The following is a 57,671-nucleotide window of genomic DNA, read 5'->3' on the forward strand; positions in this document are numbered from 1 at the left end:
GCCTCCCGAGTGGTCGGCAGTCTCGTCGTCCGATTGTTTCAATCCCGTCGTGGGTTTTCTGGGTTCTGCGACCCGTGCTGCCCAGCAGGACGGCTACCTGCGGAAAGGGTTTCAATCCCGTCGTGGGTTTTCTGGGTTCTGCGACTCGCTCGTCACCTTCTCGATTTCCATCTCGGCGTACGGTTTCAATCCCGTCGTGGGTTTTCTGGGTTCTGCGACAGAACTCCACAGTTGATGTCGAGGTTCTCCTCGAGCCGTTTCAATCCCGTCGTGGGTTTTCTGGGTTCTGCGACCGACCGCCCGGACGACCCACAGGAGCGTGTCGCCGTTTCAATCCCGTCGTGGGTTTTCTGGGTTCTGCGACCGGACGGTGCCCTCAACGATTTCGCGGTCCGGGTCGTTTCAATCCCGTCGTGGGTTTTCTGGGTTCTGCGACAGGTAAAAACACAGGTGATGCTCAGACTCCGAGAAAGTTTCAATCCCGTCGTGGGTTTTCTGGGTTCTGCGACAGGGGGTGAATATCGGGCCACAGGCCTCATAATGCTTTCTCTTGTCGCGAAACAGTGGCTGTGTTTCGTGGACCCCTGCTGTACGGACACTTAATAAAGGTCCACGAAGATGACCTTAGACGACGTTCGATTGTTCGTCAGGTGGCTCGGATCCAAGGTCAGTCGTTTCGTCTATACATGCCGAACACAGTCGATAGATGCGAATACGGTCGCCGTCACTCGGTTCAAGATGTCCTTCGAGTTCGTCCTCTAATTCGACTCGCTCGGCCTTCGAGACGTCAACCTCGAAGACGCTATACTGTTGCCACGCGCCGTAGCGTTGAAGCGTGCGATAGACACGACGGCGGTTCGCGTCCGAGGAGATGTCGTACGCAATTGCGAGTCGCATCAGTGTGTGACCTCCAGTGCGTGGTAGTCGTCGAGTTCACCGGTGATTGCTTTCCGAAGGAGAATTGCTTGCTGGCGGACTGCCTTTCGACGCGTCACCTCGTACTCGAAGTAGGGATGGGTCAGCTTCTCGGTCATGTACTCGTCGAACTTCGAGAGGTACGTCTGAAACGAGTCGTCTTGGAGGTGATTGTCCTGCGTGAACTCGTCGTGGGTGATCGTACCCCGGTTGACGAGTCGCGTGACGAACGAATCACAAAATAGCGGCCGGAACTCCTCTTGGAGGTCAAGTGCTAGCGACGGTCGCCCGTGACGGTCTGCGTGTAGGACACCGAGGAAGGGGTCGAGATTGTACTGTCGAAGCGCGCTCAACACTTCGTTTTTCATCATCACGTACGTGAGCGAGAGCAACGAATTGATGTGGTCTTCTGGTGGTCGTTTCGTCCGAGTCTCGAACGTCCAGCCGTCGACGAGTGCTTCGTCGAGTAACCCGAAGTACCGCTCCGCGGCCTCTCCTTCTGCACCACGGAGTTCGTCTTTCGAGTCTGCTTCCGACGCACGAAGGCGTAAATCTTCGAGGAGTTCCGTTCCGGTTACGCCTTTGCGCCCGAGGAGCGTTCGAGCATTTCGAATCTTCGCCGCGATCATCGCCCGTGCGATAGCTAGCTCCTCTTCGTCCGTGAGTGCGTACTGGGCGCGGCGGACCGCCGCGATGGTGTTTTTCTCGGGGACGAAACTGCCTCGGTACTGGCCTCGCTCAGTGAAGTAATTCAGAACGATACCGTGTTCGTTCGCGCGACGAACGAACGGTGTCGAGAAGTTCACACCGCCGAACACGTTGAGGGTGTCGAGTTTTTCTGCCGGGAACGATGCCAGCTCGCCGTCGTCTCCATCGACATCGTATACGGTTATCCGGCCTTGGTCGGTTCGCACCTGCGTTCCCTGCGTCGTGACGTACACGACCGAATCGTCAAACAGTCCTTCGCTCGCTTTCATAATTCGTCCTCCCAGCCAGTTCCGGCGACTCGCTCGGGTTCGAGTTTCGCAGTCTCGGCGGGCATGCAGTACTCGCGCACCGAACATGCTTCGCACTTGGTCGGATTATCGGTGAACGGTGGCACCGAATCAAGGCTCATCGACTGAATCGCTTCGACCGTCTCACGGACCGCTTCTCGGTGGTCCTCGGTTATTGGAACATGCATGCGTTGGTCAGTTTCGTACAGATAAATCGCTCCTTCTCGCACCTGTTCCTCGATGTGTTCTTCGAGTAACATGCAGTAGCCTGCCAGCTGAAGTTCGTCGCTTTTGTAGTAGTCCCCGCTCTCGGCTCGCTTTCGTTCGACGGGAACTGTTCGAGCGCCTTCGAGGTCGAGGACGTCGATCTTCCCTTTCAGGCCGTGCGTTTCGGATTCAAGATAGAGTTCGTTTAACCAGTCGCCACGCGACGACTGGTTTTCGTGAGTGGTCTTTCCCTCAACGCGCTCGTAGCTTCGACCTTGCGTGTCGTAGAAATGCAAATACCAGTATCGCCGCGGACAATACGCGTACTGATTCAGGTCGGAGACGTTGACGAGTTCGTCGGTCATACCTGACGGCGTTCGACGTCGATAGTCGGCGGGCCGGACCCCTCGTCGTCGACTGTAATCTCGTGGGTTGTCGTGGTGAGCGTCTCGGGAACGATTGCGTCGGTAATCCGAACGATGTCGAAGAACCGATGCAGGAGCTTTGGAGAGACGTCGAGCTTGTCCCGCTGTTCGACCCGGTCGATTTCTCGGTGAATCTTCTCCTGTAGCGTCGCCTCAATCTCCGATGTCGGTTCGTGATAGGGCGTCGGCTCCGTCTCGTAGCCCGGCAGCCGGGCAGTCACCACAGCAGGCGACGCCTCGTCTCTCGGCTCAACTGCGAGTACGTTCCCTTCACGGACCTGTTCGATGTCGTAATACCGCAACGTTCGACTGATATCGTACGTCGTCACCCCGACCCGGTCGCCACGCGGATACTCGATCTGTGCGTTGAGTGACCGACCACGGAGACCACGAAATGCCTTGAAACACTGTTCGGTGAAGTTGAGAAGTTTCGCTTCGGGACTTGACCGCTGATAGCCGCCGAGCGAACCGACATCTTCGAGTTCGCGCTGCACATCGTCGATGAATCCTCGCCAGCGACCGTACTGTTCTACGTCCGTGGCAAGGTCGGCGTAAATTTCGGGATTGAATCCACTGTATCTGTCTTCCCGGACTGCGATTCCGTAAGCACCGCGAAACCCAACGAGGTCGGCGAGCGCAGTCTGCGACGTGTCTTCGTCCTGCAATCCCTCGTACACTTGTTTTACGAAAGTAGGGAAATCAACATCGTCACCCCACGGTCCCTGACCGAGTCCGTACACATGGACCGACGCTTCGGAGACTCGGCCAGCCCGACCGAACCGCTGAACGAACGCGCTCGGTCGTGTCGGATTCTCCATCACCAGCGTCGTCACGTCGTAGTCCAGTCCGACTTCACCCTTACTCGTCGTATTCAAGATGTAGAAGGTCTCATCGTCGAGGTCAACCTCCTCGTCGTTCGTGTCGAAACCGTTGTCTTTCTCGGCGTGTTCGAAGACGTCCGGATACTCTCTTGCGAGAAAGTCGTGGAAATCGTTGCTATCCTTCGCACTGTTGAACGTCAAGACGACTTGCGGTTCGTCATACGCTGCAACTGAGTCGAGTTCTGCCTGTAGTAGTTCCGCGACTGCCTCGCGATCATCTACGATCCGCCGGTCTTCGTGGCGGGTAACGTCGATAGACTGTCGGAACTGGTCGCCCGACTCGACGTATTCGGCTTCGATATCGTGAACGTCAAGCCGGAGTTGCGTCCGAACGAACTCCACGAAGTCCTCGTCCGGCGTCGCAGAAGCGAGTAAAACCTTCGGGCTTGCACTCCGCTCCGCGATGATCTTCGTCTGAAGGAGGAGACCGCCTGCGGCGAGTGGGTCGTAGAAGTGGAACTCGTCGTAGACGATGGCGTTGAATCCGTTGAAAAATTCTATTGCGTGGTCACCACGATAGAGGTCTTGGATTGTCGCCTGCAGGATGTCCGGGTTAGTAAGAACGACTTCGTGGTCGTTCACGTACGTGTTCAGATACGCCAAGAGATTCTCGGTCCGTTCGTGGCCGTGTCCGTCGAGCGTTGTGCCGTTTAATACAGCCGCGTTGACGCCCGCTGTATCGAACCGGTCGCGTTGCTGTCGCAGGAGTGCGTTCGTTGGATACACTAACAGCGTCAGGTCTTCTGTCTCGATGAGTTCGTGGAACGTGGCGGTCTTTCCGGCTCCGGTAGGGGCACGGAGTGCAGCGACCGGTGCCTCGCCTTCGTGAACCCACTCGACAACGCGATTCTGGAACGCGCGCGCATGGTCGAAATCGCCGTCAGCCAAGCCGTATTTCGGAGATTCCGTCGCCAGCGACGCACCAGAAACAGTGAATTGGTCCATCAAACGACCTCCGGAACGAGATGCTCGCTCACGAATTGAGGATCTACGCCGACGAAATGCTGGAGTCGTGGATCGTTTCCGCGACGGAACGACTCACTCTCCTCCATCAGTCGAGTGAGTGTCGTGTCGTCGACCTCGTACACCTCCGAGAGGAGGTACTTGTTCAGGACGATGGTATCCTGTTGGCACCGTCGTGCCCGGAACTCGCCTGTCTGTTTGATTCCCATTCGGAAGAACGGACGTTCCGGGATATTCTGTTCACTCCAGATCGTGAACTCGAACGTCGAGCCGGGAGCGATACCGATGTAGTTCCGAATCGTTTGGTAGGCCGCTCCGGAGTCTTCGAGAATCGACGGGACGGACTTGTCACCGGTGATCTGTCCTGCGAGGTCCGAGTCGTTCGTCGTGAAGTTCCGTTCGGACCGATAGTCGGTACTCCGAAAGGTTCGCTCGTCGGTTTCGACGGCAATCGGCCGCATGTCCGAGACGAAAAACGGCGCGTCCGCTAAGTGCGAGTAGTCCGGACTCGTCGCCTGCTCGCCGAACTCGGCGTACCGTTTCTCCATGTCGAAGTAACGGTAGCCGATGGCGTGCATGAGCGCCGTCGCGGACAGCGTCGGCTGTGTCCGAATCGCACGCCCCTCTGAGCTAGAGTAGAAGAGGGGTGTGTACAGCGTCGCCTCGAACGTCCGTTCAATCATCGTCGAGGTTGAAGCTCTCCCGTGCGTCGTCCATCAACTCGGTGAACTCCGCTCGAAGCGTCTCGTCGGCGTCGTCCGTCTCGCGGGCGGCAACGGCCTGTAGCTCCTCAAACCACTCCGGCGGTTCCTCACCGGCTTCGAAGTGACCGTACACGTCCCAGTCTGCCCGCCGGACTTCCTCGATGTAGTCGCTGAGACTCTCCGTGAGGCCACGGTCCTCCTTGCGGTACTCCAAGAGGAGTTCGCCGGTCGAGAGGGATGTGTCGTGGTCGCCGAGGATGACGCCCAAAATCTCGTTGCGGACGTTCCGTCCAGTTCGAGTCTCACGAGCGCCGTACTTTCCGGTGTTGAGGATGTTGTGGAGGACGTACAGCAACATCGGTCCGGTCGCCGCCTCCAGTGTGACGAAATGAAGGAGGTCGTTGCCCGGTTGGACTTTCACGAAGTCGAACAGGGCTTGGGACTGGTCGCCTTCGTCGTCCTGCATGGTCCCTGTCTCGTAGACCGCGTTTCGCGTTTCCTTGTTCATCAGGTCGTACTCGTCAGTCGTGTAGGTGTACCCTTCCACGACGCGGGACTTGATAGCGAAATCTTGATCGCCAGTTCCAGCCAGTCCGTAGGTGAGCGTCCCGACGTTCAGCGCCGTGTCGAGTTCGTTCGGCTCGTTGTACGTGTACTCGTCGTCAATGAGCGACCCGTCGTCGTCGAGTCGCCGGAGCAAGTCGAGTCCGGTGAGCCGTTCCTTGCTGGTGAACTTCTCGCCGTTCACCTGTGCGTGGAGTTTGTCACCGAACTCTTGGGTCTCAGCACGGTCGTGGTTCGAGTTCCGGAACAGCGTCGGTTCCGTGATGTCTCGCTTCACCACGAGCGTGACGGTCGGCTTTCGCGTTCGGTAGATGCTGTGCGATTCGACGAGTCCTTTATCGGGGTAATTGAGTGTCATTGTCGGTCTTGGAGTGCTTGGTCGTAAGCGTAGTAGTACGAGTTCACGAGCGCGTCTTCCCAGTCGGAGAGTTTCTTCAGGTCGTAGAGATCGTTTTCAACGAGGTACATCCGAATCGCCTCAACGAAGGCCTCGGCTTCACCGACCTCAACGTATCCAGCATAATCTTCGCGGTCGGCGACGGCGTACACTTGACTCTCGACGTACTCGACCAGTTCGTCGTCGTCCATCTGTTGATTCTTTCCACTGAGGAAGGCGTCAAGCGCCTCGCGGAACACTTTCGTCTTCTTGTACTTGCTGTTGTACTGTTGGCCGAACAGATCGATACCTCGCTCGGCAACGGTTTTCATGTCCATGAGTGCATCTTCGTGGTAGTTCTCGAAGTACTCCCGGAGGTCCGAAAGCCGGGTTGCGTTTTCGTGGTTGACGACTGCGAAGTCAGCGATACTATGGAACGTGTCACGGTCAAGGTGGATGTACGGGTTCGAAAGGTCCGCGTCCCGCCCAACCATCGCCATGATTTTGAACAACTGGAGCGCGCGACGGAAGTGAGAATCCGTTCGCCCGTCCGTCACGAAGTCCGGAAGCGGACCAAACCGCTCGACTTCATCCAGCCCGAGGAGTTCTTGCGGTCGGGTGGCCTCCTCGTCCGTGAAGACCGCGTCCGCGCTCTCGAAGCGCGTGAACGGCCGTCCCACGACCACCTTCATCCCGGTTTCTTGGGCGGTCTGCATCACCTGCCGGATGACTGCCATCCGGTGGTTTTCGTCCATGACGTACACTGGCTGGAGGAAGTACTGCGGTCCGAAAAGATTCACCTCCAGTTCCATATCGTCCATCTCGTCGGCGTCGCCCTGCACGACGTTCCCGACTCGTCGGCTCCGAACTCGAACGTCTCCGAGGAAGTCGTCAAAGTAGAAATACGCGACTTCCAGTGAGTTGTTCGTGCTAACGTCGGTCCGTTCACAAAGGTCTGCGAGCAGTGCATACTCCAAGTTGCACACTTCACAAATCGACTTATACTTCGCGTGGGGCGGAACGCGACGCGAGTACTCTTGAGTCCGGTAAATCCCGCTGATACCTTTCTGGTACTTCGTATCGGTCTCCGCACCACAAAGGAAGCACATCTCCTCTTTCCCACCGAGGTCCGGAGCGGCCTGCCCCTCGAAGAACCGCTTGGCGACAGCACCGATTGCATCGCTCTCCGGTTCGAGGTCGTCGTGGAGTTTCGGCCGTATCTCGTCCGCAAACGAATCAAGGAATCCGGCATGGTCCTCGTAGTGCTGGACGAGGTACGCGACGAAATGCAATTTGACCTTCTGGACGCCTTGCTCGTCCTTGATTCGGTCGTAAGCATCCTGCACACCGGAGTCGTCGAACTCCGACCGTCCGTCGACGTAAATCGCCTTGGCCAGCACGGGAAAGTACTGGTCGAACTCCTCGGGAATATACTCGAACGGTTCGACTCCAGCCGACCCTCGTTCGAGGAGGTCACGAAACGCCTCGGCGATAATTCGCTCCTTTTCTTCGACTCCCATTTCGACCTCCGCGAGAATGTCGTAGTCGAACGAGTTCCAAGACAGCTTGCACGAGAACGAAAACTCGCTGCCGATCTTGTCGGGGAGCGTACTCTCTACTTCTTGCCGGAGAGCTTCGCGCTCGATCTCCTCGCCGAGGTAGAGTATCGTGTCGGGCGAACTGCCGACGACAACGCCACTCGTCTTGTGATCGGCATCACCCGCGACAACTTCCTTGGTCGTCCCAAGTAGGAGGTCGTTCAAGAGTGGCTGTTCAAGTTCTGTGAACTCTACGAGATGGACCGTCTCATCGTCGAAATACGTTGTGAGCGAATCGTAGACGCCCCCGACTCCATCCCGAAGTGCGACTGACGCCGCAACATCGCCAAGACGACAGTATCGCTCCAACCCGCTAAACTCGGTGTCGACACCGCGCGTTTCACGGCTGTCCTCACGCTTCTCGGTCCGCTGGACGAGATAATGCAAGTCCTCGCGATAACCCTCACCGAGGAACTCCTCGATACCAAAGTCGTCACCCGGTCCCTCCTCGGGGTCGAAATAGTACTCAAAAGCCTCCTCGGTGTTTCCGTGGGCATCGAACCCGTAGGCCTCACGCACATACTTGTTCGTGTCGTGGAGTGCGAGCGCGGCCGCGAGGACTTCGATGTCCTCCATGTACTCATCTTCGATGTCGGCGTCCGGCTCGATGGCCTCGAAGACGAACGCGTTGACGCCAACCGTGACGGCATTCAGAATGTGCGCCGCCAGCGAGCAATTCGCAGACGAATCAACCTTCGCATCGTACTCACCTGCTGCACCGATAACGTTCCGGTAGAGGTCGCTGCTGCCGACGAGCCACTCGTGGACTTCTCGGGCCGCGTTCGGGTTCATCGCTCAGACACCTCACGTACTTCGACCACACGAAGTACTGTGTGAGTCGATGGACGACTATCGATTCCTCCGGCATATAACTCATACTTTGTGTTCTCTTTCAGGTTGGAATTATTAGATACGAATTCGTGTTTTTTCCCGTTATCAAACTGCAGAATTCCTTTGTAGGACTCCCGCACTTCCACTCCTCCATCGAGTGTGTTCTCACAGATAGAGAATTGCCTTCCTCGATAACCTCGATTGTTCCCTCTCATGTCTATACCCATATAGAAGAAGAACACACTAAAATCTAGGGGAGGTGCTAAGTGTTTACCAGCGAAGGCAGAAGGTAGACCAAACAATTTAGTAAGTTCTCTCGATAAGGTAGAATGCAAACCCGACGAGGGATTGAAACCTAAGCGGTTACCAGCGGACCAGAGAAAACCCATTCCGTGGGATTCCCTATTTTTTGCAACACTCATCGTTCGGACACCTCCACAGTCACGTCTCCACACCCGCGCGAGACCGCGCTCCCGATACCACCGAACTCCGCGAAGAGCGCGAGCGCGACGACCGCATTCTGAACACTCGAACTAGCGTTCTTGAACGCGTACTCACACACTCCCGAGAAGCCTTGCCGGAAGATGTTCCGGTTCTCCCCATTGTCCTTCGTTACTCGATTCACCAGCACCGAGTGAGTCCGATACGCACGAGCGTCAGGTTTCTCAATGACCGACCCAGCTATCGTGTCCCGGTCGATATCGAAGCGAAGCTCTTGCGGAGCAGTCTTACCCCATTTCCCGACGAGACTGTTGAAAACTGGGACTCTGTGGGGGAACATGGTTGTCACTTCGTTCGCTTCTTCGATACAGGTCGGCGAGCGGAACTGCATCTGGACGCTCGGATTCTCGTACTCGCTCGCGCGGTCGAGAAGGTCGGCGTGTGTCGTATTTGTACTCTCAAACTCGTGAACGTGAAAGGTCCCGTTCGTGAGTTCGAGTTGATCACCGTCGAGGACGAGTGCTTGGACGAGCGCCTGAAACACCTCGGCGTCTGCCGGGTCAGTAACTCCGAGCGTGAGGTTGTAGGTCTGGTCCGGGAGAATCGTTTTGTGGTGTCGTTGGTCGCTCTCGCCGAACGTGCCACGGAGGGCGCTGACTCGTAGGCCACCGAGCGGGGCATCGTGAACGTGGGCGCTCGTTGTTTCATCGACTGCCGCGAGTCGGTCGAGGATGGCACCGTAGAGCGAGTACCCGTCGGATTTGGGAACGGGAAACCGAGACTCGGGGACGAGCGAGATATCGATGTACCGGAGTCGTTGGCCCTCCGTCTCCACGTCGGTCGTCGCCATACTCTATAGCTGAGTGGCATTACTGATAAAAATTTTCTAGTTGTTTAGATTTTTTCAGTGAGACGCAATCGACTGGGACGATTGCAGTCTCCTACAACGACACCACTAACACGATACCCGACCAACACGTCCCTATGACTACGTTCGTTCTCCCGATTGGATTCGATACTCGACGTATCACACGCCCTGTCGTCACGCACGGCGTCAACGCTGACGATACCATTATTCTTCTACGCCCAGACGACGATTCCGATAACGAGCAATCATCGCGTGCGATTGCAGACGTCAAGCAATTTCTGCACGAAATCGAACCGAACGTTACAGTAAGCGTCAAGCACGTTCGTCGCGGCGATTTCACGCAGACGGTCAACGACTGTTCGGAAATACTCGCCGAGGTGGAGAATCCTGTCGTTGGTCTTTGCGGCGGTCCCCGAGATATTCTGCTCCCCCTTACTGTCGTATCGGCGGTACACGCCGACCGACTGGAGCAAACCTACGTTTTCAGTGACATCGACCAATCAGTCCAAGAGTGGACGCTCCCGCCAGTGACCGCACCAGTACCTGATGCGGCCGCTGAAACCCTGCGGTCAGTCGCGGCAACTGGTCCCTGCTCGCTGTCCACGCTCGCCGAGCAAACGGATAAATCGAAGAGTACAGTCGGGAGGCATCTCGACACGTTGGAAGAAATTGGTCTCGTTCGAAGCTGGATGGAAGGAAAGCACCGCCATATCGAAATTACCGATGCGGCTCGTCTCCTCACTCGGTGACGGACACCAGAATTTCGTGGACCTTTATTAACTGTCCGTACAGCAGGGGTCCACGAAGCAACCCTAATCTCTAACAGCGAGAGAAAAGGCTATGTTGCCTCTCCCGCGATTTTCACCCCCTGTCACAGAACCCAGAAAACCCACGACGGGATTGAAACTCTGCGAGTCCGCCACCGACCCACTGTCCGGCGTTCTGTCACAGAACCCAGAAAACCCACGACGGGATTGAAACTACGATGCTCCCGAGTCTCCCACTGGTGACCTATCGTCACAGAACCCAGAAAACCCACGACGGGATTGAAACGTCGTGATGGAGTGGACTACGACCGCCGACTGGGACGTCACAGAACCCAGAAAACCCACGACGGGATTGAAACACGACTGCGTTCGTGATGCGGTCGGACCCCCGCGTCACAGAACCCAGAAAACCCACGACGGGATTGAAACACGTTCGATCGAGGGTATGCGTCTTGGTTCACCAGGTCACAGAACCCAGAAAACCCACGACGGGATTGAAACCCGTTCACGCCGAAGGAGGTCCACGAGGCTCGGGACAGTCACAGAACCCAGAAAACCCACGACGGGATTGAAACGCTCCGAGACCTCGTTCATCGGAGCGACGATCTCCGTCACAGAACCCAGAAAACCCACGACGGGATTGAAACCGTGGCGGTTCTATCGCTACGGTTCGGACGACGAGGTCACAGAACCCAGAAAACCCACGACGGGATTGAAACATATCTTGACCCGTCGAGGCGACCGCGGTCGAGAGGGGTCACAGAACCCAGAAAACCCACGACGGGATTGAAACGTCGGCATCAAGCAGTTCGAAACGCTCGACGGTCGGTCACAGAACCCAGAAAACCCACGACGGGATTGAAACACGGTGACGGCGACGGGTGGCGAGGCGGCGAGTGCGTCACAGAACCCAGAAAACCCACGACGGGATTGAAACTAGTAGGGTTTTCTACAAGCCAGTTGAGGTGTGTAGGTCACAGAACCCAGAAAACCCACGACGGGATTGAAACTTCTTCCCGGTTTCCGAGTTCACCACGTCCGACTCGTCACAGAACCCAGAAAACCCACGACGGGATTGAAACAGTTCGTCCTTGAAGAACTCCCGTAACTCCATGAGCTTCGTCACAGAACCCAGAAAACCCACGACGGGATTGAAACGATGGGAGCGAGTATCTGATTGACCAAGAACCCGTCACAGAACCCAGAAAACCCACGACGGGATTGAAACTTCTTTGAGGGCTTTCGCGCCCGCGTCGGTCGTATGGTCACAGAACCCAGAAAACCCACGACGGGATTGAAACTCTACTCCGAACTCCTCGAAGATGGCGTCTCGCCATGTCACAGAACCCAGAAAACCCACGACGGGATTGAAACACGGACACGTCGGCTATCTACGTCCGCGCGACCAGCGGTCACAGAACCCAGAAAACCCACGATAGGATTGAAACTACCGGGACTGCAACCTGCTCGCCATCGCGTACGCTGTGTCGGCCGCAGAACCCAGAAAACCCATGGTGGAATTGGAACGGGGTTGTTGAGGATTTCGGCCCCTTTTCACTTTTTCTCGGCCGCATCATGACTAACCAATGACTGCAGCCGCAGGATAGTAGTCATTGGTTAGTCACATACCGTATTTGCACCCCTTTCATTCGACGAGATACTGGTAGCTGTTCCAAACGTGCCTCCGTCAGGTTGAGACGTGCATCTACCCTCCTCGCATAGGTCCCTCGTCTGAAATGCCGTCTTCCACTGAAAACGCGCATAACGACTTCCGCATCCTCGACGCGCTCACAGACTCTTCCTTCTGTTGCATCACGACACGCCAGTACAATCCTCCTCAGGTGTGTTTTGCCCCGGCCACAGACGTTGTTGGCGGTCATTTCCCTAGCCCACCCCGTCCGTATCTACCGCTGGACACCGCTGGAACTGACACACGCACAAGTAACCGTCCGGTGTCACCGCCACGAGGAGCCACTGTCGAGGGTGGGCTACATGTCGTGGCGGATCCTGTTCGCGTTTGACCGTGGTGGTTCGTGGGGGAGATATGTCCCTCTCGGGGCTTCTTTTGGCCCGGCCATCCTGTTATCCGGCCACCTCGTCTGTTGCCGGGCCACCGGTCTCGCCGAGCGATGGTTCACCGGGCAGGTCAGCCTCCTCAGTTAACACCACGACGTTCTCTTTGTAGGTCAAGCCGTCTGTGGTGCGTTTTTTCTGCGTCGTGATAAGTCGGTGCTTGCTCAACTCGGTCATCGCGTCAAGCGTCCGCCGCGCCAATTCTTGCGCGTAATTCTTCGAGACGCCCTCCTCGTTCGCGCGAATCCAGTCCGCAAGATCGGACGACTTCAGGTAGACACGCCAGCCGCTACTCCCGCTGGTCCAGAGGTTGTATCGCCCCGGGTCGTCACGCTCCCGCCACGCCTTCGCGGCTAGCTCGTCGGGCTTGCGGTTAGTAACGCTCGCGAGCATTTCATCGTCGTAGCGAGCGAGTCGCTGGATCGGCAGCAAGTCGGCCGTCGAGCGCGCAACTGCACCGCCACGGTCGAGCGCATCCTCCTCGCCGGGAAGGCGGGCATACTGGTTGCCATTGTCTTTCGTGATGCGTTCGACGCGTTCACCGTCTACGTCCAGAAGTTCGTCCATGATGTTTGGTTCGACGTTGTCATACTGGAGGTGGGCGCTCTTCTCTAACTCGCGGGATTGCAGTTCCGCGATCATTGAGCGCGTCCCGTTCGCCTTCGCTTCGAGCGCGCTCAGGCGTGCGTCGTGTTCTGTGGTGACCGTTTCCTCCCGTTCTGCAAGTCGAGATTCAGCCTTGCGTCGAGCGTCGCGTTCGTTGGCTAGTTCGTCTCGGAGGTCCTCAACCTCGCGTTCGAGGTCGGCGATGCGTTCGTGGAGGTCTGCAGTTGCTTGTTGGATTCGCTGTTCGACGAGTTCGTCGAGCTGGTCGTTGGTTGGAGTCTGCGATTCGTCGGTGGGGATGTCTGTCGTCATGGGTTCTCGGGAGTGTGAGTTGGGTGGTTCGGTGGCGATACCGCTAGGCGTGCATGCGCGCGAACGGACGAACTAAGGGGCGGCTGGGCTACCCGCGGGACCGCCCACGGAGACACTCAGTCGGCAGACTCGCAGGGAGTTCCGCCTCGGGAACGTCGATATCGAGCGACGTAGCACTCCGCACAAACAACTGCGTCAGAAGACTTCGGCCCTCCTCGGTGAGGTCGCAGGTGAATCCCCGCGCGTCGTCAGGGTGGTCGCGCTTGGTGAGGAAGCCTCGCTCGACGAGTTCGTTGAGTCGCGGATAGAACTGGCCGCCCTCGGTATTCGTCTGGCCGAGTGCTTCGAGTTCCTCCATGACATCCGTCCCAACCGGAGTGTCGTTCGCTTGGTTCGCGCGGTAGGTCGCCAGCAAGAGATCGCGTTTATAGCTCGTGAGGTCGGCCGCTGTCGTCGCGATTGAGCGAGACGGCTTCATCGACTCTCACCTCCCGTGCGAGCAGTAGGTCCGCCGGGGAGTGTGCAACCACAGGGTTGGACCGTATGCTGGCTCGGGCTATCGGCAGTGATCGCGGCAATCTTCGAATTACAACACGGACACTCACCATCTTCCAGCGTCGTCGTGGTACTCATTGGCTGGTCACCTCCTCGTTCGCCCGGCGGATCCGCTGGCAGAACTGACACGGCGCGTACCGCTGTGCTTGGGCTTCGGCGCGCGGGAGTTCTTCGAGTTTCTTGTGATCGACCGGGCAAAGTGGGTTGTCGTTCTCGTTGGTTTCGTGGTAGGCGTACGACCGCTGGCCGGTCGAGCGAATAACCAGCACCGTTTCCTGTGCTGGATAGCGGTCGTTGTTGATTCGCGCATCGAGATCTTCCCGCGTCGGGTTATCCACCGTCTCCGGGTCCGGACAGGTGTGACTAGAGAGTTGAATCGTTGGTGTGCCACAATTGTCGCACACGTCGAACGTCTCGGGAATCGCGTCCGAGAGATCCGGGCCAACCTCCTCGATAGCGTGCGTCATGACTCGCCCTCCCGTTCGGTCACGTCGGCGTTCGTCTGCTCCGGAACAGATTCCGTCTCCTCGGTTGCATCTACATGGTCTGGGTCGATTTGGTCCGGAGCAGATTCGATTTCGAGTTCGACGCCGGTCTGTCGTGCGCGCCGACGGGCGAACGCTTCCAGCAGGGTACGTGTTCGGTCGGTGGTCGCGTACTCGTTGGTGCGGTCGTCCTTCTTGCCCTTCCGGAGGAGACCGCGCTTGATGAGCTGGTCGAGATTCTGGTAGAGTCGAGAATGATTGAGATCATCGTCGTGTTGTTCATCGAGGTAGGCCTTGATGGCGAGACCCTTCGGCGGGGTGTCATTGTCGCGTTCCAGTGCGCGGACCGCATACAGGAGGTCGCGCTCGAACGCTCGGAGATCGCCAACCGACGCAGAGGTGTCCGCGGTCATTTCTGGATACCTCGCGTCGTGTGGGTGGTTGGTAGACTATCCGCTGGTCGTGCGGGACATTCAAGTCCCGTGTAGCGTAATGCTTGCATAGCTTCCGTACTGCCTTACGGAGGCTCACGCGGACCCGCTGGCACAACAGCGGGGTCCGCTTTCTGTAGAGACCCATCGGCGAGCGACGGGTCCGCGATTTTGTCTCCGTAAGAAGTTCCTCTAAACGCCAACCATTTAGTTCTAACTCATTGAGCTGTTGTCTGTAGCTAACAGAATAGTTGTTTACTGTCTGTATACCGGGGTGACTATAGCATTAGACCGGAGAAAAGCGGTCAAATGCGCCGACCTCGGGTGTCGTGGATGACGAACGCAGACGACTACATCTTAGAGTTTCTTCTCAATGAGGGAAACAAAGAGATTGTCGCCACGCCATCCGTAATTGCCGAAAACATCGATTTCAATTCGGGATACGTCCGACAACGTATCTCGAAGCTCCTTGATGCAGGGTTAATCGAATACCATAGTGAACCACAAGGAATGTACCAAATCACGCAGAAAGGCCGTGACTACTTAGCTGGTGACCTCGACGTGACCGACCTCGAAGATGAGTAAAATGCATATTTAGTTCTCTTAGATGAAGAAGAATGGCTACCTAATTCTTAAATTTATCTAAGAGAAAGATATCATGCTCTCACTCGGTCCACTACATTACAATCTTGAGCAAGAAGGCTTCACTATCGGAATTCAACTGTCCGTGGAAGAATCAAGAAACTCAAATCTGCTGGACTCATCCAAGACGAAGCAGAAAACGGCACACAGTGCTATTACCGACAAGGGCCGCGCGTACCTCGCGGGCAATCTCGACCTAAAAAACTGGAAGATTCAAAAGACGATAACTAACCTCTGCATTTGATTGTCTTAGCGGTTGGTGGTTTGGAGGGCGTTGGTTTCTTCCAGTTTGTCGGCTTGTTCGTGGAGTTCTGTAAGGGGAAGGTTGGGTTCGAAGTGCGAGGTTTCATTCATGTCTGGGAAGGGGTAGGTGCAGAGGATTTCTGGCTGGTCCTCTGTCGATTCGAGTGTCGAGTGTGTCGATGGTGACCGAATTTCGTAGCGCCATTGTCGAAGTTGTTCAATGGCTTCAACAACAGCCGTCGGTGATTCATCGACGTGCTGAGCGACCTCCGAGAGAGTATAGCGGGTGTTGCAATGTGATGCGTTGCTGAAGAACGAAAGCACACGCATTCGTGGTGTTTCATCAAGATTGGAGAACTCAACTTGAGAGCTGTAGTCACTCCGCGTTGTCGAGTAGTGGCCAACAACATCGACAAACTTCTCATAGTTCGTCCGGTGCGCAACATCGCTTGCGATGATTGACCAAAGATAGTAGATGTCGTTTACTGCAACTTGAGACGCTGAGAGATGAATTTTTGAAACATCGATGACCGGGAGCAGTCCATTACTCGAAGCTAGCTCAAGAATAACGTCTCCGCCAGAATGATTTGAATCGATACGCTCTACATCAACCTGTAGCGTTGTTCGCTCGACTGTAGTTGTTGCCGTGTAGATACGCGGCCAGTCTTCTTCAGAAATTCCACTGGCTTCCGGTGAAGTTGTTCTCGTAAAGAAGCCGTCAAACCCGTACGTAGTGGTTCGTCGAGATGATTGGGTTTGGTCGTCAACATCACTCTCGCTAAACTCTTCAAGTCCCCGCTGCTCACTTTTTCTCGCTTGATTCGGATCCCATAATCCTAACTCTTGAAGCCGCTGCCGTGCTTTTCGCTGATACTCCTCGCTACTTGTTCGTTTACGAGAGCGGAAATTCAACTCGTAATCATCTGGCATCGGAGTTGGTACTTCCAATTCTTGCTCGGGTTGCCAGTCGAACAGTTGTGCGGCAATCGCTTTTGCAAGAACTTCAGCTAGTCGTGGCGGAACAGAATTCCCGATCTGCTTCACTACTTGGGGGTATCCTCCCTCAATCTGATAGTCGTCGGGGAATGATTGCAGTCGCTTGAGTTCTGCCTCTGTGAATTTCCGATTGTCCCAATGGAATGGGCCTGAAGCAGCTCCCGGCTGTGCTTTCAGGGTTCGGACAGGGCTATTTGGATCGGCTTTATAGAGATAATCTGAAAAGCGGGAACGCCATGCAAAAACCGGGTCGGGATGACCGAGTTTCTCCGTGTAGAACGAGTAGTTTAGCCCCGGTGGAATTTCGTCGAGAAGATGCGCATGTTTCGAGGTGATCTCGTATGTGCTGTCTTCATCAGCACTCTCTACATCAAGATCTGCAAGAACATCGCCTGCTGTTAACTGGGATGGGCCACCTTGTGAGTCTGGTCCGTGTGTTGGTCGTGGGAACAAGAATTCGCGATTGATATCATCTCGAATGCCTACGATGAATGTCCGCTCTCGGTGCTGGGGAACTCCGTAATCTGCTGCATCTAGTGTACGGGGTTTTACTGTGTAGCCAGCCTGTTCAAAGGCATTCTTGATTGGAAGCCAGTCTTCCTCGTTGGCCGTAATTCCGTACACGTTCTCAAAGAGGAAACCCTCGGGTTGCCATTCTGATATGAGATCACAGTAGGCTTCAAAGAGTTGTCCGTCTTCGCTATCGGTTCCTTCTGTTCCGCCTGTTCGACGCGCAGCAGCAGAAAATGGCTGGCATGGCGGCCCTCCAATCACGAAGTCAACGTCTTCAACCCCGTTTAAATGTTCCAAATTGTAGTCTGCTGTTTCGCCTGCCTGAACTGCGTTTGCAAACTCTACAATGTCTTCGTTAACTATATCAGAGTTTTGATTAATATGGTTGCCTTTGTTTGCTCGAAGTGTTTCGATTGCAACGTCGTTAAGATCTAGATGGAAGTTGATATCAAAAATCTGTGTTTCGTTGAACCCAAGGTCGAGTCCGCCTGCGCCTGAGAAGAGACTCGCAACCTGTACTGTCTTCGTCATTCTAACTCACCCTGCCAAGTCATTCTGATATCGAATTTCTCGCGTACTATCGAGGTTAAAGGTTTCCGTTTGTAAGTATCTACTTGCGCTATCCGTCGTTTTTGCTGATTGGCAGGTGGTAGAACTGTGGCAATTGGCGACTGGTGTAGCATGCTACACCGTATATGGTGTAGATTTATGTAGCTTGGGGAGAAAGTAGAGGGTAGAATATCATGATTGAGATTACGTGCGACGGCTGTGACAGTTCCCCGGAATTGGATACGGTGGAGAACACTGAGGAGCAGGTGTCTCTGGCATTTTCGTGTCCGAATTGCCAGAGCGAAGGGAAGGTCCACTTTGAGCAGGGTGGAAATCAGCTTCGTCTTGATACTGATCTTCGTATCACCCATTCGCTTATTGGACAAATAGAAGTTACACCAGATACGTAAGTAGAACGGTTGTGGTCTTTAGTTTTTCCGAGTATCATTAGATACGCCTATAACGTTCCAACTGTCAGCACCGTAGTGCATGGAGCTATATGAAGAGGGAAACAACCGAACTCGACTTTTCTTTCCGGCTAAAATGCGAGATGCATACTCCCTGACCGAAGCCGAGAATCTAAAGATACTCGTTCAATGTAGAGATAGCGAACCGATTGTTGTCCTTGAACCGCTATCAGACGATGAGTCGCTTCAAAACAGCGAGACAGGTCTTGTTCGTTCGCTCACAGTAAATGCAAATAATCAAGTAGCAGTTAGTTTCCCACGCCAGCTTGCACAATCTATTGGATTCATGGGGACAGAATTAACCATAGAACGCGATGATAACTGTATGATTCTCAAACCGGCCGAATGACCAGTTAGAGCCGGTGTTGAGTTACGAGTTCGCCCAGTTCACTCGCCCATTCTTGCGTCGGCTCGTCGATAGGTGCTTGATCTCGGCGTTGCTGGCAAATCGTTTCGGCATAAGCTTCTAACCAGTCTGACGGTGGCACCATGCGATTGTTTAACTTATTCAGCCGCTCCCGGCAAAAGGTGTCGAATGAGACGATTTCAACGTCTACATCAAACTCGGCCTCTACCTTCGATATTTGCTCTTGAATTCGGGAATCAAGCTCCGGCTCCGAGCTAGTAATAAACCCAACAATTTCAGCCTCTTGATGACTGTTGAGTTTCCCTCGAATCTCCTTTAACTCCTGAAGCAAGTGGGTTTTCCCGTACTTTGCGTCCCATGCACGCTTAATGTGGAACTCATTGTCGGGACTTACGACCTCGATATCCGCTATGTTTCCGTGTTTCTTGTCAGCGGACCGCATTTGCGTCAGTTGTTTCAACTCGCCGTCAAGTAATCCGTTGTTCGCAAGCACTTGATAGAGGCTATGGAGTGCAATCTCGTAAATCCGAGCTGCATGCCGTGATGAGGAGATGTGTGAGTTAATGATTGACTGTACTGTTTCGGCAGAGGGGTTCCTTTCGGTAAGTTCTGCGACGTTCTCAAGGGTCTGCTCGTGGATTTCCTGTGCCCGCTCGCCACGATTTGTAAGTCCTAGGAGGAGGTATTTGAGTGCATTCTCTGCGTCAAGACCACCCTCTTGTTCAACTGCCTCAACAATTTTCCCCCATTCAGCTTGTGCGCCACGAATATTCGCTTTATAGAACTGTGAATATGGATAGTTTTCAGCAAGCGACCGGGTCATCATCACACCGTCTTTGTTTACTCGGAGTAGATCGTTCGCTCGAAGCGCCGGTGCGATAAAATCGCTATCGATGCTTCTCATGGACAACCCTTCTTCCCATCCGAAGTGAGCGCTACTTTTACTTCCTTTATGCAGACGGATACTTTGCTCTGGAGCAATCGATTTAATGGTTAACTGACCAACAAGTAATCCGGCGACAGCACGTCCACGCTCACTTGTAATCGCGTCAACTACCTCGTCCAAGAGTGCTACATGGGTAGAGTCCATTTCCTCCGTATCAAGGTCGAGCGCAGAGTCAACGTTCGTAACCTTCTGGATTAAGTCCCTGAGAAAGCCATCTTCTAATTCACTACGGATATGTTGATATCTCTGTCGTGCAGCTTCTGTCTGTGTTCCTTCTTTGTACTCGATTTTATCTCCGTTTTCGTCAACAATTACAACACGGTCATCATAGACTCGCATATGGGGCTGTTCCCCCGACGACTCGTCATCCCGGTCCCAGTTAGTCATTCAGCAGATGATTTTATTCAGATTCAATAAAGCCAGTGGATTCGCTGTCGTTTAATATACTCCACAGGGGAATTCTGTTATAGCGCGAAGATACTCCCAAGGATCAAAATTAATCCAGCTAACATAACTATCGTTGATCGTTTGACCATTCGCTTTCGATCACGCCACGGCAGAACACAGCTAAACCCAGCAAACGCAATTAAAATTCCTCCATTCAAAATAAGAGTCAGTCGAGCAGCTTCCTCAAAACCACGAACGGAGAGGATCACTTGCGTTGTCGAAATAGCAACTGTGATAAGACCAGCAAAAAATCCCAAGAACTGTAGAATGCGTGTTTGGAATTCTCGCGTCTCTGTTTCCAGATCATCCTGTAGTGAATCAAGCTGAGACACCACCTCCTGTGATTTTTTCTCAAATGTTTGCTTTTGCTCGGTGAACTCAACCTTTGACAGAGCAAGCTGATAATCGCGAACCAAGCCCTTATGCGACTCGCGAGTTCGATTTAGATTCTCGATACCTTCTCGAATACAATTCTTCGCTGCCTCCGTGTTTCCATCTTGTGCAAGAATTCGACCCCGTACATGGAGATACGGAGAGTACTCAGGATGGTCGCCAAGAGCAGAGCGCGAAGCCTTTTCCGCTAAATCAAGCAACTCCTCTCGTTGACTTGGAATCTCCCGGTTTGAGCCAGTGTACGTACCTCCGTTTTCAAGAATCACCGCGATGATTTTGCTCACGAGATATTCAAACTCTGGACTAGAATCTTCCTCTCGAATCTGCCAAACATCCTCAAGAGCCCTGTTTACTCTTCGCTCTTGTCCAGACTCAGAACGAAGCTCAGCATGTAGATAGCGAAACAAATCCCAATCACCAAACTGTTCTTTATGCTCCTTGATGACTTCGATTGCTTCTTTCGTTTCCCCTAGCTGCTGATGGAGTTTCGCCAGACAAAACAAAGCAGTAAACTGTATCTTCACTACTTCATCACGATCTAATCCTTCGGTCGATGGTGGATCCGTAAGAACTGACTTTAATATCTCCTCATAGTATTCTTCCGAGGATAATATCCGGCTCGCCAGTTTTTCAGCTAATCGAGTTAAGTAGTAATTATAGTGAACCTGATCACCATCGAATTTTCGATTTATCTTTCGCAGTAACTCCCAGATCGCGTCTTCTCTATCGACTGGTTGGCGGAATTGCGGGGAGTCCTCCAACTCTGAATGAACTTCCATATCCAAGATAAAAATCAACCTTACTTCTTGTTATTGATATCTATATCTTATAGTAATATAACTGAAACAATTACCGGATAGACAGCAGCTTCCTATGTCTCGCTTCCTTCCTCGGGTAAGCTGTACTCCTCTACCTCGACACCTGTCAGCACCAACTGCGTCGTCTGCGAAGAGGCCACTTGCATCACGCCGAGGAACGCGGTGGCCACAACCTCGACTGTCCCGAGCGTGGGCGTTTCGAGCGTCCCGCCGTTACACTCCCGACAATAGACCCGCGGGAGGTTCCACTGGTCGTGCCCGGCGGTGCGATACGCGTACACGGTCACACAGTGGCCGTCATGCAGGTCCCGACCGCAACAGCAACACGTGCCTCTCGCACCTTCCAACCCGACCTGCAGTCCGGTCAATACCTGCTCGACGTCAGTCTCGACGCACACGGTCTCGGACTCCGACTGGGCGAACGCCATCTAGCGACACCTCCAACAGACGACGCCCTCACCACTCGTCTGACCGCCGCACTCGGGACAGTCGGCAACATTAAGCTCTAGTTCCGTGCGCTGGGCTTGTTCTTCGGCGCGCTCCATACGCTCGCACTCACGGCAGATCCGGTGAGGAGTCGCGCATCCGCATTTCCGACACCCCATACTTACTCCTCCGAATGGTCCGCAGATAGTTCGCTGGCGATACGCTTTTCTTGCGCTAGTGGTAACTCGAACATGGCTTTCACGCTGGTTGCAGAAAGCCGTGGTCTCGGGTGTTGTCGCACCCGCGGACCGTTCTTCCGAAAAGAAGAACACGTCCGTGTAGCCCCGGCTTTCCTAACTATAATTATGCATGTATCTAACTTAAACCTACTGGAAGAAAAACACAAGATAGAGCGCCCACACCGCGAGAAAACACTCATTTCACACCACCAGAATTGTACTTAAACTGCACTCTACAGTCCGCCCCGGACCGGAGTATGTCGAGCTAACCAATGAAGGCCGTTTTCCGTTCGGCATCATTGGTTAGTGAAATCGAGACAGATAGAATATATCTTGAAGTCCTCGAAAACGCGTCAGCTGTCACGATTTTCCCGTGCCCGAGGAGGTGTACATACCTCTCAGAATATCTCGTCGGTCATCGACGCCCTCCGCAGCTTCCCTAACTCGGTGTACCGATGCGCTTGCGGGTACTCCTCGCGGAAGGAATCGCTGGCAACTCGTAGTCATTTAGGGCGTGCCCGCCGACTTCTATGGGGACTACACTGATGGCGACCACGATGACGTCGCGTCGATTTGGGGCATCTCCCGCGGTGGTGTGGACACGTACGGCGACAAGATGAAAGTAAGAGGGTAGCTGTTGGGAAACTGTTACCAATGAGTGTATTATAATAGGTACGCAGTGAACCGGAGCGCGACTGTAATGTCTCGACGACGTGTTCTGTCGGCAGTTGCAGGAATGACTGGTATCGCTGGCTGCTCAATGAGTACCGACCGAGCGTCCTCTCCGACACTGCCATCCATACGTATAAGCCTGATTGAATTGCAAAATCGCCACGACAGTGAACACGTCGCCTCAGTAGTACTTCAGCAAGGAACCGATTTGCTATTCTGGAACGAGCTTCAGGTAAAGGCAGGAGGCGGAAATGAGATGCAGGTCGATTGCGTCGAAGAAAAGCGGTGGGAGAAGCCCGGTCAGTATTATATCCGGGTTCGGCTCGACAATCAGTCCTCATGGAGTGAGCTTCGCACTGCGAAACAGGCTCAGGAACATGCTTACAAAGACGGTGATTTCATGAACGTCATTATTTACATCTCACAATCGGGAGAGCAAACCTTTAGAACGTATAATGAGAACGTTGACTGTGGTCCACCGCAGTAAAGATAGTGGGTGACGGATATCGGCACGGGTCGCTGTTCCTCCGAACTTTCCGAAGCGCGTACTACAGGCTGAGCAAGGCGAGTGCCTCGGGGCTTGATCCCGAAGCGGTTCACAAGAGATTGTCTATCGATACAATAAGCAAATCTAGAATAGACAAATACAGATTAGGCTATTCTAGAATTGGTTATTCGGTGCGTTTATGCCAGTATCTGACCATCCCATAGTATGGACCAGTTCGTGAACCGAGAGAACGAACTTGCACGTCTTCAAGACTGTTACGAGTCGGACGATGCGGAGATGGTCGTCATCTTCGGTCGCCGTCGCCTCGGTAAAACTGAACTCGTGAGACAGTCGCTCGCTAACCGCGCCAACGTCGTCATGTACCAAGCGACCGAAACCACGAACCAAGTACATCTCGACGAGTTCGTCGACCTCGCTTCCGAGTCGTTCCCCGGCGTGAACAGAATCAAACCCGAGTGGGAGTCGCTCCTCGGTTATCTCGCCGAACAGGATGCCGTCATCGTACTGGACGAGTTCCCATACCTCATCGATGCCGACGACAGTCTGCCGTCAGTTATTCAGCGACTGTGGGACCACGAACTACAGGATACCGCGGCGACACTCATACTGGTCGGTTCATCAATTAGTATGATGGAAGAGGCCACACTCCTCGGAAACAGTCCGTTGTACGGCCGGTTTACCGAGAAACTCGACCTGCAACAGTTCGACTTCGGCGCTGCGAAGGAGTTCTTCCCTGCGTCGTACACACCAGAAGAACAAATATTCGCGTGGGGTGTCTTCGGTGGCACACCGTACTATTTGGACGGGGCCGAGCTTGACCACGACCTCGGAACGGTTATTCAACAGGCCCTCCTCACCCAGCAGGGATTCCTGCACAACGAACCCGAGTACGTCCTCCGCACCGAACTCACCGAACCGAATCGATACTTTGCGATTCTGAAAGCAATCGCCGCCGGGAATGCCACATCGAACGAAATTGCGCAAATGGTCGGCATTGATGGGAAGCAAATTTCGACGTACACGAAGAAACTAGAACGGCTTCGGTTGGTCGAGCGCGAAGTACCGGTCACCGAAGACAAGACGAAGTCGCGGCGAGGACGGTACCGGATTCTCGACCCGCTGTTCCGCTTCTGGTTCCGGTTCGTCTACGGTAACGAGGATCGGTACGACAGACTGAATGATCACGCCTACGAGGCCGTTATCGAACCAGAAATGGCCGACTTCGTTAGTCACGAGTTCGAAACACTCTGTCAAGACGCACTACCCAAGCTGTATCCCGACGAGGTGTTCACAGATATTGGCCGCTGGTGGTACAAGGAACACGAAGTGGACGTCGTCGGTCTCACCGTCGATGGAACGATGGTAACTGGCGAGTGTAAGTTTACGAATAGCCCGCTTGATTATAATGCGCTTGCCTCGCTCGAAGAACACACGCAGGAAATTCGCTGGTCGCCTGATAGCAGTGATGTGACCCGAAAGTACGCCCTTTTCGCCCGAAATGGCTTCACACAGTCAGTTCGAGACGCAACAACCGAACGCGACGATCTGCGACTATTCGATCTCGAAGAAATCGTGGGTAGGTTTTGATCCTCGACTACTTCGTCCAGCTTCGAGACGACGCGCCCGCGAGCGTAGTCGACGAGGCCGACGAAGGTCCGTTCCGCGCTGTCGGTGAGTCGCCAATCCCACTCGTCACTCATCGTCCGTCGCACCGTCGTCTTATCGGGCGGAGTATCGGATTCGGACATGGCTGTGTGTTGAATTTGTGTAGCAATGACGATTACGCCGAGTGAAGCGTTCACTCGCCTCCGACCGTTGACCTCCTCCTGCGCCTGAAGACGGAGATATGCGCTATCGGTCTGTATCATCGAGTCGCGAGGAACCCGCTGAGTTTGACGTGATCGTCGGAGAGGTCTCGAAACGGTCATACGACCGCACGGTTGGCCGCGCTCGTCGACTCCGTCTAATAGCATAGTAGCCTACATTGGTTGGACGATTCGGCTCCGTCTCTTGAGTCATGGTCGGGCGTTATACGGTTGTGGGAGTGAATGCGTGCAGTCGGCCGTCTCCGTATCTGCCAGCGACGAATAGTTGCCCGTTCATGGCTGATGCTTTCGAGAATCCTTCACAGAGGCGTGTGAACCGCCATTGTTCAGTCCCTGCTCCATCGATACCGTAGAGCGTGCTGATGCTGTCGTTGACATCCTTCTCACCGGTCTGGCGCACGAAATTCGCACACAAACTCCCGTCTGCGATAGATACTGTTCGGAGGCGACCCGGACGCGATAACCGCCACTGTTCCGTTCCATCCGCTGCGTGTAGCGCGTAGAGAGACCCACCGTCGCCACGTGCGTAGACTGTCGACCTATCGGTAACTGGATCACCGTAGACTCCCGCTGTCTTCCAACGCACGTCACCGGTCGCTGGGTCAAGTCCGTATGTGAAATTTCGGGTACTCGTGATGAGGGTACCCCCCGCGATCTGTGGTCCCTCCCCCATCCGTGTCGCAGTCGCCTTCGGTTCAAACGTCCATTTCTCCGCCCCATCCGAGAGGTCTAGCGCGAAGAGACCAGTCTGCTCAGTCTGGACGTACAGCGTGTCTTCGTAAACGAGTGGAGACGCTACAACCGGGTCATGCTTAGCTATATCACGCTTCCAACGGAGGGATCCATTCCCAGTGCCAAACGCAAACAGATCTTCCGCAAACTTCGAATCAGTATGACTCGTCGGAAGACTACTGTTCGGCAAGTATACCGTCCCCTCCTCAACCGTCGGGCTTGCCTGAATAGTTCCCGCGTCGCCCCACTCACGACGCCACATCTCCTCGCCCGTTTCGATGTCGTAGACGAAAAGTGTCTCGTAGTCGGTGGCGTATACGTGTCCGTCTGCGGTGGTCGGGGCGAGCCAGCCTGATTGGGGGTGTTGTTTCTGCCATCGCTGTGTACCGTCGGTGGTATCGAGGGTAGCGAGTCCGTTGGTTGAGCTTGTTGCAAAGACCCATTCTCCTGTATTGTCGATGGCGGGCTGTGGAATCCGTTTCCCGAGCGGAATATACCAGTCCAGAGAGATGCCGGTCGTTCGGAGTTCCGGAGGGAGGTCTGATTGGTCGGCCGTCGTTGGGTTCGTGACTGGCTGCTGGCTTGAATTCGAGTCGCTTGAAAGACAGCCTGCTCCGGTGGTCCCAGCGAGAAGAGCAGTTGATGTGAGGAGATCCCGACGCGATAGTGACACAATTCTAACTTAGCGAGTTATCGTATAAGCTTTCAGGTTCGTACGTGATCCCTGCTTCGCGTCGGTCTCGCCGTCAATCATGAGCAGTATATTCAAATGGGAAGCGAAACCCTTCTTCGATATGGTTACCCGCCGCCAGACCCTCCAAGCTATCAGCACAACAGCCCTCCCAGCACTTGCAGGCTGTACAACCGATATTCTCGACTCCGGCAAGTCCCAAACAAGGTACACGCTTAACATCGAACCAATCGAAGTCTCCCCGGTCGAACACGCCCTCTTCGACCCCGACGATGACGCCCTCTTTGGCAACCCAGCGCAGACCGCGCTCGCCGCCATTCTCCCCGACGGCCGACACACGACGTACGGATACGAACCACTGCCCGATGACGCCTACGTTGAATACGAAGGGAGCTACTATCAGACCACGAACCTCGTTACCGGTCGCAAGCAGATGGAACGCACTCTAATCCGGGCTGAACCACTCCCAGACAAAGCTGACGTTCCCAACGACGCGATACTAGTAGACGAACTCAACCGACCGGCCGCGAGGGTCGTCAAGATCCTCCACAGCAACGCAGTTACTGGCGGTGAAGGGAATAGCGCGGAATTGCTCCGCGAGGACGCCTACGTCTTACGCCGCCCCGTCGAGCGGGAGAGTCGTCTTGCGACGGGCGAGTTAGACGGTCGCATCGTGACGATGACTGACGGTGGAAACTGGGCCTATCGACTTCATGTAACTCACAAGCGCATCACCGAGACAGCTCACACGACGCTAGCCATCGAAGTGGCTAATTCTCACTCACAGTTCCGAGACGTTGTTTTCGGGTCGCGTATCGACGTCGAACTCACGCCCGAGAATCTCTCGGCGGACGTTCGGAACCTGCTTGAGGACGCCGTCCGGCGAGAAACCTACGAGGAGACCGTGCCGCTCCCCGAGACGTTTGAAGCGTTACTGACGGCGCTCGGTTTGAAGGCCGTCGATACGGCGGTTACTGGGAAATTGCTGTGGTATGATGGTGAACTCTACCGTTGTGCGCTGTACGTCAACGACAGTTCTTAATTCCGCCTTCATTAGATGCCACCTGAACACCACAGTATCTCCAGTCATCTTATCGCCGGATTCATCGTACGCACCTCTATGGTGGTTTGGGTGACAAGAATAGCTTGAGGACACCGTCTAGTTTTCTTCTTCAACTGACGTGTGTTCATCGAGGGCTTGATGCGCCGCGTTTAGGGTTTCTGATTATACTCTGTTGCACTAATTATATTAATTAAAAGTCTGTGACGAATTCATTTTCGGAGTCAAGTCCTGAGGTACTCCCTTGCTTATCTGTAGACGGCAAGATCTCACGAACAATTCACTATAGAAAACCGGTTCCTTTATTATAACCACATTTACATTTGTCCGTATTGAACGGTACCCCCCGAACCGATTTCCCGTCAACGGCTGGTGAGTATCAATGAGCCCCGATCAATCAAGCCACTCCACTTCGTCTTTAGCATCCAAGAAGCCACCTCGAAGCCCGCCAACGAAGCGAGCATCACTCGTTGGTAGCGTTGTAGGGGTATGTATCGGCCTGAGTTCACATTTTCTATTACTGGATTATTCTATAGTATCCATTACCATTTGTCTCCTATACTCCATCGGGGTTACGCTCATGATCGACTACGTCAGTATCCTCCGACAGACCCCCTACGATGGCGGGAGTTGGTGGACGATTGCCTTCGGTGGGACCACTGGACTCGTTATGATGGTTGTACAGCTGGTCTACCGGCCGATTGTTCCAGATGAGATCGCAGTAAAGCGCGTCCTCCCTGAGGGAGTGCGGACCATTCCATTTAATTTCATCCTTATCCTGTGGCTTCTCATGTTCGGTGTCGCGTTAGTCTCACTGACATACGGAATCGGAATGGCAGTAACGGACATGTCCGAAGGATAAGGTCGTGTTCACGGGTATCATAATTACCCTCGTTCGGCCGGAGGAGACTAGACTGAGGTGGTCAAGCGTTTGGGTACCACCGTTCGCCGTTGATATACATTTTCGCCAATCTGTCTAATTCCCATCGCGTAAAGCCAGTATGCATTTTAATACATATTGTTACATACTACTAAGTGATATGTGGTCATAACTTCACTCAATGGACATCGGGACCGCGTTACGAGCCACCCCACTGCTATTCAACGAAGGTGCAGACCGACTCCGAGACGACCTCGCGCCACACATCACCGCCGCAGTTGAACAGACAGCCCACGACCACGCCGACGCACTCGCAGCCGACATCCCCAAGACAACACAGTCAGCACACTTACCACCATTCGTTGACGACAAAGAACTACCACCCGAGGAGACAGGCGTCTTTGTCATTACTGTACTCTTATATGAGGTTCTTGAATCGGAAACATTAGAGTCGCAACTTGACAACTTCGAGACGCTCGGCGAGTCAATTGCAACCGACCTTATCGCAGATGAACTCGAAGAACACGCGGACGAATCTCTCTCGCTTGACTATACTGCGGTCGCGGCTGACTTCTGTCGGTACCTCGAACGTGAACTCAGTAGCGACCCGGACCTATCCCGGAAACACATCATTCGACTACTGCAGCAACTCCTCGAGCGAGCTAGCGGCGATAGTCAGTTCGACGTGTTCACCGAACAAGGGTTCGATTGGATTGACGATGCCTATATTCGGAACCGTACGGTGGACCCCGAGTACTGCTGGCGGCGGGCGTTCACGTTCTCCGAACTCAATGAAGGGTACGCGATTGACCGGGATTGGCCGGGCGAGGAGTACACGACAGTCACCGACCGGCTACTCGCAGATCTCGCTGATGGCGGTGGGACGGTGCTGGTGAGTCCGCCCGGCGCTGGCAAAACGACGACCACTAGAGCGACGGCCATCGAATGGTATAATCGACATCCAGACGGAGTTATCCTCTACCATAAAGGCGGTGACCCAATCACCGATCCTGACCGGCTAATCGCCGCAATTCAGCAACTCGCTGCGGACATGCCGGTGCTGGTGGTTGTCGAAGATGCTGCTCGCCAGAGTGTCGTCCCTTTCTATGAGGTTCTTGATGCGTTGGAGCCAGCCGACAACGTGTGTTTTCTGTTGAACTCGCGGGAGCGCGAATGGAAGCAGTTCGACGACCATGCAAAACACCATGACGCGTTCGACACTGATAGTCAGAACTACCAAGACGTCCTTACAACGCGAACCCGGTATCCCACACGGCGTGATCTCTCGGCACTCACGGAGTCTGAAATCGAACAGTTCATTGATCAGTTTGAATCGGTGGCTGACCGACGGGTAGAGGCGAACCCCGATGAGTTAGTTGGCCAGATTCACACCCAGCATGGCGCAAGTCCGATGCTCCTGCTGTCTTATCACCTCCCAATCGGTGGTGTCGAAGCGATGCCCGACGACGAAGCATCGGCACTCGAAGCCAACGTCGCTGAAACGTTCACCCACATCACAACGCAGGATGCCAGTGACTACGACGAGGTATCGGACGCTAAGTTGTTCGAACACGTGAGCTTGCTCGCCAACCTCTTGAACGCCGCCGAAATCCCGGTCCACCGAGAACTCCTATATGTTATCGGCGACGATGAGGAAACCTTCCGAGCAATCGATGAGATACGGACCGCGCTTGACAGCTGGTTGTTTTTCGGCATGGACTCCGACGACCAGCCTCTGACTCACCATCCTGTCTGGTCGGAACTGTACCTCCAACACTACCTCGATACGGCGACGGTCGAGAGCATCGCACGCGATCAGTTTGAGAGCGTCTTGAACGCGTTGTTTCGGTTCCTCGAAGATGCCGACCGACGCGAAGCAATCGAACGCTATCTTGGTCGGCCAACTCAACGGCTTCGCGCACACAACAACCATTCTGAAACGCTATCAAATTGGTTCGTTCGCGCAGTCTTCGAGATTGGGGAAGCTCGCCCGCGACTCACTCCGCTATTTGGAACGATGGAGTACTCCGGTCTCTCACTTCCGGATAACTGTTCGCAGACAGCTACCGCGAACTGTACGCTCTCCCGGTATCAGATGCACCGCAAACAAGGCCATCCCGACATCGCGACCCAAGAACTGGAAGCCTTTCGAGATCTCTCAGCTAGTGGGAGTGAGGGTGAAGCCGACTCGATTTATTATAATGCGAAAGGAAACTTGGCGCATGTCGTAGGTGATTTTGCGACCGCCCGTGACTACCTCGAACGGAGCCTCGCCATCGAGCGGAAACTCAATAATCATGCGGGTGTAGCAAGAAGTCTTGGAAATCTTGGAAATATTGCTCGCGACCAAGGCGATTTTGAGGCGGCTCGAGAGTACTACGAGCAGAGTCTTACAATCCAACGTGACCTCGGTAACCGTGCGGGTGTAGCAAGAGGTCTCGGTAATCTTGCTCTCGTCGCCCGAAATCAAGGTGACCTTGAGGAGGCTCGTGACTATCATAAGCAAAGTCTATCGATCGAACGTGACCTTGGTAACCGTGCGGGTGAAGCAAAGAATCTCGGTAATCTTGGGCTTGTGGCTTTTGAGCGGGGTGATCTTGAGAAGGCACGTGACTACCACGAACAAAGTCTCACGATCAAGCGTGATCTCGGTAATCGTGCGAGTGAAGCAAAGAGCCTCAGTAATCTCGGGAATGTCGCTTTTAAGCAGGATGATTTCGAGGCGGCTCGAGAGTACTACCAGCAGAGTCTCACAATTGAGCGAAACCTCGGTAACCGTGCTGGCGTAGCGAGGACTCTCAATAATCTCGCGGGTGTCGCTACGAAGGAGGGCGATTACGAGGCGGGTCGTGATTATTACGAGCAGAGCCTTGCGATCAGTCGTGATCTTGATGATCGTGCGAGCGAGGCACGAAGTCTTAGTAATCTTGGGATTATTGCAGAAAAACAAGATGACTTTGAGGGGGCGGTGGAGTATCTTGAAGAGGGATATGCTATTTTCCGGGAGCTTGGCGCAGTCCGTATGGAACTGCAGACCATTTCGAATCTAATTCATACGTATCTGCGGGCGGAGAACGAGGATGCGGCGCTAGAGTGGTGTCGGAAAGGGATCGAACGCTGTGATTCGATTGACCTACCGGTCGAAGAGCGGGCCTATAAGTTCCGCCGTAACCGTGCCCAGTTAGTTGAGACACCCGAACGCACGTTCGAACTATACAATTACGCGTTGGATACGATTCTTGACGATAACGCCAGTCAGGCGGTTCAATTACTCCAAGCGATCTGGGAGCGCCGCGACACATTTGAGCCAGATGACGATATTTACCCAGTCATTCTTGGCGCGGGTGTTGGCGTTGCCGCACATCTTGTATCGGTCGATACGGATAGCGATATAGACCCGGAAGACGTACTTGAAGAGATTGAACCGGACGACGACCAGCTGGCGGAAGCGGCCCGCGTTCTCTACGAGTATCTGCACACAGAGACTGTCGAGACAGCGCCAGCGGAATTCATCAAGCAAGCACGGGAACTCGTTGAGCAAAGACGGGAAGTGGACGAAGAGGAGTTCGGTCTCGACGAATTAGAAGCACTTGCATATGCGAAGCTATTACAGGCGGTGCAGGCAGTCGTTTAATTGAAGCTTCTTGAAAGGCGCTCTCGTTCTTGTTGGATTTCTGTAGATGGGGGTGGAATACCCTCTACGCTCAACAAAGTGCTTACATGTAGTAGATACATCAAGAATACACGTTGTATTAGCAGACTCAGGTCCATCTCCGCCAGTGGAAATCTGTGCCCTATTGGTCACTCATCGGTGTTGCCACAGAGCGTGTTGCAGAGGCTCTTATAGACGTGAACGATACCGTGGTAGAGGCTGGTGCGGGCGCGGTCTGAGGCAAAAATGACGCCGAGAAGTCCGACAAGGAGTGCGCTGACACCGAGTATCAGGTCGCGGTGACGGTCGAAGAGGCATTCGGGGGAGCAGTAGACGGTTATTCGCGAGATGTCTTGATCTATGGGCGTGATTCCGGTGAGGTCTGCGGGACCATACTTAGCGCGAACAAGGTAGGTTCCGGTTTTCGAGATGTTCGTGATCACAGTATACTGGGCTACGTCGGTCGGTTGCAGTCCGTTATCATAGCTGTAGATGACGTTGCCGTCTTCCATTCCGTCAACTCCCTCGTCGCGTTTCGGCTTGCCGTCACACTCCTCGGTCTCGCTACGCCCGATTCGCCGGACCCCAATCGAGTTATCGTTCACGATACAGTCGTCTGGCCCGAATAAATACAGCATCGTGGGCGAATCGCCAGCATGCCAGACGCCAAGAATATCCGACACCGTCCGGTTCGAGTGATTCACAACGCAAATCGTCAATGTCTGTTCGGTGCCCGCGTCGATTCGGCGCTCGTCGGGAAACACATGTACGGTGATGTCCGGTGGCGTCGTTGGTGTATCATTACGTACGGCCGTATCGTCCGCTATCGGACGCTTACACGACGAGTGCAGTTCTGGCGTGGCTTGCGACTGGCTTGTGTGTGGCGTAGCTGTCCCAGCGAGTACCACAACGAGAAAAATAGCTATGAGTATTTTGCATCGTGTCATTTGTTCCCACGACCCAGACTAAACCGACGCCCCAACCCTTCTAAAATCTAACTACTACCGAGAACGACTAACCGATCAAGCTACTAATGAGGGGATTCACCGGCCTCCGTATTGGTTGTGGTCCTACGCTACTCCGCATCAACGAATACCGGTCGCTTTCTATTTGATTTGGCAGAACTCGATTTCGGTGTTGTAGGGATTGTCGTCGTGCCAGACGACGCGCTTCCCGCCTTGCTTGACGTTCACGAATCCGAACCGGTCCGCATCACCTTCCGTGTTCATCTTCCCATTCACGAAACTGGCGACCTCGCTGGCGGTCCAGACGCCCTTGTACGTGTCCGTCTCACGCATGAACTGCATGAGACAAGTGTCCTTCCGGACGTAGAGACCGTCGATGTCAGCGGTATCCTCGCCACTATAGATACCGTACGTGGTGACGGACGCCGTATCTGGGTCTGCTGGACGGTTCACTGCGAACGCGACGTTACAGTCGCCGCAGTGACGGAGTTCGATGAGTGGGTCCGGTACGTCCGTCACTCGCCCGTGAGACTCCTCGGCGTTGTCCTGCTCGAAGCCGGTGGCGGTCTTCCCGCAGTGGGGGCAATCCCGGTCTGTGGTGACGGTCATGCCTTCTTCGCCGCCTACGAGTTCGGAAAGGACTGGGTTCTCGCCGACGATAATGTGGTCGTAGGGGATGCGGTCTTCCTCACTCGGCGGTGCGCCCTTCTCGTCGGGAATATCGGCGGCCCACGCGACATCGCCCTCGTCTGGGGCACCGAGAACGAGGGGGCTGTCGGCCTCGTTGAATTCGACTGTCGGGAGTTCAAGTAGCTTCTGGAGGTAGTGGTCTTGGACGTGGGCGACGTGGTAGGTCTCTCTCTCGATGACTACCTCTTGGCCGGGCACCGCGTCGAGTAGTGCCTCACGGATAGCCTCAGGAGTACTACCGGCCGTTTGCGGTTCTGTGGTCGGTGATTCCGTCGTTACTTCCTCAGTAGTCGTGGACTGAGATGCCGTGTCGAATCGGTCTTCTCCGAGACGGGCCTGATGCCCCATTGTTGCATCTAGATAATCGGGAGGCTATTTCATAAGCTTTTCTATTCTATTTAGGTACAACAGTGAGTTGATGCTACAGGACGGACATCCCAACGACACGGTCTCGATAAGAGCTAAACCACTTCGACACTCTCGGTCAATTCGAGCTGGCAGGTGTCCTGCGTAGGTGTCTGAGTCTCTTCTGTCGCTTCCTCTAACCGCTCCAGATAGTGCCAGTACTCGTTCTGAAACACGGTCGTCGTATCGGCAGAATCGAACCCCGTTTGATATGCCCAGACAAGGCCGTCCTCACCACCGGGATTCCCAACGTGAACCTGGAGTCCCTCGTCATGGGCGCGGGCGACGATTTCCGGGCCATGCGCTCGCTTCCACCGCTTGCTTCCTCCGACGAAGATACCGTCCGCGAGCATATCCGTGGCGAACTCGAATAGTTCGTCTATCGACAGACCGGGCTGAAAGGCGACGTAGCGGTTAAAATCCTGCCGTCGCGGGAGGAGGGGCGCATCACGATGGAATAGGCTTTCGCACAGTTCGCGGGTGGCCTCGGCGTCTCCGTGGACATCGGGCCAGACGATGAAATCTGGCCACCGAGGCATCTCCGTCTTCGCCTTTTCGAGCGTATCAAGCCACTCGTCCATATCGAACTTGCCGCTATACGCGCCGTTATCTACGAAATAGGGAACGTCGTGAGGCGTCATTTTCTGCGGGGTCCATCCCGCGCCGTGGACGTGCGACGGTGCGTGTTCACGGGTCTTCCGTAGGTTCTCCGGCGAAGCCCTAGTATAATACAGTCTCATTATCAAAAATAGCGAAGGTCAGCTTAGGCGTCTTCGCGAGCAGTTTCAAGCGCCTGATGCAGGTCCCGGTTCAGGACCGGAGCGATACCCTCGACCTCGTATCCGCGAGCATTCAGTTCTGAGTGAATGAGGTTCGCAATCTCGCGGGCGTCCTCGCCGCCAAGGTCGTCCGGGTCTACCCCAAGTGCTTCCCAAAAGGCGACCATTTCTACTCTCCTCCCTCGCTCCACATCTCTGATTCTTCACCGCCGACCGGACACGTTCCTCGCGCCCAGCCTGCACGGACGACTTGCCACTTCCCGCCGGGCTGGCCGCCGAACCGACATGGCTCCTCACCGGCCGAGGCCGCTGGGAACGACTTGACGACTCCGAGTTGCAGATTCCACGTCGCAGCGTCTCGGAGGATAGCTGTCAGTGCCGGGCGGCCCGTCCATACGTGAACTGCCTCGGGGGCAAGTCCCGAGGCTTCCCGTGGATTACTCGGACACACCCACACGCCCATCGGTACGGCGACCTGTCGCGGTCGGGTGGGTCACGGTCGGGGCGTCCACGGCCCCCGATGCCTGCCGTCGCACCGTCCGAACAACGGGAAGGCTGTTGAGAGCAGGCACATTCCAATCCTGATGCTTTTTGATGCCTTTCACGGCGATGTTGACGCTTGCACCACGGTCGCTATGGTCTTGATGGGAACACGACCGACACTTGAACCGCTTCTTGTTACGGTTCGCACGATCCGTATGCCCACACATCGGGCACCGTTGGCTGGTGTACTTAGGGTTAACCCACGCGGTCGGAACCCCTTCGAACGACGCCTTGTACGATGTAAGGAACTGAAGGGCGCGGAACGGCAAGTGGTGCAAGCGTCGGTTCATCCGGGTACCGTAGTCGAGACCGTCGCGCATCTCTTTGAGGTCTTCAAAGACGATACACGGCTTCTCGAACTGTTGGCTCCACTCCACGATGTGACGGCTCATCTTATGGAGTCTATCGTGGACAAACCGTTCCTCACGCCCTTCCAGCGTATCGTGAATACTGTCTTTCCCCGCGTTCTGGACGCGCTTTCGCATCGTAAAGTAGCGGTGGCGCTCGAACTTGATTTCGGGGAACTCGATAACCAACGTGTCCTTGACGCCATGCTCGGAGAGTGCGGTGAGCGCCACGTTGTCCTCGTTCACGTCCACGCCGACGACCGTCCGTGAGTCCTGCTTGTCTCGAACAGTCTGTTCGGTGTTGGTGACGTTGACGTGCAACTCGGCGTTCTCGTTGTGGAACAAGGCTTCTGCCGTCCCAATCTTCCACTCGTCACTTTTGAGTGCGGTCTTGAGAATGTCGAGGTGGGCGTCACTCCCTTTGAGGACGCCCTTGACGTGATTGTACGGCTTTGCACTGATTCGGAACGCCACGTCGCCATCGCCGGAGAGCGACAGGTTGTACCCCTCCTCGTAGTTCGCACGAAGCGGGTACACACTATCCTTGGTGTGACTCGGGAGTCCAAAGTCGTCGCACTCGTAGTAGTTCTCCATCATGCCGAGTGCCTTTGCAACGACGCGCTGAGTCGTGTTCTTCACGAGGTTGGCGTCGTCGGCCACGCGGTCGGGAATCGCGTCCCAGTCCACGCCTTGCTTGGCGAGGCGGATAGTTTCGTTGTACACCCGGCGGGCTTCGAGGGTGGCGTCGTACAGCAGGCTCTCATTGTCACTCTGAATGTCGAGTTGGAAATCCAGCGTCTTGACGAGAGCCTGTGAATCAGTCATTCTTCGTCTTGTTCGGTGGGTTCCGAGATTCGGACGACTTTCACGTTGGCCCCACGCCAACGTTTCGGGACGGTGACGTGGGCGCTGTTCCCAAACGGTTTGACCTCGCCGTCAAGAACTTCCTCGCCGTCGATTTCAAAGCGATTCGCCATACCTGTGTATATACTTTATATATACTTAATTGTGTCGGATACTTAGCCTCAATATGGCCGAGAAGTGGTCGAACAACACGGTGTACACCGTCAACTACCACTCCGTGTGGTATCCGAAGTACCGCCACGCGATACTCGAACCAACCGAAGACTCGCTGGACGAGTGTTTCCGCGACACATGCGAGGAGTACCAACCTACACGAACGACTCTACCAATACATCACGACGCACCAGTACAACCCTGCTCGGGCGTGTTCCACCCCGACCACAGACGCTGTTGGCGGTCGAACCTCTACCTCACCTTCTCCACGGTTGCCGCTGGATGCCGCTGGAATTGACAGACATACTAGTAGCCAGACGGTGCCACCGCCACGAGGAGCCACCCTAAGGGGCGGGCTACATGTCGTGACGGATCCAGACCGCGACCGGTTAGGGGTGGTTGCGTGAGAGGTGTCTCCCTCTCGGGGCCTGATCTGGTCCGGCCACTCCGTTATCCGGCCACCTCGTCTGTTGCCGGACTCCCTGCGTCACCCAGCGACGGTTCGCCTGGTAGGTCGGCCTCCTCGGTCAACACCACGACGTTCTCCTTGTAGGTCAAGCCGTCTGTGGTGCGTTTCTTCTGGGTGGTGATGAGCCGGTGCTTGCTTAATTCGGCCATCGCGTCGAGGGTGCGCCGTGCCAATTCTTGGGCATAGTTCTTCGACACACCTTCTTCGTTCGCGCGAATCCAATCAGCAAGATCTGACGACTTCAGGTAAACACGCCATCCGCTACTCCCGCTCGTCCATAACTGGTATCGGCCGGAATCGTCACGCTCCCGCCATGCCTTCGCTGCAAGCTCGTCGGGCTTGCGGTTAGTAACGCTCGCGAGCATTTCATCATCGTAGCGAGCGAGGCGTTGGATCGGTAGCAGGTCGGCCGTCGAGTGGGCGACTGCGCCACCGCGATTGAGTGCGTCTTCCTCGCCGGGCAGGCGGGCGTAGTGGTTGCCGTCGTCTTTCGTAATCCGTTCGACACGCTCACCATCCACGTCGAGAAGCTCGTCCATGATGTTCGGCTCGACGTTCTCGTACGCGAGGTGCGCGCCTTTCTCTAGCTCGCGGGACTGCAGTTCCGCGATCATTGAGCGGGTGCCGTTTGCTTTCGCTTCGAGGGCGTTGAGTCGCGCGTCGTGTTCGCCTTCGACTGTCTCCTCTATATCTGTGAGTCGCGTTTCGGCCTCGCGGCGCGCCTCGCGCTCTTGGGAGAGTTCGTCGCGGAGTTCGGTTACTTCTGCTTCAAGGTCGGCAATCTGTTCTCGGAGGTCGGCGGTCGCTTCCTGAATGCGTTGGTCAATGAGTTCGTCAAGCTGTTCGTCGGCCGGAGTCTGCGATTCGTCGGTGGGGGTGTCGGTGGTCATCGGTTCTCGGGAGTGATCTTGGGTGATTCGGTGGCGATACCGCTAGGCGTGCATGCGCGCGAAGAGGAGCGAACAAGGGGGCGTCTGGGCTACCCGCGTGTTCTCCCGTGTAGGCGTCGCTGTCGCGGACACGATGGGTCGGCGGGCAACTCGAACTCGGCCACGTCGATATCGAGTGAGGCAGCGGTCCGCACAAACAACTGGGTAAGGAGAATCCGGCCCTCCTCGGTGAGGTCGCAGGTGAATCCGCGTGCGTCGTCAGGGTGGTCGCTCTTCGTCAGGAACCCCTGCTCGACGAGTTCGTTGAGCCGCGGGTAGAACTGGCCGCCCTCGGTGTTGGTCTGGCCGAGTGTTTCGAGTTCGTCCTTGACATCCGTCCCAACCGGTGTGTCGTTCGCTTGGTTCGCGCGGTAGGTCGCCAGCAGGAGGTCGCGTTTGTAGCTCGTGAGATCGGCCGCCATCTCCGTGAGTGAACGAAACGAATTCATCGACGGTCACCTCCCGTGCGAGCAGTAGATTCCGTGGGCAGTGTGCAACCGCAGGGCTGGAGGGTGTGTTCCGTGGGACTATCGGCAGTGATCGCGGCAATCTTCGAATTACAGCACGGACACTCACCATCTTCAAGCGTCGTCGTCGTACTCATCGGTCGGTCACCTCCTCGTTCGCGCGGCGAATCCGCTGGCAGAACTGGCACGGCGCGTACCGCTGGTCTTGAGCGTCGGCGCGGGCGAGTTGTGTGAGGTCGTCGTGGTCCACCGGGCACAGCGGGGTATCGTCGTGGTCGGTCTCGTGGTAGGCGTACGTATTCGTCCGATTCGTCGTCCGGACGAGAACGGTGTCACTTGCGGGAAACGGATCCTGTTCGGTGCGGCGATCCAGTTCCTCGCGCGTCGGGTCAGCAACCGTCTCCGGGTCCGGACACGTATGGCTCGACAACTGGACCGTCGGCGTTCCACACCCGTCGCACACATCGAACGTCTCGGGAATAGCTTCCGAGAGGTCCGGCCCGACCTCCTCGACCGCCTGCGTCATGACTCGCCCTCCCGTTCGAAGGCGTTCGTTTGGCTCGGGGCAGAATCGGACTCAAGTTCGATGCCGGTCTGTTCTGCACGTCGGCGCGCGAATGTATTCAGCAGGATGCGGGCTTGCTCAGTCGTCGCATACTCGTTGGTGCGGCCATCGCGTTCGGCCTTCTCCAGCAACCCGCGCTCAACGTGTTCATCTAAATTCTGGTACAGCCGCGAATGATTAATCTCCTCGGGGTACTCGGTATCGAGATACTGCTTGATTGCGAGGCCCTTCGGTGGACTGTCGCGACGTTCGAGCGCCCGGACCGCGAACAAGAGATCGCGCTCGAACGCACGGAGGTCCGCGACCGACCAAGAGGAGTCCACGCTCATCGCGGGACTCCTCCCGTCGTCAGGGTAGTTGCTAAGCTAGTCGCTGGTCGTGCGGGACATTCAAGTCCCGTCTGGGTAAACGCGAACATGCGGTTCGTTCTCTTAACGACCGCACGATAGGCCCGTGATGCCCCACGGGTCTTTTCTAAGACCAGATGGCCTACCGAGCAGTCTTGTTTTCTCGATTATAACAGGGGATACTTATTTCTAATGCATAATACTATGCACCAGAATATGCTGTTTTGTGCATTAAGATCGCCTATCAGCGGCGTTAAATGGCTTATACCCATTCCAGATACCACAAATGAGACGGCCGCACGTTGATTGGATGACTCGTGCGGACGATGCAATTCTCGAATTTCTACTTAACGAGGGCAATGAAGAGTTGGTTGCTACTCCCGGTGTTATTGAGGCGAATCTCCCATATACACTCTCAACGGTAAATCAGCGCCTGCGCGAACTCAAAAATGGGAATCTCATCGCGTATGAAAACGAAGAGCGAGCATTATACAAACTAACTACAAAAGGTCGCGCATATCTCGCTGGCGAACTTGACGCAGAAGAACTCGAAAGCGGCGAGAAGTAGTTGATGATCGGTCGGTCAGTCCATCGCTGGACACGAATTTTTTAGTGTTTCTGGTCGTCTTCGTCGTGGCGACCGTCGGGTTCGTAGTTCGGATGGCTTCGCTGGTGTAGTCCGGTTCCCTCGATCGTCGTGTATCCAGCGCATTTTGAGTTCGATTTGGCCCGTATCTATCTTCATCTTGGCCACGGTTTGGTGGCATACTCGGCGCAAGACCGTCCGACTAAAAGGGCGTATGGCGAGCGTGAACGAATAAACCCAATTATTGACAGTATGGCATCTGGTTCATCGATGAGTAGGCAGTAGAGTCGATGAACCGAAGTCAACGACTCTCGATACCATATTAGAGTTACAACAGCCTATTTTTAATATAGCGTACGCTTGGCATGACCCAAATATATAAATCCCATAACCAATTATCCTAGATCGAGGCTAACAAATGACAACTTGGGCTGAAGATTTCTACGAAATCCCGGAGGCAGTAACCGCCAATGAAGAGCTTCAAAACAACATTTTAGACTTAGTAAATGAACAACCTATTCACGGGAAGGTAACTCAGGGGGGTAACCGAACCGAATCTCTCCGTGAAATCTTGAGAGAGTATTTCCGAGGTGAGACCAACTTAGAGCAAGCGTTTCAAGAAGTCTCCTCGGAATTGCCGCGCCACGAGTCACCTCACGCGAGCAACAATCAGGTATTCGCAAAGGGGTGGGCAGAACGGTTAGTTCGGACACAAGCCAGTCGGTTCTACAACCAAGCCGTACTCCTGCTTCTGCAAGAACGCGGCGACCAGACCTGTTTCATCCCTCACTCTTCCGAAGAGGATGTTAGTTCTGACTGTACGCAGATGCTGGCAGGAAATGAAGTAGAAATTGAATTACTCTTAAATCGACTGCGGCGCGCCCATGTAGATGGGGAGTGGCACGAAGAGGTTATGATTCCAGACCATCCGCATTGTACTCATACAGTTGTCTCTACGTCAGAATCCATGTAGGAAGCAAAACACCTCGATTGGTAACTACCCAAAGTCGTCAAAATCGGCTTGCTCAGCTATTTTCTGGACAAAATCTGTGCCGTTCATGCGCTTCTGAATCGCTTGAGCAGTTTTCGGTGAAATTTTCCATTTATCTGCTGAGTCTGCTACATTCTCAATATACTCTTGAAGTTCTGACCGCTCGAGGATTTCGATTACCTTCTTAGTCTCGTCTACAAATCGAGACTGTTTCTCAGACCCGATATGGTCCCAATGAGGATGAGCCTCCTTCACTATTTGTTTCGTCTTAGTTGTGTTTTCCATAAGGGCAGTCCGGAGTAGCGCCTGAATAATTGTAGCCACGAATTGCTCGCGGTCTTCTGGTTGGTCAACGTCGAAAGGATAGTATTCCGTGGGAAGAGCCTCGTCTGGGTCCATATTGATGGGGAACCGGGATGCTAGCTCCGAAAATTGGAATGGAAGAGAGTTTTCGATTAAGACTCCACTCGTGGAAGAGTGCGAAAACTGTACAAATGGTGTATCTGTCTCCGTTAACAACTCCCTTGTCGAGAGGTCAGACAGCGAAGAGTAACAAACCTCGAGTCCGAACTTGGAGGAGTCAAGTAGGGCATCTAGATTCGTTCGGTCCAATAGTTTCTCGGGATTTTTCTCGAATCGTTTATATCGTCGAAGTTGGTCCGAATCCAATCTCTCAGATTTGCACTCCGCGATTATTGAATAATTATCCAACTCAGAAGATAGGATAATATCAGGATGGACATCGTCGTCTCCAATTTCAAATTCGTGTTCGATTAAATCACATGCATATTTTCGATCTGACAACGAATGGGAGAATCCTTCGTTACCTTTTGCAAGGGAGATCCAACCGTTTATTTGAACCGTATGAGCCGAGACACTATACATCCTATATGTCCATCACTGCTGCGGGGTCATAATGTTGTTGAATATTAGAAAATATTCGGAGGGCAGTGTTACCGCAAGCGTCGTCATAGAGGTAGACACGAATCCAAGTTGGGCCAACCTCTAAGGTGATTTTGTCCCCGTTGTGGAGATCGACTCCTTTCATCTTGTAATAGTTCTCGCTAAGCTGTGTCGTCGTCCCCATCAGACGGAAGGGATTTTTTGCGTTAACGACGTATGAGAGGAACTCTTCAATGTCATTTATTCGGTTTTCTAAGTCGATACGAAGATGTTTCCCATTAACTCGGGTACCATGATCTACTTCGCTATAGGAAAGCCGATACTTTCCCTCTATTTCGTGGACCATCTCCCGGTATATGTTTTTCACCTTCTCTACAATGTCGAGGTGCAGTTGGATATTAGTACCTCCACGAGCAGTAAATGCCCCGTCGCTGGTAATCCGCTCCGTGATATAGTCCGACCCTTTACTGTGGCGGATTTTAACCCGTGAAAGGGAGAGTATCTTCTCAATGTCTATATCGTCTTGAAACAGCGAATAGATTCTATTAGTATCTTCACCATTTAGGTCCAGTCGAAGGTCACCAATCCCACCTTGCTCTTTGATATACTCTGGTGGGAATGCATCTTCACCCAGTTGTTTTAGACCAGCACCTTGGAACTCACCCCACTCTATTATTTCCTTTTGGGTACCATTGGGAATCCAAGGGTGATCAAGACCATTACCATCCGTTGTCGTCAATCTATTGAAAGTCTGTTGAGCAGATTGCGAGCCTTCCAGTGTGTAAAGTGACCAAAATCGGTTATCGCTGGCATCTAAGTAGTAAGTACCTCCATCACCGTAATTAATATCCAACCGGTATAGTTCGGCGTCAATAGGGCTATATGTAGTTATTATTTCACTCTCTTCAAGGAAATCCTCGGCCGAAACATTAGACTCAATAACATAGGTCTTGACCATTTCCTGACCTTTGTCAAGTCGCTGATCTTGAGAAAGATTTCTTTGAGTGCCCACTAATCGTTGTTGAAAATAGTCATGTAATTCGTTCCGGCTGTAGAATTCAGTTGTGGACATTTTTTATAGCTAACTTGTTCATTAGGTGTTCTGTACTAACTTAACTAAAGGCTTGTGTAAATGCGTTTTTACTACGACCGGATTCGTCGTCCTAAGAGGAGGGCCTCCATGCACTTGATGATTCCCCTGAAATCGGTCATTTCACCACTCTCTATATCTAAAGTCAACTTCTAATACCCTCACTACAGAGACCGCCGACGAAATGGTTCAAATATGGAGTCTCCACGCGCTCCTCGTACGCCGAGTCCAACTCACCTCGTTGCAACATCATTGCCGGTAAAACAAGACCTATCCGAGTAATCCGGAATTGTGTGGTGTGACTGAGCGAGCTTCAAGCGGCGGACCGTATCACTACTAACCAATGAGACCGTCTTTTGGATAGAACTCATTGGTTAGCAGTGCATGGAATTGGATTCTCCCCGCTTGGAAACACCTGCTTGGTCGTATGGTGAGAAATAGATTGCACCGGCAATAGTGCTAACCAATGGATTCAACTCCGATAGCCGATTCATTGGTTAGCGTGAGACGAATCCTATTCCGACCGTTTCCACCGAATTCAGATACCAAGAAGCAAATATAGCGATTGAGAGCGGTTCTGACTAACCGACCCCTCGTCCACTATGCGTCGCTTCCGTCGGCTGGCCCGCTGTACTCCTCCAACTCGACACCCGTCAACACTAACCGAGTCGTTTGCGACGCCGCCACTTGCAACACTCCGAGGAACGCGGTCGCCACAACCTCGACTGTTCCGAGCGTGGGCGTCTCGATCTGGCCACCGTTACAGTCGCGACAGTACACCCGCGGGAGGTTCCACTGGTCGTGCCCGGCTGTGCGATACGCATAGACGGTGACGCAATGTCCGTCATACAGGTCCCGGCCACAACAGCAACAGGTTCCTCTCGCACCGTCCAGCCCGACCTGCAATCCAGTAAGCACCTGCTCGACATCCGTCTCGACGCACACGGTTTCGGCCTCCGACTCAGCGTACGCCATCTAGCGACACCTCCAACACACCACACCTTCACCGCTTGTCTGACCGCCACACTCGGGACAGTCCGCAACATCAAGTCCGAGGCCCGACCGCCGCGCTTGTTCTTCGGCGCGCTCCATGCGCTCGCATTCACGACAGATCCGGTGGGGCGTCGAACACCCACATTTGCGACACCCCATACTCACACCCCTTCCGAACGGACTACACTCGGTTTGCTAGCGGTACGCTTTTCTTCGCGTAGTGTTGACTCAAACATGGCTTTCTCCGTGCAACGGAAAGCCGTGGTCTCGGGTGTTGGCGCACCCGCGGACCGTTCTCCCGAGGAGAGAGAACAAGCCCGAATAGCCTCGGCTTTCCTAACTAGAGTTATACACTTATTTAACTTAAAACTACTGGATGCAAAACGTAGGTTAGAACTCCCATCGGCAAAGAAAATATGCGTTTCACACCACTCGAATCGTACTTAAGTTGCGCTCTATACCGGCTACTGAGATTGGAGTCCCTCCGGTTTTTGAAGTATGTTGAGCTAACCAATGAAGGCCGCTGTTTAGTTGGCGTCATTGGTTAGTAGGACGGCGATGGAGAGAGTGTCTCTTGAAGGTGTCTGAATCGTGTGGGCTTTCATGATTTTCCCGTGCCCAAGGAGGTTTACTGAAATGACTTGGACAATACCTTTTTTCGGTATTCACGATTAACAGCAGTACGGTATACCGCGGGGTTATGCGAATTACGGTGTGATGACCGCTCTGCACGGCTCATTTCTGTTTGAACTGCCCTCTGCCAATCTTCTTCGATTGTATTAGTAATGTGTACGTCAAGTGGAGTCGGGAACTCAAACCAATAAGGGTCGGTATCTGATGGCGTTGAAAACTGTCCAAAATCACTGATATATTCAGATAGTTCTGTGACCGCGATACTATCACCCGGTAGCATCAAACCAATCTGGGCTTGATCGAGATACGCCGTTAGGACGTATCGTTGGTTCACGTTCACTGCAATCTTTCGGGAAGTTGGAACTGTAGTTGCAATGCGCTCGTCACCCTCGTCCAGTCCTGTGAAATCAATCAGCTTGCTAATCCAATCAAAATAGGCTTCTATCCACTCTTTAGAGGGCGTGTGTTCAACAGCTTCCACGAGATCTTCGTGTTGGGTGTCCTCAACAGGAGTTGATGACGGCTTCGAGAATGGAAGTGAGTTGTTGATTGATGGCCCGGTGTTGGTCATAGATACTGTTGGGTAGTCCGTTGTAGACTGTACGTCATCGGCATACGTCTGTAGCTCCGAAAAATCAGTTAGTTCGGTGTGAGACCAGAGCTGCTCAAACCACTGTTGAAGTTCCGCTGTTTCAGACTCATCATCTAAACGAACGCCAATCTCAGCATTCCTACTGAGGCCAGCGTCCGTCAGATTAGCAGAACCAATAAACGCAGTAGCATCACCCACCACCAGCTTCGCGTGTAGGTTTCGACAGTCATGGATTGACTCTCTATTCTTCTTGATAAATTCAATAGTGCTATCTCGTTGGTCGGCAGACTGCGTTCGCATCCATTCTTGCACATCGGTGATGAGCCGCCAAGACTCGCAAGAGTCGATGAGTTCGCGAAGAATACTCAGTGTGATATAAGGGGATGCAATAGCCAGTGATTCGGCGTTAGATAATTCTTCAAGAGTGTCATTGAAGGGAGAAACACCACCATTGCCATCAAAATCGTGGTACAATAATTTCATACTCATGAATTTTCAATCGGATATTTCTACTCCTGTGCTTGTAATAGTGTTCCTAGAGAAGCTGAATGGGCAATGATGAATATGCGCGCTGTATTCATCATGAAGCGTTCTATCAATTCGCGGAGTTCGACCGCCGCGGCAGGACCAACTCCGACACACCACAGTCGCGTGCCGTCTACATGACGGAAATTGGAAAACATCGTTTACTCCTCGGGCACTCGCTCCCCAACGCCATACTCCAGTACCTTACGGCCCTCCTCGGTCAACCCGTACACACTCCCGTAGCCCTCACACTTCGCCACTACTCCATCCCACCGGAGCGTTTTCAGCACGGGGTAGACGCTTGATTGGCTCGCACCCGAGGAGTACAGTTAATCCAGCACTTCACCGAGGTTGTGGTGGTGAAGATGGCATGATATCGTTGTTTCCGAGTTTGAAGCGGAAAATCGTTTCTCAAACACTAGATTGTCGAAAGTGAAGTTGTTCTACGTCCTTCGGAAGCTCCTCGAAGTTGTCGTCTGCTCCAGCGGTGAGGGTTGCATTGCGTTCGTGGACTAAGGCAGTTGCGTGAGCGTCGGCGAGCGAGATTTGACCATCGGCCTTCAGTCCGCCAACGAGTCGCCAGTCCATCCGCTCGATGCCTAAGCCACAACGTTCGAGGGCGCGCAGGTCTCGGTCGGCCGCTCGGAGGGATATGCAGTAGTCGGCGTATCGTCGGCAGCTCCCTCGAAACGGACGACGAAATAGAATACTTTACTGGCGTTCGCCTCGGCCTGCTCTTTCTGTAGAGAGTCGAGGGGGGTTCTGGCAAGGAAGTTGCTTTGTGAGAGTGTAAGCTGGGAATTTAATAGGTGTAGCTAACAATTCGCGTGTATACTTATGAGTGGAGGTATTGGGTATGTTGATGTTGATATAGCGGTCGAGGAGACGCTAAATCGCGTGGAAAGCAGCATAGCTAGTTTTCTTGGCTTGAATGAGTTATCGTGGAGGGTCGCGTTCAATGAAACGGGTCTGATTGCGGTGGAGGAGCCGCCGATGGAGTTGGTTGAGTTGACGATTAGCGGCCGTCTGTCTGAGCGTGTCCCTGAGTTTGCTCTGGATGAGTCGGATATGGTCCGGACACCTGTTTTTCCGGTGGGTGTGTATGGATCTATTGAACGGGTTTCGCAAGCAGAGACAGAAGGTTACGAGGAGGTGATAGCGCGAGACGTACTCGAAGTCGCTGAAATTGACGAAATTCTTCCTTCACCGAAGAACGTGTTACAGGCGGTTGAGGACCGGCATCGGGATAATGGGATTGTTGACGGCTTGGGTAATCCTTGGAGTGAGCGTGATTCTGTTCTTGCAGCTGCTACTGCAGAACAGTCGCTAGATGTTGAGAACCCAGATGTGGTGATTAGTTTCGATGTGTTTCAGACGTTTGTTTCCGTGTTTCAGTATCAGGATTTCTTGAAGTACGATATGCATAAAGATGGGGAAATAATACATGAGTCTGACGTTGCTTTTGAGAAGGTTGTGACGGTCGAATCTTTGCCGCCTGAGACTCTTCCGGAGGTCGAGAAGGTGTATGTGTATCAAGATCGTCGAGTAGCAGCATCCGATTATGAGATCACCTCCAAAGATATTCGGGATACTCTCCAAGGACGAGTTCTGAATTGGAATGAACCGTGTACTGTCGCCGACCCGAGTGACCATGGATTACGAACGAAAATCGGAACTATCGCGAAAATTCAGTTGGATGATGATCAAGAGAGCTATCATGGTTTTGTTCGACCGGTAGACAATCTGAGTATCTCCCGGCTATATGATTTCTATGCGGCGATTCGTGTACCGACCACTCCTTACTTAACAGATGAAGTGGCTCAAGAGTCGGCAGACTGGGAAGGCCTTCATGACCATTTTGGAGGTTGGGCAGCGGCCGACAATGGATTTGTGCTTAACGGAAGAGATGAAAGACGTGATATCAATCAGCGTCTCTACGTTAACGGTTATTGGCTGGTGAGGGGTCAAAAATATCGGAGAAAGCGTGAGTTTGAGTCTGATGTTGGGACATTGCAGGAATTCATTGAACGAGAATTTGGCTGCGAGACTTCACTCCGTGAATTTGACGGGACTCGAATCAGTAAGACACCAATTCTGCAATCGGATATTCTGGAGCGAGTTCAAGAAGAAGTCCGTGCGCCACCAGATGAAAGGGATCTCATTGAAGCAGTTGCTGGGTTTGCCAATAACAGCACCGAAATTGATGGGATAGACCAACCACTTTTCCCAAGTGATCTCTCTGTATTCGTCGCGGATACGAGTATCATTGATGCAGGCGTTATTACTCGACTGATATCTGACGGCGATCTCTATGATGCCACGATTGTCGTTCCGGATGTCGTTCTTGAAGAAATCCACCGACAAGTTGAACGAGAGAAAGACCATGGAGACGCAGGACTAGAGGAACTGGAAACACTACGTGAGCTGAGCGATGCAGGCATTGTCGAGTTAGAAATCGTGGACACAAACAGGACAACCGACACGATGGATGGGGTCGAGACAGACCAAACGATCTTGCAAGTAGCGAAGAACCGAGACATCCCGTTGTGTTCTGCTGATCAAACATTACTCAAGTTCGCAGATGTTGCTGGTGTAATTGCGTATCCATTAGAACAAGAAATGTCCATCTCTGAGCAGCTCATTACAAATGCACTTGGTCAACGCGGTGAAGTTCGATTGTCGTATCTTCTCAGAGTCGTGTATAATCAATTAGAGGAGAGTAAGTTCTCTGAAAAGACTCTACACGACCATCTGTTTAATTCGCCGAATAACCGCCCATCGGAGGACATCGGTATGGAGATGCAGATCCGGAACGCAATCCAACAATTAGAACGAAAAGATACGGTCTACAGGCAGGGTGATGTGATTGGCTTGACTGAGGAGGTGGGAGTAGTCCCGACTCTTGAGGCACTTGAGGAAGAGACAATTACAGCAGTAATCAAATCCGAAGATATTTTCGACGAAATTAATCTGCCTGAATACAAGACCGAACTTACCGTTGTCCTACCTTCAATGTTCGAATACTGGGCATCAATTCAAAGTAATTCAGTATACCTTGAAGAGCTAAAGGAACTGCAAAATCTTGAGCATCGGAATAAGATTGATATTGAATATGAGTCACTGCTCCCCGAAGAAGGGCAAGCAGTACTTATCAACCAAGAACAATTTTCAAATCTATTGATGTCACTCAAACACAAGGCCGAGAACTCGTTCCCTCGAATACTCACAATCGACTCTCGTATTATGAACTAAATGGGGAACTATTCTGGCCGCAATTTCCTGTAAGGAGATCCACGAAGGTCAAGTCGTCTATTGTGGATTTTCACTTGGGTGGTATCGGAGTGATTTCGATGACTAATCCGAGAAAATCGCTAACCAATGTAGACTCCATCTCGCCATGCGGCATGGGTTAGTATGATATTCGCTGAGGTGGTATCACTGAAGATTTCTGCTTTTTCTGCTTTAAAAATTCAAAGACAATATCTTTCCGGTCGAGGCGTGCCCACGGGCTTCCATCCTCCGGATGGACCGGGCCGAACGCGCCGAGAGTTTGGGCGTCGTTCTGGATGTTCTTTTCGTAGTCGTAAGCGGGCGGTTCCGGTGGTTGAACACGACCGTTCTTCGAGTTTCAAGCGGATTTGTCGCCGCAATCTCGCCTGTTGGTCAGTCAACTCATCCCGTTCCTCCACAAGTCGCTCGTAGGTGTCCACTAGATTCTCAAGGTATTCGGTTGCATCCTCGTCTTCGTCTGGCAGTAGGTCTTGCTCGACCATCGTCTGAATCCTACGGATATGCTTACAGCCTCCGCTCGGCCGACGATACTGCATATCTCCGCACATCATCACCGACGGGCTTTCGTCCAGTTCACGTGGGTTCACGGTGTAGGGGTCCTTTGCCGGTCGGTGGATATCGTATGTACCGGTACAGTAGCCGTCTTCGTCGGCATGAGGAATAATCAGCATTTCTTGGGTGTGCGCTCGAAGTTCACGCTTCTCGTCGGTCGCAAGTTCGTCTTCGTCGGCGTCTTTCAGCTCAGTCGGCGGTGCGAGCGTAAGCGGAATACTGGGGTTCTGAGTTGCCATCGCATTCGGATAATAGGGAGACTCGCTAATAAAATTTTCTATTCTATTTAGGTACTATATTGCTGGTGGTTATGGATACCTAATTAGAATAGAAAAACTTTTACAATAGTCTCCCCATTATTCAGATGCGATGGCACAAACCGACTCGGAAACTGGAAACGCACGCACCGGCCCAGAACTTCCCACCCGCGATACGTCCGAAAACATCACCGGTCCGCATACTGGCCGTGATAGCTCCAGCGAACCCTACCGATACTGGCGGTGCGAGACCTGCGGACTCGAAACGACCGACGAAACCCTCGAATCCGACGGATGCTGGAGGTGCAACAACTGATGAGCGTCCAATCTCATGACGCTTCTGAGTGGTCGGTTCACCCGACCGCCTCGAACACTCCGAACACCCTCACCGTCTCCGGCCCCGCCGGGGGCGTTTCGCTGTCCGAAGGTGACGAAATCATCCACCGCGAACCTATCGACTCCGAAAGCCTCCGACCGAGTGAACGTCTCATCAAGTTCCGCCGCTACGATGTCGTCAGCATTGCCCGTACCTCCAACATCGTCGCGTACACCCCTACTGGAAAACGCACCCTCTCGGAACCGACGTGGACTCTCCACCTTCGCCGTGACGGGCACGCTGTCGCCTACACTGCCAAGATGGTCGCTCGCGGTCTCTCCGACTCAGACCCGGACTCGAACTGGCGACGTGACCCACCGGCTCAAATGCCATCCACCTACGAATCGTGGCGCGTCTGGGCGAGCGAACTCGAATAACAACTGAGTAGCACTAACCTCCTCATTCTTCTCCTCCCGAACAGAAACGTGGGTAGCGACAACGCTCCACACTCCCGTACGGTTCTTATGCCGTCCTCGACCTCCGCACGCCACAGTCCCGACTCTGGCCTGTTCTTTCCCAGCCCACGTCCACCGTACGTCTCACGTTGATAAATCCGTCTCGGACCGTCTTGGACACCTTGCGGCGCTCCGTCTAGTCGTCCATCGTCCCCGTCGTCTGGCGGGCAGTCGGCCGGGCGCTCAGACTGGTAGTCCCAACGTCGCACTAAGCCCTGTCCCACCGAGGAGTTTCGTTGAACGCCGCGCCCTCGAGGAGGCTGGCGCGAGGAGAGACGACACACCTATCAAGAAGTGGGGCGCTCGGCTCGGTAGTCCTACTGCGGTTGCGGTGGCTAGGTCCAGGAAGGCTGTCGTCGAGGGTCTTGTTGGAGAAGGTGTCGTTGGAGAAGGTGTCGTTGGAGAAGGTGTCGTTGGAGAAGGTGTCGTTGGAGAAGGTGTCGTTGGAGAAGGCTACCAGAATGAAGAGCTGTCCCGATGAAGTCGCCCACACCAGTCAGACAGGGAGCGCCCCGCTGACTACCCCACTGAGAAAAGACCAACGCACCAGAGGGCTACGACGCAGGTGACAGGCTGGCCTTGCGCTCCGGGGACTACCCCACGAGGAGAGACTGGTGGAGACGACGCCGCGACGAGGCTGGCCGGAATTAGGAGAGAGCGCAAAGAGGGACTCCTACTGGAGCGCAGAGGCGGAGGCTCCACCGAGGAGACTGCCACCCACCACAGCAGAAGACTCCGGAGAGCGCGCCAGTGGACTCCTCTGAGGATACTTCTCCCTGCTGTCGAGGCCGCGCGCTCTCCTCGGACTCCTAGTGACGCTACAGTGTGCGATGCAGACCAGCACGCCCTCCTCGGGATATCCACCGCCACGAGGAGACAGAGATACCCACACTGGTCGCTCGCTGGCCTTCTCTCCCGGTAAGACCTTACTCGGGCATCGCCACACCACCACGCTCACTCGACGCCACTGGCCGCCCTTGGTAGAGATTTCGGTCCTCGACGAGAACCTCCTCGCGGTGAGTCGCCCTGATCGCCTGTCGGCCCTGCACCACGCCACGGCACCCTCGGGAACTCCTCGGGGTCCTGTCGAGCTATCGCTCTCGCTGGACTACCAGAACTCGCGCTCAGCTGGACTGCCACTGACTCGCGCTCTCCTCTCAGTCCACTGGTTCTCCTCTCCTTGGGGTATCACTTTACCACGCTACTGGCGGATATCCCGCCATTAATAGACGGAGCCGGGATTTAGGGGGTATTAATACCTCTTGAGAGCAGGGGTATAACTCAAAGATGAAGGTATTATACCCTGTTTTGAACTGTAGGTACTGGAAAAAAGAGGGATTAAGTCCTATTCTATACAGGGGGCACTGTTAGAAAGGGGGAATAATACCCATTCTGAGTTAGTGGGTATTGTTCAAACGAGGTCTTAGTACCGATTTTATCTATCATCCACTAGCTATAATAGGGTCTAATACCCTATTTGAAGATAGAGATGTCCATGGAAGAAGATCAGAATAGTGATTATTCTATCACTCTCCCCGACCTCGGGAGTAAAGATGTGCGGTTCCTCCGAGCAATCGCAGCGGTCAACGAGAGCTACGCAACGCCCAACGAGAAGGTTGATGCACCCGCCACGACGGGCCGGATTCGGAAAGTCTCGGGGTTAGATGATAAGGAAGTCCAGCATCGGCTGAAACGGAGCAAGAAGGTAGCTAACCTCATCGAGGTCTACGATGCCCCGGTCTACGAGGGCGGCCAGCTCGGACCAAAGAGTGCGGAGTTAACTGCCGCTGGAGAACAGGCACTCGATCAGATAACGAGCGGCGACCTCGGTCACGACCTTGCATCGCCAGAGGACCTGAGTCAGGTAGAAGACGAACTCATCGAGATTCGAGAGACGTTGACCGCGATTGAAGAAAGCTCGACTGGTGCCCTTGATGAAGATGTAGCGGAGAACTTGGAGGCGCTCAAGAGGATGATGGTGACGTTCCAACGCGCCTTCGAGGAGATGGGGGTAGACCTCGACCAGCATCGACCGGACACCGATTAGAACCTTGTCGGAGTTGCTTACTCAGTTTCAGTAAGGGGGGACGGGCCTACTCGTTTTGAGTAGCCATCGCGGCCGCTTTGAAACGTGGTGCCCGCCGGAACTTCGCTTGCCAGAACTAACCAATGAATCTGCAATCACTCACAGAAGCATTGGTTAGCGAGCGGGAAGCCAGATACAACCGTCCTTGGCCCGTTCTATCGGCTTTTCTGCGACCCGCTCTTTGCTTTCGTTCTTCTATCTATCTCCGCCGTCAATAGGTTGTAGAACGTGGAACATGATTTTATGAACGAAAATTAAGAAACCGGTAGTAACCGCGAGACCTCCCGTGACTCTCGTTTTGAAAAACAAGATAGTCCGTGGGTGGTCCCGGAGTAGCGTCATAGGGTCCGCGGGAGACTGCTGTAGTATCTCCGGAGCTGGAAGCGCGAAGACCATCCTCCCAAATGCGAAAAGGAGAGTCACAAGCACGAGCGTTTGCGGTGGTGATACGTACCGATACGCCGCGAGAGCCTGTTGATGAAGCCACCTTCTCTGCCACTGCTGGAGGTAGCAATACAGTCGGGGGACTACCGATACTGTAGCACCGATACCGTACATCAAAACGAACTGGGGTTGCATGAACCGTCTACGTCCACTCTTTCAGCACTTCGTCCACGTCGTCCGACGACTCACTCTCCGCTTCTTTTTCCCCCTCTTTCTCCAGCGGCTCAACGGGAGCCTCATGTCCCTCTTCATCATCGGTCGATTGAATCGGCTCTCCATCTGGCGAGAACTCCGTAAAGCACGAACTACAGACCCAGCCCGTCTGAGTCTCGCCGTCTTTCTGGGCGGCCAACGACGGTGACTCACAACACTCAACCTCGGGCCGATCAGCCGTCTCGCTGGTCGTCTCACTCTCGTCCGCATCCTCTCGACCGCCTTCGCCACCTTCGGCTTCGGCGGCGTCGGGGGTCGCCGAGGGTACATCCTCCGAGGGGGTGTTCATCGCGGCTCGAAGGCGGTCCCGGACCGAAGCCCGCGGCATATACCCGCAGGAGACGCACTGGAGATTCCCGGTCCTCGGATCGTCTTCCCAGTTGTCCCCGCCCGCTTCGCCGCACTCCGAACACTCGATATCCACGAGGTCGTCTCGTTCGGCGTTTTCCTGTTGGCCACGTCGGTCGTCACGCTCGTCCGAGGCCGGATTCTCCCAATCAGCATCTCCATCCCCGAGAATGTCGGCGTCGAAATCATCGGGGAACAGCGGTCGAAGGTCGCCCCGCTCGTACATCACGGGTTCATCGTACTGGTCGTTGTCGTCGTTCGGGAAGATTACGAACTCGAAGTCCTCCAGTTCGGGCAGCCGGTCGAACTCGACTTCGGGGATGAACGGCCGGTAGATGAACGCCCACTCCGCCTTCATCTCGTCGCGAGACCCATACGTGTACTTCTCACTCCCGGAACGCACGACGTACTCACCGTCATCCTCCTCGTAGTAGGCCGCCACGTCCGCCTTTTCCGGGTTATCAACGGCTTCGACCGACGAGAGTTCGGCCTGTACTTCTCCCTCGTGGTCTTCGAGGACGACCCCGCCGTCGCGCTCTTGCCACGTCGCGGCCCGCGTCCGGCCCTCCTGTTCGGCGTCAGTCTTCGGCCGGACCGCCGTCTCACCCTCGACCGAGAGAAAGGCAGCAGTGTTGAAGAACGTCCGATTGTCGCGGGCATCGACATCCGAGACGAAGGTCAGCTCGCTGTAGTCGAGCGTGCCATCGGGATTCTCACCGTAGATGATCTGTTCACCGCGGCGCGCCCAGTACGCGATATCGCCCCTGTCGCTCCCTTCCTTCAGGGCGAACACGCACAGACGGCCCGCTTCGACAGCCTTCCGGAGGTTATGAAGCGTCTGCTTGGGCTTGTCCATCGTGGTGGTTTCGGCCTCGATAGAAACGTGCTGGCCTTTCGTCAACTCCCACAGATGGGGTTCTTCCTCGCGTAGTCGGCGTTCGCGCTCGCGCTGGTCCTGATACGTGTCGCCTGTGCGTGGGTTCGGGTCCAGTGCTGGCGGCAAGTCAGCGACTCCGTCGGGCTGTTCGTCGCCCTCCTGCGTTGGCAGGGTACAGTGCATTCCGAGTTTCGTGAACGACTCGTACGCCTTCGTGAGTACCCAGCGGTGGTCGTTCCCACCGCCACTCCCGCTGCTCCCGGTATCCTGCGTGAGTCCGGCCTCCTCAAGACCATCCGGGGTTACGCGGAGATTCAGGCCGTCCTCGTGGCGCTCGCGTTCAAGCAGTTTTTCGGGCACCTGTTCGATGATGTTCGCAACCTGACTCTGGTAGCCGAGGTCGCCCGCCCGACGCTCCCACTCGTCTTTCACTGCGTCCACCGGCACGAACTCGCCTTTCGCGTCCTGCTTGATTTGGACCGCGTACACCGACCGGAATAACGTATCTCGCTCGTCAATCGAAGCGCCACCGTCCGATTCAGGCGCAATACTGCCGGTCGTCGTCTCGTTGCCCGCAACCCCCTGCCGTTCGAGAACCCCGGTCCCGAACTGGTACATCAACTCGTCTTTCACCTCTTGGTTGGTCTTCCGGCGGTGGCCGTACCGCCGGAGTGATTCTCCGACGAGATTCATCGCCTGCTCTCGGGATCGAACCGGAGGGTACGGCGGGAACGTGTAGACTTGGAACGCCGGAGAGAGTTCGTTGTTCTCCAGCGTGAGCTGCATCCAGACCTTATAATTCGGCGTGCCGAGTAGGGTCTGTGAATCCACGTTGAGGTTTTCGGCGATTGCTTGCGCTTCCTCGATGTGACCGGGGTTGAACGAGATCAGCGAGTCCGAGTTCACGAACATCGCCTTGGTTACATCCTCGGGAAGCATCGACGGATACTGGGTACAGAACGTAATTGAGAGCCGGTAGGACCGTGCCTCTGACAGCATCTTCTCGATAGTCCCGTCTTCGTTAGCAACGTTGTCGAACTCGTCCACGAACAGGTAGAAGGGGTCACGCTCCTGCTCGGCCATGTCGGCTCGAGAGCGAACCGTCGCCCAGATCCGTCGCAAGACCGCCATCCCGATCATGCCCTTCAATTCCTCGGACTCCGACCCCATCCGCACGATAATGATTTTGTCTTCTTCGATAGCCTGCGGGATGTTGATATCGGAGTCGCGGAACGCAATCAGTCGCCGGGCAATCGGGTTCTCGACCCACTGCTGAAGCCGCCCCAACAAGGGTTCCAGCTTTTCGTCGTCCATGTCCGCGATCTCTTGAAGATATACGTCGACGAAATCGATCCCTTCCTCGGCCATGAGGTCCGCGAAGTGCTGGCGGCTCTCTTGGTCTGCGAGGATGTAGTACATGTCGATGATGTTGAAATCGTGTTCTGACCGATTCATCGCCCGGATGAGTGACTGTGAGACACGCTTCATCCGGGCGTAATCGCCGGATCCGAACATCGACACGAGGTCGTCCACCAAGTTCTCTGCCGCTGTCTCGTATGCCGGGTCGTCGGGGTCCAGACCGAGTTCCAGAAAATTGAATCCCGAGACGTACTCCCGTGAGGAGCCCGGTTCGATCCAGATTACGTCGTCCGTCCGATGCTCGGGGATGATCTCCATCAACTCCTCGCTGTCGTCGCCCTTCGGGTCAATGAAACACGCCCCATAGCCCGCGTTAACCAGCTGCTGGAATTCGTTCTTGATCAGCGTCGATTTCCCATATCCTGTGACGCCGAAGATACCCTGATGGCGGAATAGGATGTCCTTCTCGATACCTGCATCCCGGCCGTTCCGCGTCCCTTCCCCAATCCAGAGTGGTTGCTCGGGATTCTCGCGTGACGTTTCAATCATCTCACGGGCCCGCGGCCCTGCATAGGCTTCACTCTCTCCGTTCAGTTGCTTTTCAATTCCGCCTTCCTCTTGGAGGTCTTCTACGTCGATATCGAGCTGTGGTGGGTCGTCGAATACACCGGAAACCGCAGGGTCATACCCCCCAATCGTCACGGCCCCGTCCGCATCTTCGTCGTCTTCGTCCTCGTCGATGGCGTCATATCGGACGCCGTTCGCGATGACGTTCTTCCCCTTAAACTCCTCCACCTTCAGTTCCTCGAACGCGTACGGCCACTCATTGCCCTCCTCGCTATCCAGCACTTGTTCGATGTCGGCAACCGCGTTCTGAATCTCCAAGAGGTGGTTCGTGTCGTGGATCGTACTGGTGCGAATTCGGGCGGCGAACTCCCGTAACCGAGCAATCTGCTCGGCCTGCCCGTCCTCCGGCGACCGACTCGTGTTCAATAGATGCCGGTCGTCAGTCCGGGGAATGTACTGTTCAACCTCATCCAGCGCCGTTTCGAGGTCGGCTATCTGGCCGGGAGTGAGGTCGCGGCGGTCGGCGTCGTTCGCCACCTCGTCGAACACGTCCGCCAGCTGGTCATCACTGAGCGGGACCTCCGGAGACTCCTCGGACTGTTCTGTGGCGTTTTCCTCGGGAGTGTCGTCGTCTTGCAGTATCGTGGAGAAGTCGATCATGGGAATTCACTCCGTGTTGGTCTGGTCGTCGAACTGCGGTGCGTCTGCGGGAACACCTGGACTCGATTCGGTATAGGTCCAATCGACATTCGGTGTCGCAATATCATCACTCGGGATATGAGCGATACCTGCCAACTCCGGCGGTGTGAGGATCGTCTTTCCGGACGTAGCGAACTTCTCGCGAAGGCTGAGTGAGAGTGTCCGACTCGCCGCTTTCTCGACCGTCTCACGGAGCTGATCTTCTGGGAGGGGATGACTGACGAGTCCCTGTTCGGTCACCGCGTTG

At 54.3% G+C, this 57,671-nt stretch carries 47 protein-coding genes, 2 pseudogenes and 2 CRISPR repeat arrays (2 of these 51 cut by a window edge); of the genes and pseudogenes, 13 read left to right on the plus strand and 36 right to left on the minus strand.

The genetic code is table 11. From position 1 onward, the window contains the following. Positions 1-509: direct repeats of the CRISPR family, unit length 37 nt; unit sequence GTTTCAATCCCGTCGTGGGTTTTCTGGGTTCTGCGAC (it extends 550 nt beyond the left edge of the window). A 115-nt stretch (positions 510-624) separates the two neighbouring features. The 8 genes from cas2 to cas6 form a co-directional block, all read right to left on the minus strand. Next, entirely contained in the window at positions 625-897 is a 273-nt protein-coding gene (gene cas2, locus EPL00_RS21510; RefSeq protein WP_135855252.1) for a CRISPR-associated endonuclease Cas2, read from the minus strand. After that, on the minus strand, positions 897-1,892 hold the full coding sequence (gene cas1, locus EPL00_RS21515) for a CRISPR-associated endonuclease Cas1 (RefSeq protein WP_135855253.1): 996 nt from the start codon (positions 1,890-1,892) through the stop codon (positions 897-899). The genes cas2 and cas1 overlap by 1 nt, the downstream gene beginning before the upstream one ends. Further along, the gene (cas4, locus tag EPL00_RS21520; protein WP_135855254.1) at positions 1,889-2,482 is read right to left on the minus strand and encodes a CRISPR-associated protein Cas4; all 594 of its coding nucleotides are present in this window, start codon (positions 2,480-2,482) and stop codon (positions 1,889-1,891) included. The genes cas1 and cas4 overlap by 4 nt, the downstream gene beginning before the upstream one ends. After that, entirely contained in the window at positions 2,479-4,368 is a 1,890-nt protein-coding gene (gene cas3, locus EPL00_RS21525; RefSeq protein WP_135855255.1) for a type I-D CRISPR-associated helicase Cas3', read from the minus strand. The genes cas4 and cas3 overlap by 4 nt, the downstream gene beginning before the upstream one ends. Continuing rightward, on the minus strand, positions 4,368-5,069 hold the full coding sequence (locus EPL00_RS21530) for a hypothetical protein (RefSeq protein WP_135855256.1): 702 nt from the start codon (positions 5,067-5,069) through the stop codon (positions 4,368-4,370). Before EPL00_RS21530 ends, cas3 begins: the two co-directional genes overlap by 1 nt. Then, positions 5,062-6,012 carry a type I-D CRISPR-associated protein Cas7/Csc2 gene (gene cas7d, locus EPL00_RS21535; RefSeq protein ID WP_135855257.1) on the minus strand — a complete coding sequence of 317 codons (951 nt, stop codon included), beginning with the start codon at positions 6,010-6,012 and terminating at the stop codon, positions 5,062-5,064. Before cas7d ends, EPL00_RS21530 begins: the two co-directional genes overlap by 8 nt. Further along, positions 6,009-8,420: a hypothetical protein gene (locus EPL00_RS21540; protein ID WP_238398284.1), complete on the minus strand. Its 2,412-nt coding sequence runs from the start codon at positions 8,418-8,420 to the stop codon at positions 6,009-6,011. Before EPL00_RS21540 ends, cas7d begins: the two co-directional genes overlap by 4 nt. Before the next feature lie 457 nt (positions 8,421-8,877). Continuing rightward, the gene (gene cas6, locus EPL00_RS21545) at positions 8,878-9,750 is read right to left on the minus strand and encodes a CRISPR system precrRNA processing endoribonuclease RAMP protein Cas6 (RefSeq protein WP_135855258.1); all 873 of its coding nucleotides are present in this window, start codon (positions 9,748-9,750) and stop codon (positions 8,878-8,880) included. A 134-nt stretch (positions 9,751-9,884) separates the two neighbouring features. Here cas6 and csa3 point away from each other — a divergent pair, with 134 nt between their 5' ends. Continuing rightward, positions 9,885-10,517: a CRISPR-associated CARF protein Csa3 gene (gene csa3, locus EPL00_RS21550; protein ID WP_135855259.1), complete on the plus strand. Its 633-nt coding sequence runs from the start codon at positions 9,885-9,887 to the stop codon at positions 10,515-10,517. A gap of 121 nt (positions 10,518-10,638) precedes the next feature. Then, positions 10,639-12,062: a CRISPR direct-repeat array (repeat unit 37 nt; unit sequence GTCACAGAACCCAGAAAACCCACGACGGGATTGAAAC). 555 nt (positions 12,063-12,617) lie between these two features. On the opposite strand, the gene EPL00_RS21555 is transcribed toward csa3, so the two are convergent. The 4 genes from EPL00_RS21555 to EPL00_RS21570 all read right to left on the minus strand — a co-directional run bounded on the left by EPL00_RS21555 (position 12,618) and on the right by EPL00_RS21570 (position 14,979). Then, positions 12,618-13,526, minus strand: coding sequence for a hypothetical protein (locus tag EPL00_RS21555; RefSeq protein WP_135855260.1), 909 nt, complete (start codon positions 13,524-13,526; stop codon positions 12,618-12,620). A gap of 88 nt (positions 13,527-13,614) precedes the next feature. After that, a complete protein-coding gene (locus tag EPL00_RS21560) occupies positions 13,615-14,004 on the minus strand; it encodes a helix-turn-helix domain-containing protein (RefSeq protein ID WP_135855261.1) in 390 nt (129 codons plus the stop codon). A gap of 151 nt (positions 14,005-14,155) precedes the next feature. Further along, the gene (locus tag EPL00_RS21565; RefSeq protein WP_135855262.1) at positions 14,156-14,548 is read right to left on the minus strand and encodes a hypothetical protein; all 393 of its coding nucleotides are present in this window, start codon (positions 14,546-14,548) and stop codon (positions 14,156-14,158) included. Further along, positions 14,545-14,979, minus strand: coding sequence for a helix-turn-helix transcriptional regulator (locus tag EPL00_RS21570; protein ID WP_135855263.1), 435 nt, complete (start codon positions 14,977-14,979; stop codon positions 14,545-14,547). The genes EPL00_RS21565 and EPL00_RS21570 overlap by 4 nt, the downstream gene beginning before the upstream one ends. 351 nt (positions 14,980-15,330) lie before the next feature. Between EPL00_RS21570 and EPL00_RS21575 the strand changes: the two genes are divergently transcribed. Next, positions 15,331-15,582, plus strand: a complete 252-nt coding sequence (locus EPL00_RS21575) for a helix-turn-helix domain-containing protein (protein ID WP_135855264.1) — start codon at positions 15,331-15,333, stop codon at positions 15,580-15,582. Positions 15,583-15,888: 306 nt separating this feature from the next. Here the strand turns inward: EPL00_RS21575 and EPL00_RS21580 are convergent, their stop codons facing one another. Next, positions 15,889-17,922 carry a DNA cytosine methyltransferase gene (locus EPL00_RS21580; protein ID WP_135855265.1) on the minus strand — a complete coding sequence of 678 codons (2,034 nt, stop codon included), beginning with the start codon at positions 17,920-17,922 and terminating at the stop codon, positions 15,889-15,891. Positions 17,923-18,429: 507 nt separating this feature from the next. On the opposite strand from EPL00_RS21580, the gene EPL00_RS21585 reads away from it, so the two are divergent. After that, on the plus strand, positions 18,430-18,756 hold the full coding sequence (locus tag EPL00_RS21585; RefSeq protein ID WP_135855266.1) for a hypothetical protein: 327 nt from the start codon (positions 18,430-18,432) through the stop codon (positions 18,754-18,756). A gap of 4 nt (positions 18,757-18,760) precedes the next feature. On the opposite strand, the gene EPL00_RS21590 is transcribed toward EPL00_RS21585, so the two are convergent. The 3 genes from EPL00_RS21590 to EPL00_RS21600 all read right to left on the minus strand — a co-directional run bounded on the left by EPL00_RS21590 (position 18,761) and on the right by EPL00_RS21600 (position 21,806). Continuing rightward, positions 18,761-20,107, minus strand: coding sequence for a DNA methyltransferase (locus tag EPL00_RS21590; RefSeq protein ID WP_135855267.1), 1,347 nt, complete (start codon positions 20,105-20,107; stop codon positions 18,761-18,763). 77 nt (positions 20,108-20,184) lie between these two features. Continuing rightward, entirely contained in the window at positions 20,185-21,339 is a 1,155-nt protein-coding gene (locus EPL00_RS21595; RefSeq protein WP_135855268.1) for a tetratricopeptide repeat protein, read from the minus strand. A gap of 92 nt (positions 21,340-21,431) precedes the next feature. Next, the gene (locus EPL00_RS21600; protein WP_135855269.1) at positions 21,432-21,806 is read right to left on the minus strand and encodes a hypothetical protein; all 375 of its coding nucleotides are present in this window, start codon (positions 21,804-21,806) and stop codon (positions 21,432-21,434) included. Positions 21,807-23,427: 1,621 nt separating this feature from the next. Here EPL00_RS21600 and EPL00_RS21605 point away from each other — a divergent pair. Beyond that, positions 23,428-24,810: an ATP-binding protein gene (locus EPL00_RS21605; protein WP_135855270.1), complete on the plus strand. Its 1,383-nt coding sequence runs from the start codon at positions 23,428-23,430 to the stop codon at positions 24,808-24,810. 441 nt (positions 24,811-25,251) lie between these two features. Here the strand turns inward: EPL00_RS21605 and EPL00_RS21610 are convergent, their stop codons facing one another. Next, positions 25,252-26,454, minus strand: coding sequence for an outer membrane protein assembly factor BamB family protein (locus tag EPL00_RS21610; RefSeq protein ID WP_162224301.1), 1,203 nt, complete (start codon positions 26,452-26,454; stop codon positions 25,252-25,254). Between the two features lie 79 nt (positions 26,455-26,533). Between EPL00_RS21610 and EPL00_RS21615 the strand changes: the two genes are divergently transcribed. The 3 genes from EPL00_RS21615 to EPL00_RS21625 all read left to right on the plus strand — a co-directional run bounded on the left by EPL00_RS21615 (position 26,534) and on the right by EPL00_RS21625 (position 32,046). Beyond that, positions 26,534-27,514, plus strand: a complete 981-nt coding sequence (locus EPL00_RS21615) for a hypothetical protein (RefSeq protein ID WP_202932738.1) — start codon at positions 26,534-26,536, stop codon at positions 27,512-27,514. 598 nt (positions 27,515-28,112) lie between these two features. Continuing rightward, complete coding sequence (locus EPL00_RS21620; RefSeq protein WP_135855272.1) at positions 28,113-28,394, plus strand: hypothetical protein; 282 nt, start codon at positions 28,113-28,115, stop codon at positions 28,392-28,394. Positions 28,395-28,593: 199 nt separating this feature from the next. After that, the gene (locus EPL00_RS21625; protein WP_135855273.1) at positions 28,594-32,046 is read left to right on the plus strand and encodes a tetratricopeptide repeat protein; all 3,453 of its coding nucleotides are present in this window, start codon (positions 28,594-28,596) and stop codon (positions 32,044-32,046) included. 167 nt (positions 32,047-32,213) lie between these two features. Here EPL00_RS21625 and EPL00_RS21630 read toward each other — a convergent pair whose 3' ends face one another. The 6 genes from EPL00_RS21630 to EPL00_RS21655 form a co-directional block, all read right to left on the minus strand. Continuing rightward, positions 32,214-32,828: a hypothetical protein gene (locus tag EPL00_RS21630; protein WP_135855274.1), complete on the minus strand. Its 615-nt coding sequence runs from the start codon at positions 32,826-32,828 to the stop codon at positions 32,214-32,216. Positions 32,829-33,170: 342 nt separating this feature from the next. Continuing rightward, positions 33,171-33,917, minus strand: coding sequence for a hypothetical protein (locus tag EPL00_RS21635; RefSeq protein ID WP_135855275.1), 747 nt, complete (start codon positions 33,915-33,917; stop codon positions 33,171-33,173). A gap of 263 nt (positions 33,918-34,180) precedes the next feature. Further along, positions 34,181-34,765: a hypothetical protein gene (locus tag EPL00_RS21640; protein ID WP_202932739.1), complete on the minus strand. Its 585-nt coding sequence runs from the start codon at positions 34,763-34,765 to the stop codon at positions 34,181-34,183. Positions 34,766-34,887: 122 nt separating this feature from the next. Further along, entirely contained in the window at positions 34,888-35,070 is a 183-nt protein-coding gene (locus EPL00_RS21645) for a hypothetical protein (RefSeq protein ID WP_135855277.1), read from the minus strand. A gap of 270 nt (positions 35,071-35,340) precedes the next feature. Further along, positions 35,341-36,618, minus strand: coding sequence for an RNA-guided endonuclease InsQ/TnpB family protein (locus EPL00_RS21650; RefSeq protein ID WP_135855278.1), 1,278 nt, complete (start codon positions 36,616-36,618; stop codon positions 35,341-35,343). Further along, positions 36,615-36,770: a DUF2080 family transposase-associated protein gene (locus tag EPL00_RS21655; RefSeq protein ID WP_135855279.1), complete on the minus strand. Its 156-nt coding sequence runs from the start codon at positions 36,768-36,770 to the stop codon at positions 36,615-36,617. The genes EPL00_RS21650 and EPL00_RS21655 overlap by 4 nt, the downstream gene beginning before the upstream one ends. A 53-nt stretch (positions 36,771-36,823) precedes the next feature. Between EPL00_RS21655 and EPL00_RS21660 the strand changes: the two are divergent. Beyond that, positions 36,824-36,961: pseudogene (locus EPL00_RS21660) on the plus strand (transposase); the annotation flags it as partial. A gap of 299 nt (positions 36,962-37,260) precedes the next feature. Here EPL00_RS21660 and EPL00_RS21665 read toward each other — a convergent pair. The 4 genes from EPL00_RS21665 to EPL00_RS21680 form a co-directional block, all read right to left on the minus strand. Then, positions 37,261-38,169, minus strand: a complete 909-nt coding sequence (locus EPL00_RS21665) for a hypothetical protein (RefSeq protein ID WP_135855280.1) — start codon at positions 38,167-38,169, stop codon at positions 37,261-37,263. A gap of 89 nt (positions 38,170-38,258) precedes the next feature. Continuing rightward, complete coding sequence (locus tag EPL00_RS21670) at positions 38,259-38,657, minus strand: helix-turn-helix domain-containing protein (RefSeq protein WP_135855281.1); 399 nt, start codon at positions 38,655-38,657, stop codon at positions 38,259-38,261. A 151-nt stretch (positions 38,658-38,808) separates the two neighbouring features. Then, positions 38,809-39,201 carry a hypothetical protein gene (locus tag EPL00_RS21675; protein ID WP_135855282.1) on the minus strand — a complete coding sequence of 131 codons (393 nt, stop codon included), beginning with the start codon at positions 39,199-39,201 and terminating at the stop codon, positions 38,809-38,811. Next, positions 39,198-39,569 (minus strand): helix-turn-helix domain-containing protein, encoded by a 372-nt coding sequence (locus EPL00_RS21680; protein ID WP_135855283.1) that lies wholly within the window; start codon positions 39,567-39,569, stop codon positions 39,198-39,200. The genes EPL00_RS21675 and EPL00_RS21680 overlap by 4 nt, the downstream gene beginning before the upstream one ends. Before the next feature lie 328 nt (positions 39,570-39,897). On the opposite strand from EPL00_RS21680, the gene EPL00_RS21685 reads away from it, so the two are divergent. Then, positions 39,898-40,155: an ArsR family transcriptional regulator gene (locus tag EPL00_RS21685; RefSeq protein WP_135855284.1), complete on the plus strand. Its 258-nt coding sequence runs from the start codon at positions 39,898-39,900 to the stop codon at positions 40,153-40,155. A 436-nt stretch (positions 40,156-40,591) separates the two neighbouring features. Next, positions 40,592-41,146, plus strand: coding sequence for a hypothetical protein (locus tag EPL00_RS21690; protein WP_135855285.1), 555 nt, complete (start codon positions 40,592-40,594; stop codon positions 41,144-41,146). A 24-nt stretch (positions 41,147-41,170) separates the two neighbouring features. Here EPL00_RS21690 and EPL00_RS21695 read toward each other — a convergent pair whose 3' ends face one another. From EPL00_RS21695 to EPL00_RS24220, 5 genes and pseudogenes are all read right to left on the minus strand, one after another. Beyond that, complete coding sequence (locus EPL00_RS21695) at positions 41,171-42,049, minus strand: hypothetical protein (protein WP_135855286.1); 879 nt, start codon at positions 42,047-42,049, stop codon at positions 41,171-41,173. 1 nt (position 42,050) lies between these two features. Beyond that, positions 42,051-43,139, minus strand: coding sequence for a hypothetical protein (locus EPL00_RS21700; RefSeq protein ID WP_135855287.1), 1,089 nt, complete (start codon positions 43,137-43,139; stop codon positions 42,051-42,053). Positions 43,140-43,757: 618 nt separating this feature from the next. Beyond that, positions 43,758-44,132 carry a hypothetical protein gene (locus EPL00_RS21705; protein WP_135855288.1) on the minus strand — a complete coding sequence of 125 codons (375 nt, stop codon included), beginning with the start codon at positions 44,130-44,132 and terminating at the stop codon, positions 43,758-43,760. 646 nt (positions 44,133-44,778) lie between these two features. Continuing rightward, the gene (locus tag EPL00_RS21710; RefSeq protein WP_162224302.1) at positions 44,779-45,858 is read right to left on the minus strand and encodes a phospholipase D-like domain-containing protein; all 1,080 of its coding nucleotides are present in this window, start codon (positions 45,856-45,858) and stop codon (positions 44,779-44,781) included. A gap of 453 nt (positions 45,859-46,311) precedes the next feature. After that, positions 46,312-46,631, minus strand: a pseudogene (locus EPL00_RS24220) (PIN domain-containing protein); the annotation flags it as partial. A gap of 106 nt (positions 46,632-46,737) precedes the next feature. On the opposite strand from EPL00_RS24220, the gene EPL00_RS21720 reads away from it, so the two are divergent. Beyond that, entirely contained in the window at positions 46,738-49,152 is a 2,415-nt protein-coding gene (locus tag EPL00_RS21720) for a hypothetical protein (RefSeq protein WP_135855290.1), read from the plus strand. 218 nt (positions 49,153-49,370) lie between these two features. Here EPL00_RS21720 and EPL00_RS21725 read toward each other — a convergent pair whose 3' ends face one another. Next, a complete protein-coding gene (locus EPL00_RS21725; RefSeq protein WP_135855291.1) occupies positions 49,371-49,982 on the minus strand; it encodes a hypothetical protein in 612 nt (203 codons plus the stop codon). A gap of 333 nt (positions 49,983-50,315) precedes the next feature. Here EPL00_RS21725 and EPL00_RS21730 point away from each other — a divergent pair, with 333 nt between their 5' ends. Continuing rightward, complete coding sequence (locus tag EPL00_RS21730; protein WP_135855292.1) at positions 50,316-50,753, plus strand: hypothetical protein; 438 nt, start codon at positions 50,316-50,318, stop codon at positions 50,751-50,753. Between the two features lie 286 nt (positions 50,754-51,039). On the opposite strand, the gene EPL00_RS21735 is transcribed toward EPL00_RS21730, so the two are convergent. Continuing rightward, positions 51,040-51,324 carry a hypothetical protein gene (locus tag EPL00_RS21735; RefSeq protein WP_162224304.1) on the minus strand — a complete coding sequence of 95 codons (285 nt, stop codon included), beginning with the start codon at positions 51,322-51,324 and terminating at the stop codon, positions 51,040-51,042. A gap of 1,002 nt (positions 51,325-52,326) precedes the next feature. Between EPL00_RS21735 and EPL00_RS21740 the strand changes: the two genes are divergently transcribed. Then, a complete protein-coding gene (locus EPL00_RS21740; protein ID WP_135855293.1) occupies positions 52,327-52,878 on the plus strand; it encodes a hypothetical protein in 552 nt (183 codons plus the stop codon). A gap of 625 nt (positions 52,879-53,503) precedes the next feature. On the opposite strand, the gene EPL00_RS21745 is transcribed toward EPL00_RS21740, so the two are convergent. Together EPL00_RS21745 and EPL00_RS21750 are read right to left on the minus strand one after the other, a co-directional pair. Further along, positions 53,504-57,385 carry a type IV secretory system conjugative DNA transfer family protein gene (locus EPL00_RS21745; RefSeq protein WP_135855294.1) on the minus strand — a complete coding sequence of 1,294 codons (3,882 nt, stop codon included), beginning with the start codon at positions 57,383-57,385 and terminating at the stop codon, positions 53,504-53,506. Between the two features lie 6 nt (positions 57,386-57,391). Further along, a protein-coding gene (locus EPL00_RS21750; RefSeq protein WP_162224305.1) for a hypothetical protein crosses the window boundary here: on the minus strand, positions 57,392-57,671 show its 3' portion. 635 nt of this gene lie beyond the right edge of the window; only the last 280 of its 915 coding nucleotides appear in the window; the start codon falls outside the window, past its right edge; the stop codon is at positions 57,392-57,394.

The organism is Halorussus salinus, assembly GCF_004765815.2.
GTDB classification, from domain to species: domain Archaea; phylum Halobacteriota; class Halobacteria; order Halobacteriales; family Haladaptataceae; genus Halorussus; species Halorussus salinus.

Bases quoted from the DNA above. Each gene is read 5' to 3' on its own strand.
- cas2 (WP_135855252.1), bottom strand. From the start codon at position 897: ATGCGACTCGCAATTGCGTACGACATCTCCTCGGACGCGAACCGCCGT.
- cas1 (WP_135855253.1), bottom strand. From the start codon at position 1,892: ATGAAAGCGAGCGAAGGACTGTTTGACGATTCGGTCGTGTACGTCACG.
- cas4 (WP_135855254.1), bottom strand. From the start codon at position 2,482: ATGACCGACGAACTCGTCAACGTCTCCGACCTGAATCAGTACGCGTAT.
- cas3 (WP_135855255.1), bottom strand. From the start codon at position 4,368: ATGGACCAATTCACTGTTTCTGGTGCGTCGCTGGCGACGGAATCTCCG.
- EPL00_RS21530 (WP_135855256.1), bottom strand. From the start codon at position 5,069: ATGATTGAACGGACGTTCGAGGCGACGCTGTACACACCCCTCTTCTAC.
- cas7d (WP_135855257.1), bottom strand. From the start codon at position 6,012: ATGACACTCAATTACCCCGATAAAGGACTCGTCGAATCGCACAGCATC.
- EPL00_RS21540 (WP_238398284.1), bottom strand. From the start codon at position 8,420: ATGAACCCGAACGCGGCCCGAGAAGTCCACGAGTGGCTCGTCGGCAGC.
- cas6 (WP_135855258.1), bottom strand. From the start codon at position 9,750: ATGGCGACGACCGACGTGGAGACGGAGGGCCAACGACTCCGGTACATC.
- csa3 (WP_135855259.1), top strand. From the start codon at position 9,885: ATGACTACGTTCGTTCTCCCGATTGGATTCGATACTCGACGTATCACA.
- EPL00_RS21555 (WP_135855260.1), bottom strand. From the start codon at position 13,526: ATGACGACAGACATCCCCACCGACGAATCGCAGACTCCAACCAACGAC.
- EPL00_RS21560 (WP_135855261.1), bottom strand. From the start codon at position 14,004: ATGAAGCCGTCTCGCTCAATCGCGACGACAGCGGCCGACCTCACGAGC.
- EPL00_RS21565 (WP_135855262.1), bottom strand. From the start codon at position 14,548: ATGACGCACGCTATCGAGGAGGTTGGCCCGGATCTCTCGGACGCGATT.
- EPL00_RS21570 (WP_135855263.1), bottom strand. From the start codon at position 14,979: ATGACCGCGGACACCTCTGCGTCGGTTGGCGATCTCCGAGCGTTCGAG.
- EPL00_RS21575 (WP_135855264.1), top strand. From the start codon at position 15,331: ATGACGAACGCAGACGACTACATCTTAGAGTTTCTTCTCAATGAGGGA.
- EPL00_RS21580 (WP_135855265.1), bottom strand. From the start codon at position 17,922: ATGACGAAGACAGTACAGGTTGCGAGTCTCTTCTCAGGCGCAGGCGGA.
- EPL00_RS21585 (WP_135855266.1), top strand. From the start codon at position 18,430: ATGGAGCTATATGAAGAGGGAAACAACCGAACTCGACTTTTCTTTCCG.
- EPL00_RS21590 (WP_135855267.1), bottom strand. From the start codon at position 20,107: ATGACTAACTGGGACCGGGATGACGAGTCGTCGGGGGAACAGCCCCAT.
- EPL00_RS21595 (WP_135855268.1), bottom strand. From the start codon at position 21,339: ATGGAAGTTCATTCAGAGTTGGAGGACTCCCCGCAATTCCGCCAACCA.
- EPL00_RS21600 (WP_135855269.1), bottom strand. From the start codon at position 21,806: ATGGCGTTCGCCCAGTCGGAGTCCGAGACCGTGTGCGTCGAGACTGAC.
- EPL00_RS21605 (WP_135855270.1), top strand. From the start codon at position 23,428: ATGGACCAGTTCGTGAACCGAGAGAACGAACTTGCACGTCTTCAAGAC.
- EPL00_RS21615 (WP_202932738.1), top strand. From the start codon at position 26,534: ATGAGCAGTATATTCAAATGGGAAGCGAAACCCTTCTTCGATATGGTT.
- EPL00_RS21620 (WP_135855272.1), top strand. From the start codon at position 28,113: ATGATCGACTACGTCAGTATCCTCCGACAGACCCCCTACGATGGCGGG.
- EPL00_RS21625 (WP_135855273.1), top strand. From the start codon at position 28,594: ATGGACATCGGGACCGCGTTACGAGCCACCCCACTGCTATTCAACGAA.
- EPL00_RS21640 (WP_202932739.1), bottom strand. From the start codon at position 34,765: ATGACGCCTCACGACGTTCCCTATTTCGTAGATAACGGCGCGTATAGC.
- EPL00_RS21645 (WP_135855277.1), bottom strand. From the start codon at position 35,070: ATGGTCGCCTTTTGGGAAGCACTTGGGGTAGACCCGGACGACCTTGGC.
- EPL00_RS21650 (WP_135855278.1), bottom strand. From the start codon at position 36,618: ATGACTGATTCACAGGCTCTCGTCAAGACGCTGGATTTCCAACTCGAC.
- EPL00_RS21655 (WP_135855279.1), bottom strand. From the start codon at position 36,770: ATGGCGAATCGCTTTGAAATCGACGGCGAGGAAGTTCTTGACGGCGAG.
- EPL00_RS21665 (WP_135855280.1), bottom strand. From the start codon at position 38,169: ATGACCACCGACACCCCCACCGACGAATCGCAGACTCCGGCCGACGAA.
- EPL00_RS21670 (WP_135855281.1), bottom strand. From the start codon at position 38,657: ATGAATTCGTTTCGTTCACTCACGGAGATGGCGGCCGATCTCACGAGC.
- EPL00_RS21675 (WP_135855282.1), bottom strand. From the start codon at position 39,201: ATGACGCAGGCGGTCGAGGAGGTCGGGCCGGACCTCTCGGAAGCTATT.
- EPL00_RS21680 (WP_135855283.1), bottom strand. From the start codon at position 39,569: ATGAGCGTGGACTCCTCTTGGTCGGTCGCGGACCTCCGTGCGTTCGAG.
- EPL00_RS21685 (WP_135855284.1), top strand. From the start codon at position 39,898: ATGACTCGTGCGGACGATGCAATTCTCGAATTTCTACTTAACGAGGGC.
- EPL00_RS21690 (WP_135855285.1), top strand. From the start codon at position 40,592: ATGACAACTTGGGCTGAAGATTTCTACGAAATCCCGGAGGCAGTAACC.
- EPL00_RS21695 (WP_135855286.1), bottom strand. From the start codon at position 42,049: ATGTATAGTGTCTCGGCTCATACGGTTCAAATAAACGGTTGGATCTCC.
- EPL00_RS21700 (WP_135855287.1), bottom strand. From the start codon at position 43,139: ATGTCCACAACTGAATTCTACAGCCGGAACGAATTACATGACTATTTT.
- EPL00_RS21705 (WP_135855288.1), bottom strand. From the start codon at position 44,132: ATGGCGTACGCTGAGTCGGAGGCCGAAACCGTGTGCGTCGAGACGGAT.
- EPL00_RS21710 (WP_162224302.1), bottom strand. From the start codon at position 45,858: ATGAAATTATTGTACCACGATTTTGATGGCAATGGTGGTGTTTCTCCC.
- EPL00_RS21720 (WP_135855290.1), top strand. From the start codon at position 46,738: ATGAGTGGAGGTATTGGGTATGTTGATGTTGATATAGCGGTCGAGGAG.
- EPL00_RS21725 (WP_135855291.1), bottom strand. From the start codon at position 49,982: ATGGCAACTCAGAACCCCAGTATTCCGCTTACGCTCGCACCGCCGACT.
- EPL00_RS21730 (WP_135855292.1), top strand. From the start codon at position 50,316: ATGAGCGTCCAATCTCATGACGCTTCTGAGTGGTCGGTTCACCCGACC.
- EPL00_RS21740 (WP_135855293.1), top strand. From the start codon at position 52,327: ATGGAAGAAGATCAGAATAGTGATTATTCTATCACTCTCCCCGACCTC.
- EPL00_RS21745 (WP_135855294.1), bottom strand. From the start codon at position 57,385: ATGATCGACTTCTCCACGATACTGCAAGACGACGACACTCCCGAGGAA.